This is a genomic window from Bacteroides sp. AF39-11AC, assembly GCF_003474285.1.
GTDB lineage: Bacteria > Bacteroidota > Bacteroidia > Bacteroidales > Bacteroidaceae > Bacteroides.
Genome location: NZ_QROH01000003.1, coordinates 346,029 through 403,699, shown reverse-complemented (window position 1 = coordinate 403,699; position 57,671 = coordinate 346,029). Strand labels below are relative to the sequence as shown.

The window sequence follows — 57,671 nt, the reverse complement described above, 5'->3', positions numbered from 1 at the left end:
TTCGTCTGCCCAGGAGGATACGGCTTTTTCCCGCATCAATATCCTTAGCGAACGTGCCGGACGTGAAGCACTTATCAGTCAATGGTGGAGCAATCTGGTTTTGGACACACCCGATCCCGTGCTTAATCGCATGTTTGCCTTCGCCAAACTACGTGGTGCCGAAAGCATCTATCGCACGAAAGGCGGATTGATGCATGGTCCCGGTGGTGAAGCCTATTATGCGGCTGTCTGGGCTAACGACCAGGCAGAGTATATCAATCCTTTCTTCCCCTTTCTGGGTTATGAGATTGGTGATGAGTCTGCATTGAACTCTTTCCGCCACTTTGCCCGCTATATGAATCCGGAGTATAAACCTATTCCGAGTTCCATCATCTCCGAAGGTGTCAGCTTCTGGCATGGTGCCAAGGATAGGGGAGACGGTGCGATGATTGCTTACGGTGCCGCACGCTATGCGTTGGCTCGTGGAGACAAGGCGGAAGCGCGTGAACTGTGGCCTCTGATCGAATGGTGTCTGGAGTATTGCAACCGTAAACTAACTCCCGCCGGCGTGGTTGCATCGAATTCGGATGAATTGGAGAATCGCTTCCCGGCTGGTGATGCAAACCTATGCACTTCTACGCTTTACTACGATGCCTTGCGTTCAGCTGTTATGCTGGGACGTGAATTGGGAGTATCGGCAAAGCAGTTGAATACGTATCGTGATCAAGCGAATGCTTTAGAGAAAGCCATAGAAAAACATTTTGGTTATGAGATAGAAGGTTTCCACAGTTACCGCTATTATGAAGGTAATGATATCCTGCGTTCCTGGATTTGTATGCCTCTTGTTATGGGTATCTACACCCGTGCGCAAGGCACTATCGATGCGCTCTTTTCATCCCGCCTCTGGACGGACGACGGATTATTGACGCAAGCCGGTACCGAAACCTTCTGGGACCGTAGTACCCTCTATGCTTTGCGTGGCACCATTGCTGCCGGAGAAGTGGAGAAAGGTATGAACTTCCTCAAGAAGTATTCACATCGCCGTTTGTTGGGCGATCATGTGCCTTATGCCATTGAAGCGTGGCCCGAAGGAGATCAGCGTCATCTTTCTGCTGAAAGTGGATTATATTGCCGTATCTATACCGAAGGTTTGTTTGGCATCCGACCCACAGGATTGCGCAGTTTCGAGATGACTCCCCGTTTGCCACAGGAGTGGGAATATATGAATCTGAATCGTGTACGTGCTTTCAATTCGGAGTTTGATATTCGTGTATCCCGTGCAGGAAAGAAGTTACATGTAGAAGTATTGAAAGGCGGCAAATCAGTGCTGAAGAAGAGTGTGACGGAAGGGGCAACGATAAAGGTGAATTTATAATCTATTTGTATAAATTTATAGTCAATTTCGCTTTTCGAAAACGTGGTTTTTAACTACTTGTTTATCAAGAGCGTTAAGGTGACGCATAATGAGTATACGAGTGAATAGGGTTCAGTATACGACTGAACCCTATTCAGTATACGACTGAAATAGGATAAGATTTCGACTGATTTGCACTATAAAATTATTCTGTAACTATTTAGTGACGCCGGACTAACTTTTCTTTTCTCCTTATATTGTTTATTTCACCTTAATATTCTATGTTATTTCCGGGCTTTTCTTATTTTTGTGTGCAAAACATATCTATACTGATGAAAACGAAAATATTGATGATCTTTCTAATTTGCTCATTTCCAGTTTTGTGCTTATGGGCAGAACATTCCAAATATTCATTTTACTATAGCCAGAAACTGAATGAAGGGATTTCCCAACTTTCCGTGATGACCATTTGCCAAGATACCCGGGGATACCTTTGGCTGGGAACACGTAATGGGCTGAATCGTTATAATGGCAGTGAATATACCGTCTTTCGTCACCATCCGGGAGATTCTCTGAGTTTGGCAGACAATGAAGTCAATGAGATATGCGAAGATCATAGCAAAAATTTATGGATAGGTACCAGTCGGGGGTTAAGCCGGATGTGTCTTCGCACCGAACATATCCGCAATTATTATAATATAGATGGACTTTCCAGTGCAAGTATCCTTTCTCTTTTAGTTGATAGTTCCGGCAGAGTATGGGTGGGTACTCGTAACGGACTTTGTTGTTACATTCCCAAACAAGACAACTTTAAAAGGGTGGAGTTTGTGGAAAACTTCAATAGTTCTGTCACTGCCCTGATGGAAGATAAGGCAGGTAATTTCTGGATAGGCACGGCGGCAAACGGAGTTTACCAGTGTAACAAACAGATGCAGGTGATTAATCACTATGACCGTCGTGCCGGTTTACCGGACAATAGTATTTCCACTCTTTATGAAGATTCTTATCATCGTATCTGGGTAGGTTGTCAATTTGGAGGACTTAACTGCATTGATGTCCGTAACCGTAAAATAACTTCTTATACATCTGCCAACAGTGGTCTGAAGAATAATTATGTCCGTTGTCTTGCCGAATGGGATGGAGAAATGCTGATTGGTACTTTTGATGGTATTTATGCTTATGCACCGTTGAAGGACCAGATTCGTAAAGTCAGCAGCTATGACGAACCTGGGCGTGGCTTGGGGCATTTTTCCATTTATGCTTTTTGTCGTGATCATACCGGTACGTTGTGGATTGGTACTTTTGCCGGTGGTGTCACTTGGCTGAGTTCTCTTACCGACCGCTTCATTCATCATGCTCCGGGAAAGGCGGTGAATCAGCAAACGGGAATCTATGGAACGGCTTGTGTCGATAAACAGAAAAAATTATGGATAGCTACTGAGGGGTATGGATTGCTTCAATATGAAATTTCGACAGGAGAAGGGCAGTTTTATCTGATTGATAAGGACAGCTATTCCGTACATAATTCGAATGTTATCAAAACGGTATATGCTGAGGAAGACTGTATCTGGTGCGGTACGGTATTGGGTGAGGTCTATCGTTTTGATCTTGCTACCCGGCGTTTCTCTTTATTTTATAAATATCCCATAGAACTTGCTATTTATGGTATTGTGCGTGATGCAGACGGCAATTTATGGGTAGGAACTTCAAAAGGCGGATATGCACTGACTTGCTTTACTCCTGCCGGTGAGCGGAAGACAGAGTTTACCGGACCGAAAGGAGAGAAATTGCATTTCTCTTCCGTTCGTTGCATGGCGGAAGAGAGTTCCGGTGTGTTATTGATAGGTATGCGTTCTGCCGGACTTTACCGTTTTAATACCCGTACAGGGGAAATGACTGTATTCCGCACATCTCGTCCGGAACAAGAAATGCAAATTCCAAGTAACTATATATCTTCTATATTATCAACCAGATCCGGTGATGTATGGGTGTCTACCTATGGAGGCGGTATTTTTCAACTGGATAAACGCGGTGGTGTACTTCGCCGGATAACAGAGAAAGAAGGATTGATGGGAGGGGATATTTGTAAATTGCTGGAGGGAGCGGACGGAAATCTATGGATGAGTTCGTTGCAGGGAATTTCCTCTTATTCTCCATCCACTGGGGAGATTAAAAACTTTCCATTCAATAATGGTATTCATTTGCGTGAATTTACATACCGGGGTGGGGTAGCCATGCCGGACGGTACATTGTGCTTTACCGGTAATGATGGCTTTATTACTTTTTATACACCGGAGATGCCGATGAATCGTTTTGTACCGCCAATTGTATTGGAAAACCTGTTAGTGAATAATCGTGTGGTGCGTGCAGACGATGGAACAGGAATCTTAAGTGGGTTGCTTAATGAAGCGGAGGGTATCAGATTGCGGTATAATCAGAATAATCTGGCAATAGACTATAAAGCGTTGAATTTCATTAATCCGGATATGAACCGGTATGCCTATAAATTGGAAGGATATGATGAGGACTGGAACAATGTAGGAGAACGCAGTACAGCTTACTATACCAATCTGCGTCCCGGTACCTATCTTTTTCATGTCAAAGCCTGTAACAATGACGGGGTGTGGAATGAGGAAGGAAAAACTTTGAAGATTGTCATTACACCGCCTTTATGGGCTACCTGGTATGCTTACCTGCTTTATGGATTATTGGTGGTAGGAGTGCTTTACGCGATCTTCCATTATTTTAATGCCCGCCGCCGCTTGAGGGAAAGGCTGCAAATGGAGCAGAAAGAGAAACTTCAACAGGAAGAGTTTCATCAGGCGAAGATGCATCTGTTCACGAATTTCGCCCATGAGTTACGTACTCCCCTGACACTGATTATCACTCCCTTTGAAGAACTGGTGAAGCGGATGGATATGACTATGGAATTGCGGGATAAACTGATGGTCATTTATAAAAATGCCCAACGGCTTCTTTTATTGGTCAATCAACTGATGGACTTGCAGAAAAACCAAAGTGGTACGATGGAATTGCAAGTCACGGAGAATAATGTATATGAGTTTGTCACGGAGATTTACTGTGCGTTCAATCAGATAGCGCAAACTAATGAAATCACTTTCACACTGGATTGCCAGGACCGGGAGTTCCAGGCCTGGTATGATAAAGTGCTGCTTGAGAAGGTCGTATTCAATTTACTGTCCAATGCATTCAAGTATACTCCTTCCGGCAAAGATATATGTATGTCGGTAGAATGTATTCCGGCGGGAGAGTTGGAAGAATCGTATAGAAAAGAAGTAGCCCCTTCTGCCCTGTATATGATGTTGCAGGTAGTGGATGCAGGTTGTGGAATCCCACTTCAGGAACGGGATAAGGTTTTCACACCTTTCTACCGGATACCTGAAACCTCAGGGGTAAATGTACCGGGTACAGGCATCGGGCTTAGTCTGGTATATTCCATTGTGAAGCTGCATAAGGGAGTAATCCGTATTGAAGACCGGGAGGATGGAACGGATGGTGCGCGGTTTATTGTTCTGCTGCCTGTTTCCCGTGAAGCTTTTACAGCAGAAGAGACGGATTCTATGCCTGTGGAAACGATTGGCGATACGGCATTTGCACAGCCGGTGGAGAAACCGCAAGCATCTCCCATTGGAGAAATAGCGCCTAAAAAGCCGGTGCTTCTCTTGGTGGAAGATGACAAGGACGTACGGGATTACCTGCATAAATCTTTGGAAAATGATTATGAAATCATCGAAGCGGCAAACGGTATAAAAGGATATGATAAAGCTATACAGTTCTTTCCGGATTTAGTGCTGAGTGATATCATGATGCCGAAGCGGAACGGGCTTGAACTTTGCTCTATGATTAAGAATGATGTCCGTATCGGGCATATTCCGGTGATACTGATGACTGCACGCTCCATGGTGATGCACATCAAGGAAGGTTTTCAGGCAGGAGCCGATGACTATGTTATTAAGCCTTTCAGTATGGATGTGCTTCGGATACGTATTCAGAGCCTGTTGCAGTCGAGAGAGCAATTAAAGAAACTGTATGGCAAACGCTTCTCGCCCGAAGTGGTAGGTGTAAGTACTACCTCGGCGGATGAACGCTTCTCACAGAAACTATATGAGATTATTGAGAAGAATATATCTGATCAGAATCTGGGTATAGAGATGCTTTGTGACCAGATCGGTATCAGCCGCGCCAATCTCTACCGCAAAATCAAAGCTATATCCGAGCTTTCTCCCACGGAACTGATACGTAATAAGCGTCTGGAGGTGGCATTGCGTTATCTGAAGGAGACTAATATGAGTGTTTCGGAAGTGGCAACTTTGTTGGGATTCAACAGTCATTCCTACTTCTCCAATTCGTTTAAAGCATTCTATGGGTTCACACCTACCGAGTTCGTACAGATGAACAGTGCGAAGAAAGAGAAGATATAAGACGAAAAATAAGATTTAAGGCGGAAAGGAGTTTCCGCCTTTTTTGTCTCAAACGATTCCCACTACCGTCTCAAAATGCTTACTACATTTGTTTTGAGACATTATTACAAGTCAATGATACACGATTTATAACCCTCAGACCAGTGATGCCCTATCTTTGTGATGTGAAAAACAAGCTTAATTCAATCACTATGAAGTATAAAAGTCGTAGCATCGCAAAGGTTATAATACCTGTGTTTTTAGTGGTATCTCTATTTGCATTTACTACTCATACCACAGAACAACCGGAGGGAACTCCATTGTTTATAACGGGTATCACTCCTTATAAATCCGGAATGATCGTATCTCAAAAAGGTGTTCAGAAGGTTTCTATTTATTCATCAGATTATAAAGAACGCTTGCAAGAGTGGGAACTGGATGAAATACCTACCGGAGTTGCTACAGATGGAGACCAGATTTATGCAACAGTGGCAGGTGAACATAAGAATGGTGTTTATTTCCTGTCTGCTTCCAATCCTTCGGAGAAAGTCTTTGTAGAAACGGCATCCGGTGCTTGTGCTCCTTTGGTAAATACGGGTAATGGTAGGCTGTATATTTGTAACCAGTTTGCCGGCACAGTGTCAGAGTTGGATAAGAATGGAAAGAATATAGTAAGAACGGTGAAAGTATTGCGTGAACCGAAATCTGCTGTCTTCGATAAAGAAGGCAAACACTTGTTTGTTACCAATTTCTTACCTATGCAACGGGCGGATGTAGATACTGTAGCTGCTTGCGTATCGGTGATTGATATGAACAGTTTCCGGAAGATAAAGGATATTCAACTGGCCAACGGAAGCAATGCCTTGCGTGGAATGTCGCTTTCTCCGGACGGACGTTATTTGCTGGTTACTCATAACTTGGGCCGTTTCCAGGTTCCGACCTCCCAGTTGCAACAAGGTTGGATGAATACCAGTGCTATCAGTATCGTTAATCTGGCTACTCTGAACTTTGAGGGTGCCGTGTTGCTGGATGAACCGGAACGGGGTGCAGCAGGTATCTGGGATGTGAAGTGCACGGATGATAAGATTGTGGTCAGTCACTCCGGTACCCATGAGGTCAGTGTGATAGATTATCCTGCGTTTATTCAGAAGTTTGAGCAATATCCTCAAAAGGATGCTTTGGCGTATGATTTACGCTTTTTATATGGTATGCGTAGACGTGTAGCGTTGGTAGGTAATGGACCGCGTTGTATAATGCTGAAGGATGGAACAGCTGTTGTTCCTACTTATTTCTCTGATACATTGAATATCGTGGACTTGAATACGGCAAATGTTCAGTCGGTTGCCATGGTGAAGAATCGTACGGAAAACAGAATACAGCGTGGTGAGAAATACTTTAATGATGCGGAACATTGTTTCCAGAACTGGCAGTCGTGTAACGGATGCCATCCGGGAGATGCGCGTATGGATGCCATGAACTGGGATTTGATGAATGATGGCATTGGCAATTCTAAAAATTGCAAGAGCTTGTTATTTTCCCATGTAACTCCGCCTTGCATGATTTCTGGTATTCGTGCTCATGCCGAGATAGCTGTTCGTGCCGGATATAAGCTCATTCAGTTCAGTGATCTGCCGGAAGAGTTCGCAGAATGTGTGGATGAGTATCTAATGTCATTGAAACCGGTTCCCAGCCCTTATCTGGTAAATGGTGAACTTTCAGAGAAAGCTAAACGGGGGCGTAAGGTTTATGAGAAGTTTAATTGCGACGAATGTCATTCCGGTCCCTATTATACGGATATGAAGATGCACCGTATCGGCGAAGATATTGAATTTGAGAATGGGTGGGATACCCCGACACTGCGTGAAGTCTGGCGCACGGCTCCTTATCTGTTTGACGGACGTGCTGCCACTATGGAAGAAGTGTTCACGGTGCATAAGCATGGCATTGAAAAGAAAATATCAGCTAAGGAAGCGGAAGAACTTGCCGAATACGTGAATTCACTTTAATAAAACAAGAAAGAAAGCCATGATTATACACGAAAATATAGAGATCATTCATTATTTCCTGCAGGTTGATAAAGCTCCATTTGAGAAAATGCTGACTCAGTTGCTGGTGGAATATAAGGCTATCCATACTCCCGTACGTATGGTAATATTCGATGCACCGATGGATAATGAAGAATATATAGCCCGTTTTGCTTGCATCAGGGAAGCTGTGAAAGGAATTTTCAAAGAAAATCAACCTACTGTAAGTTATGTGGCACAACCCCCTCAGACAATGGGGTTGCTGATGGAAGTGCATGAAGTGAAGTTGACGGAACAAGATCACATTAAATACCGGATGCAAGGAGATTTGCCTTATATCACTATCGAAAGAGAAGGTTGTAAGCGCTTGTTCCTGAGTGGTGTGACGGGAGACGTGCTGCATCAAAGCATCCGCGAGCAATCTCATGAAGTTTTCTTCAGAATAGCCGGGGTCTTGGAAGCGGAAGATATGTCGGTTTCCTCAATTATACGTCAATGGAACTATATTGAAAAGATAACGGCTTGTGATACAACCGGACATCAGCATTATCAGGATTTCAATGATGCACGTTCGCTATTTTATAATGGCGTGGAGTGGACTACTGGTTATCCGGCGGCTACCGGTATCGGAACTCAGTGGGGGGGCATTATGATTGATGTGGATACTTTACTCTGTAAAGATAGAAGTGTCCGGGTTCTTGGGGTGGATAATCCTTTGCAGATTGCCGCTCATGCTTACTCACAGAATGTATTATTGGGAAAAAAAGATGCGGCTCTTCCTCAAAAGACCACTCCGAAATTCGAACGTGCCAAGGCTGTATGGAAAGAGGATCATGGTTTCGTATACGTATCGGGCACAGCCGCTATTCGTGGTGAACAGAGTCTGGAAGGCGTTGGTATTGAACAGCAAACCCTGACTACCTTGGAGAATATAGAATATCTGGTATCCCGTGATAACCTCAATCGTTCCGGTATCCCTGTTACGGAGAATGCTACCCTTATCACCTTCCGCGTGTATGTGAAACGTTGGGAAGATATGGAAAAAGCGAAACAGGTAGTGACAGAACGATATCCCGATTTACCTGCCATCTATACTTTAACAGATGTGTGCCGTTCGGAACTATTGATAGAGATAGAAGGAATGGGAGTGCTTTGCTGAGGCTGATTATTAACCATTAAAATAGATAAGTACATGAGATTAAAGCAAGTATTAACCTTGGCATTAATTGCCGCCTGCGGTATGGGATTCGTTTCTTGTACGGCAGAATCTAAAAAAACAGAACAAGTTATGACACAGGAAAAGGCAACGTATCAGAAGAAGTACACGAATGCTGACTTCTACAAGGACGGAAAGTTTGATCAGGAAGCTGCTAAAGAAGCATTCCTTGACATGTTTAAATTTTATGGCGTGCCTTACACTCCGCTGATGGAGAAAGATATCTGGTTCACAGATTTCGGTTTGGGCGACTTTGAGAATGTAGGTATGGGAGGCATCTTCTGGGTAAACGATCCTGAATATGGCTATTTTGCACATGCTATTTATTTGTTGCCGGGACAGATGATTCCGGAACATGCCCATGTCAAAACGGCATTCCCTGCGAAACACGAGTCGTGGATGGTAAATCACGGTTGGGTTTATAACTTCTCCGAAGTAGGAGATGAAACACCGAATGCTCCTGCGGTTCCGGCATCTCACGGTCCTATCAAGAGCAAGAATTTTGTGAAGCAGAATGTGGGTGATGTCCTCCGTCTGAAAGAGCTGGGTACTTTCCACTTTATGATGGCCGGTCCTGAGGGAGCCATTGTAGATGAGTGGGCATGTTACCATGATAACGATGGTTTGCGTTTTACTAATGGACAGGCTGCTTTGTAAATCATTCAATAATTAAGAATACCATGAGAAAGATTAATCATTTTGGAGTACCGACCACCACACCGCAACCGGGTGAGGTATATGCGGAAGGATTGAAGGTATGGCTGACTAACTTTAATGAAAGCCCCAATAAGATAGAATACTTGCGTTTTGAAGAAGGCAGTTGGATGCCTGAGCTGATTCAGAAAGTAGCACATATCGCTTACGAAGTAGATGATCTGGCGGCTGAACTGGAAGGTGCAAAAGTATTGGTTGAACCGATGCCGGGCGGAGAGAATCTGACAATTGCTTTCATTGAAGAAGAAGGTATTGCTTTGGAGTTAATGCAGTTTGATAAATAATCAATTAGTAGAAAGAAACTATGATGAATAAATTCATAAATGATCCGGATAATCTGACAGCTGAATTGCTGGAAGGATATGTAATGGCTTATAGTAATCAGGTAGCCATCGGCGGAGAAAATATTATTGTGCGTGCACATGCGAAAGCTGAAGATAAAGTAGCTGTGATCACTTTGGGTGGTTCCGGTCATGAACCCGCATTAAGCGGTTTCGTGGGCGACGGAATGTTGGACTGCTCCGTAGTCGGTGATATTTTTGCAGCTCCGGGTGCACAACGCTTGTTCCAGGCTTTGCAGATGTTCAAACGTGAGGCCGGTATCTTGCTTGTGGTGTTGAACCACTCCGGCGATATCATGAGTGCAAACATGGCATGCCAGTTGGCTGAACGTACAGGCATTAAGGTAAAGACTATCCTGACACACGATGATATCAGTGCCGGGCTGGATGCACCGGACGAAGATCGTCGCGGTCTGGCAGGTTGTGTTCCTTTGATTAAAATCGTTGGAGCTGCTGCTGAAGAAGGTAAGTCACTGGACGAGATTATTGAAATAGGTGAACGCTTCAATGCACGTTTGGCTACGTTAGCAGTGGCTATGAAGTCCTGTACCCATCCGCAAAACGGTATGACCATCTCCGATCTTCCGGACGGTGAAATCGAAATCGGCATGGGACAGCATGGAGAAGGTGGCGGCGGTCGCAAGCAACTGGTTTCTGCCAATGAAACAGCCGAAGAAATGATCGGTTTACTGATGAAGAAGCTACAGCCGAAAGCTGGTAACAAGGCTTTATTAATCATTAATGGTGTAGGGGCAACTACGCACATGGAGATGAATATCGTTTATCGCAAAGCTCATCAAGTGTTGGAAAATGCCGGAATCGAAGTGGCTGCTGCCCGTATCGGTGAGTTGCTGACTGTTCAGGAGCAGGCAGGTTTCCAGATGATTCTTGGTTTACTGGATGACGATCATATCGATTATCTGAACAATAAAATGTCTAATGCTCCTTATTGGACGACTATCGGTAAATAAAAGATGGATAAACTGACTATAGATGATTTCAAGGAGATGCTTCGTAATGCGCTGGTGTGCATTACGGAGCGCTCCGATGAATTCTCAAAACTGGATGCGGTATTGGGAGATGGCGATCATGGAACAGCTATCGTTCAATCCATGTCTGCTCTTGTTGCTACGGCTGATAAGGGCACTGAATTTAAGTCGATGCTGAATGACATGAGTTTTAACCTGATGCTTGAGATTAGTGGTTCGACCAGTACATTACTGGGTGGATTCTTCCTGGGAATGAGCGACCATGCGGAGGGCACCGAACTGGATGTGGCGGGTGTAAAGGCTATGTTTGCAGGTGGACTTGAAGGTGTGAGAAAACAAACAAAAGCAAAACAGGGAGATAAGACAATGATGGATGCCCTGATACCGGCGGTAGAAGCCATTCAGACTTGTGATTCTGCTGATGTGAAGGCTATCCTGACAGCGGGTGCCGAAGCAGCCGTGAAAGGTGCTGAAGCTACCAAAGATATGAAGGCAAACTTCGGACGTGCCCGTAATTACGGCGAACGCTCTATCGGTTATGCGGATTCAGGGGCTTCATCCTGGTCGTGCATGTTTGATGCGTTTGCAAAAGCTTTATAGTAAATAACTAATGAAAAGATAAGAAATGGCTGATTTAGATGATTTAAGAGAAGGCTGCAATTTCGGTTTGGGGGTAGCTTCTACTAATAATAGTTTTCATGTGAAGGGAGCGGAACATCTTCCGTGGGGTATGAAAGATCGTTTATCACGTATCTTCAATCCGAAGACAGGCAGAACTGTAATGCTGGCATTTGACCATGGCTTCATTATGGGACCGACATCCGGTTTGGAGCGTATCGATTTGAATATTGTGCCGTTGATAGAATATGCAGACTGTCTGATGTGTACACGCGGCATTCTTCGTACAGTGATACCGCCCAGTACCAATAAACCTGTTTGCCTTCGTTCGGATGCCGGCACTTCTATTCTTACAGAATTGAATGACAATGTCTTGATTGACATTGAAGATGCGATACGTATGAATGTATCTGCCATGGCAGTCATGCTCTCTATCGGTGATGCAGCTCACGAAGCAAAAACAGTTGCCAACCTGTACAAGGCGGTGGATAAAGGCACCCGTTATGGCATACCGGTGATGGGAGTGACGGCTGTAGGTAAGGATATGGCGCGTGATGCCCGTTATTTCGGTTTAGCTTCCCGTATAGCTGCCGAGAATGGGGCGAATATAGTGAAGACCTATTATTGTGATGGTTTTGAAAAGGTGGTGGCAGCATGTCCTGTTCCTGTGGTGATTGCAGGCGGAAAGAAACTTCCCGAATTGGAAGCGTTGGAATTGTGCTATAAGGCAATCAGCGAAGGTGCTTCCGGTGTGGATATGGGACGTAACGTGTTCCAGTCGGAAGCTCCTGCTGCCATGATACAGGCTGTTCATGCAGTAGTACATGAAAACCTGAAACCGGAACAGGCACTCGAACTGTTCAATGAACTGAAGAATAAGTAACACTGATGTACAAGAAGAATGATGAGGGTTTATATAATTATTTGGATCATTCTTTCCATGGGATTTCGGGCGGCAGCACAAGATAAACTCTTGGTTGCCGGTTCCGGAAATTCGAATATCCTGCTGTTGGATAAACAAACAGGGAAAGTGGAATGGCAGCATACTCTGGAGAAAGGGGAAGAATGTAATGCGGTTGCTTTGACTCAGAAGGGGGAAATCTTGTATTCGTATAAGCGGGGAGCAAAACTCGTGACGTGGGACCATCAAGTGGTCTGGGATTATAAAACACCGGACAAGACGGAATTACAATCAGCCACCTTGTTGCAGAATGGTGGCGTACTATTGGGAATATGTGGCATTCCTGCCCAATTCATAGAATTGGATAAGAAGGGTAAAGAAGTAAACAAAGTAACATTGAATCTGGAAGTGGAAAGACCCCACAGCCAGTTCAGACAAGTATTCCAGCTCCGGAACAGGAATTATCTGATACCGGTAATGGCGAAACAGAAAGTGCTGGAAATAAGCCGTAAAGGGAAGATCATCGCTGAACATCAGATTGACGGTAAAGCATTCTCGTCTCTTGAACTTCCTGACGGAAATCTGCTGCTGCCTTGTGGCGACAACCATTATTACATGGTGATAGACCGTAAGACGGGCGAAGAGTTGAAACGGGTGAATGCACAGGATATTGAAGGGGTTGCTCTATTGTTTGTAGGGCAAATCCTGCAACTGCAGAATGGGAACCTGTTGATTTGTAACTGGTACGGACATACCAAAGATACCACGGTAGACGAACCGCAATTGATAGAGATAGATAAAAACGGTAAAGTGGTGTGGAGCTTACATGATAAGAAGAATGTCGGTAAGATATCTGCTGCCTGCTATATAGACAATTTCCGCTTGCCGGACTTAAAATAGGAGATTAACTTTAGAACAAAGTATTATGAATAAGAAATTATTAGTAATGTCTGTATGTATTGCCCTGTCGCTTCCCACTATGGCACAGCGAAGGGCAAGTGCGAAGGTGAAAGTGCCTGCTACGTGGGCGGAAAGCATTGCTGCGGCTAAAAATCAGGCCCATACGGAAATGCAAAAGACCTGCTTGCCGGTTGCATCGAAGGTGATTAAGGCAAAAGAGGCGGCAGTACCTTTTTCGGCGGATATAACCGGACTGGATGAAATGGTGCTTTATACCTGGGGTACTGTAGATGGTACAGGCGATGACCAGGCTGTATGGGCAAATGCTAAATTAGTGGCGGCAGATGGCTCTTCCGTTTGGTTGAACGACTTGAAAAGTACTTTCAAGAAAACAGGTAGTGGCAGTCTGCGTTTTAATGAGAATGCCAAAGGACAGGATGTGATCATGAAAGGCAAAACCTACAAACGTACGATCATGGCGAATGCCAATGCACAAATTGTGGTTCCTCTGGATAAGAAATATATCCGCTTTGAGGCGGAGATCGGATTGGAGAACCGCTCTTCTGCGGGTACGGTGATTTTTCGTCTCCAAGGGATTACCGGTGCGGAAGCTGCTTCGGATATTGTTGCTAAATACCCGACTGAGGCTACTTTGTTCCTGCCATTCGGTGGAAGCGATATGAAAGCATTGGTTACAACCTATGATGCCGACATCGAAAAGCATATAGCAACGGAAGTCATTAATCGGCTGAATGATAAAGCCTATTTCACTGCCCAGATTGCCCAGATTGCTTCTAAACCGATCTTGGACGATCAAGTTATCGGCTATTTGAATCTGGCACAGGAGGCCATGAAAGTATATCAGTTGCAGGAGTCCCTGAGTTGGCTGAATATGCGTGCCATTGAAGAAGCTTATAACGATATGGCAAAAGATGCCGGTTATGATAAGAATGCGAACCAGGCCAAGCTTGCTGAACTGAAGCTACTGATTGGAAAAGGATTCTCCGGCATTTATAAGAATGAGGCTTCTGCCCTGGAAGCTGCCAACAAAGCTTTGCAACTGAAGCGTGATATCTTGCTGGCAAATACAGCGTTGGATATGGATAAGATAATTGTCGGTCGTTACAAGATAGGTACTTCTGCCCGTCAGGTGAATCCGCGTGCCCTGGGTACTCAGAATAACAACTGGTCCAATCAGACTTCAGCTTCACGCGGTGGTTTTAATGCTGAGATTGCAGAGTTATCCAACCTGCGTGGAGATGTTAAGACTCGTACTATCTTTAAGCCTACCAACGGTTCTTCTGTTCCTGATTTGAAACTACATTGGGATGCTGAACGTCTGATGTTCTCTATGATAGATACCGACCGCCGCTGGCAAGTATTTGAAGTGAAGCTGGATGGTACTGGTTTGAAGAAGCTCATAGAAACTCCGGAAAAGGATTTGGAATTTTTTGATGCTACTTATTTGCCTTCCGGTAAGCTTATCGCCGTATCTAATATCGGTTATAACGGTGTACCTTGTGTGAATGGTAATGACGAAGTAGGCAATATGTGCTTGTATGATCCGAAAGATGGTTCTTTGCGTCGTCTGACTTTTGACCAGGATGCTAACTGGGCGCCAACGGTTATGAATAATGGCCGTATCATGTATACACGTTGGGAATATACGGATTTGACTCACTATTTCTCTCGCTTTGTAATGCACATGAATCCGGACGGAACGGAACAGAAGTCTTTGTATGGTAGTGGTTCTTACTTCCCGAACAGTACGTTTGATGCCAAACCGCTGCCCGGTGGTTCATCACAGTTTATCGGTGTGATTTCCGGTCACCATGGTGTGACACGCTCCGGACGTTTAATGTTGTTTGATCCTTCAAAGAGCCGTAAGTCAGAGAAAGGTATGTTACAGGAATTGCCTTTCCGCGACCGTAAGATAGAACCGATTGTAAAAGACCGTTTGGTGGATGGCGTATGGCCTCAGTTTATCAAGCCTTATCCATTGACGGATAAATATTTCCTGGTTACTGCCAAGCTGAATGAAAGTGCCCTGTGGGGAGTCTATCTGATCGATATATACGATAACCTCACGTTGATTGCCGAATTTGAAGGTGAAGGTCTTATTTGCCCGACTCCGGTTGTGCAGCGTCCGGTACCTCCTGTGATTCCTGAAAAGATTAATCTGGCCAGTAAAGAGGCTACCGTATTTATTCAGGATATATACGAGGGTGAAGGTCTGGAAGGTGTGCCCCGTGGTACAGTAAAAGCATTCCGTGTGCTTGCTTATGAGTATGCTTATAACAGAACTCCGTCGGACCATTGGGCGCAGGGTGTTCAGAGCGGCTGGGATATCAAGCGCTTGTTGGGTACCGTTCCTGTAGAAGAAGACGGCTCTGCGATATTTAAGATTCCTGCCAATACACCGATCTCATTGCAGCCGTTGGATTCGGAAGGACGTGCCATTCAGTGGATGCGCAGCTGGCTGACCGGTATGCCGGGAGAAACAGTTTCTTGTGTAGGCTGCCACGAAGACCAGAACCAATTGCCTATACCGAAACGTGTGAAAGCTTCGGCTATGGCTCCCCATGAAATTACGAAGCCCGAAGGTGGCGTGCGTTCTTTCACTTTTGATCTGGAAGTACAGCCTGTGCTGGATCGTGCTTGTATTGCCTGCCACGATGGTTCCAATAAACTGGCTGACTTTACAGGTGGGAAGATAGATAAGTTCTCCGGTTTCGGAGTCAGTTACTTGAATCTGCATCCTTATGTGTACCGTCAAGGTCCGGAAGCAGAGATTGAAGTGCTCGATCCGTATGAATATCATGCTTCCGTGAGTCCGTTGATCAAGATATTAAAGACGGGACATCATGGAGTGGAACTGACTGACAAAGAATGGCAAGCTCTGTATAACTGGATTGACTTCAATGCTCCTTATCATGGCAAGTTCAAAGCCAATGAGTTTAAAGGAGTGGAACAAATCAGCCGCCGTACGGAATTGACGGAGAAATATGCCCGCTCCGGTGTAGACTGGCAGGCTGAGATCCGTTCGTATGCCAAATACCTGGAAGGACAAGAGAAACCGGTTCCAGTGAAACCGGAAAAGAAGGAGTATAAAGACAAGGATGTAAAAGTCAAAGGCTGGCCGTTTGATAAAGCCGCTGCCCAGACTATGCTTGCCAAAGAAGGAGAAACGAAAATGAGCATTGAATTAGCTCCGGGTATAAAAATGAATTTTGTCCGTGTTCCTGCCGGTTCATTTGTGATGGGTAGTAACAGAGGTCATTCCGATTACTCTCCTGCTCATAAGCAAGTTGTGAAGAAAGGATTCTGGATGGGTGAGATTGAAGTCAGCAATGAACAGTTCCGCACGATCTTCCCGGAACATGACAGCCGCTTTATCCGCCAGTTGTGGAAAGACCATGTACACCAGGGCTATCCTGCCAACAACCCTGAACAGCCTGCCATCCGTGTGAGTTGGGAAGAGGCAATGGCATTCTGCAAGAAGCTGAGTGAAAAGACCGGTAAGACTGTTACTCTTCCTACCGAGGTTCAGTGGGAGTGGGCTTGCCGTGCAGGTAGCGACGGTGAGTTCTGGTATGGTTCTTTAAACACAGACTTTGGTAAGTTTGAGAATCTGGCTGACAAGCACCTGAATCAAATGGCGGTGAAGGGAGTAAATCCGATGCCGATGAAGGAGAATGATCCCTGGTATAAGTACTATACTTATCAACCTAAAGAGAATGGTGTGGATGACGGCAATATGCTGATGGTGAAAGGCGGTGAGTACCAAGCTAATGCGTGGGGACTCTATGATATGCAGGGTAATGTTGCCGAATGGACGTCCTCTGATTATCTGCCTTATCCTTACAATGAAAAGGTGCAAGGTACGGGTACGGAGAAAGTGGTTAGAGGCGGATCATGGAATGATCATCCGAAAGCGTCCACCACATACTACCGCAGATCGTATTTGCCTTGGCAGAAAGTATATAATGTAGGCTTCCGTGTGATTATCGAAGATTAATTTAGTGGTTAGGGTTTAGTGATTAGTGATTAATAGGCTGCGCTATCATACCGCATAGTGTTAATCACTAATCACTAAACCCTAACCACTAAATATTAAGTGGAGAATGGAAATATGAAAACTATAGGTTTAGTGGCCGGTCCGTGTAGTGCGGAAAGTCGTACACAGATGTTGGAAACAGCAAGAGGGCTGAAAGAGATGGGGGTTGGCATTCTGCGTGCCGGTTTGTGGAAGCCCCGTTCGCGCTGTGGAACATTTGAGGGAGTTGGCGAAGAAGGACTGGACTGGATGCGAGAGATACAACAGGAACTGGGATTCCGGGTTATGACTGAGGTGGCACTTCCCTGCCACGTGGAAGCTGTACAGAAAGCTGGTCTGGATATGATCTGGATTGGTGCGCGTACTACGGTCAACCCTTTTATGATGCACGAACTGGCAGAAGCCCTGCGCGGGTGCGATATGCCGGTATGGGTGAAGAATCCTGTATGTCCCGACGTAGACTTATGGATTGGTGCGGTAGAACGCCTTCAACAGGCCGGACTGAAAGACATCCGCATCATTCATCGTGGTTTCTGCACGGTAGATAGTTCTCCTTACCGCAATGCCCCTCTTTGGGAGTTGGCGGAACGTTTTCATACTCATTTTCCTGAATTGCCTTTCTACTGTGATCCGAGCCATATCGGAGGAAAACGTGAATTATTGACGGCTATTTGCGAGAAAGCCATATCTTTGCACGCTGACGGTCTGTTTATCGAGTCGCATTGCTGTCCGCAGAAAGCTCTTTCTGATGCTGCCCAGCAGCTGACGCCACCGGCACTGGCAGAACTGTTGGATACGTTGAATGTTTCAATAGAATGATATACACATGAAAAAAGTAAGCTCCTCCCTGAAAGCGCTGTTCACCTCGTGGAAGATAACATTGGTATTGCTCGTGCATTATGTGATCCTGCTGGCTGCCGCAACTTTTGTCGAGAAGGCGCAAGGGACGGCAATGGCAAGGGAAATAATCTATAACAATCCGCTTTTCTATCTTCTGCAATTTCTTTTGATTCTCAATTTCTGTGCTACTGCCTGGCAAGCCCGTCTGTGGAGCCAGCGCAAATATGGAGTCTTACTGTTGCATATCTCCTTTATTGTAATCCTGCTGGGGGCATTGGTGACCAATATGTTCGGTTTTGAGGGCATTGTGCATATTAGGGAAGGAGAAACCGTGTCCCATATGCGTACGACGGAAGATCAATGTCCGTTGCCTTTTTCCATCCGCCTGGATGATTTTAAGTTAGTTCGCTATCCCGGCTCTCACAGCCCTTCTTCTTTTGAGAGTTTCCTTACCATTCATACGGAAGAGGGAGAACGGAGCGAACACATCTACATGAATAAGGTGATTTACGAGCAGGGATACCGGCTCTACCAGTCCTCCTATGATGCCGATGAACAGGGCACCATCTTGACCGTCAACAATGATACGGCAGGAACAAGTATTACGTATGCCGGATATCTGCTGCTGCTTGCCGGTATGTTACTGACCCTGGCAGATAAAAAGTCCCGTTTCCGCCAACTGGCAAAGCAATTGAAACGGGTGACTCCTCTTTTGCTACTGGCTTTTCTTCCCACCCTTTCTTTTGCGCAAAAGACTGAAACGGAACATCTGCTGAAGAACACCATCCCTGCGGAACAGGCTGAACAATGGGGACGAATGCAGATACAATGTCCTACAGGCCGTATTGAACCTGTAGATACTTATACGGACAAACTCTTGCGCAAGATCTACCGTAGCGATACTTTCGAAGGACTTAGTTCCGAACAGGTCATTATCGGCTTTCTTATGAATCCGTCTTACTGGGGAAATATTCCTTTTATCCGCCAGACTAATAAAGAATTGCCGCAAGCCTATTCTCTACCCGAAGGTAAATATATCCGTTTCTTTGATGTATTCAGTGAAGATGGCAGCTATCTGATTTCCGATGCCGTAGACAAGGCGTATTCCCGTCCGGCAGCCGAACGTTCGCGGCTTGAAAAGGACCTGTTGAAGCTGGACGAAAAGATTAATATCTTGTATTCCCTGCAACAAGGAAAGATGTTTGCACTGTTCCCGTTGCCGGGAGATACGAGTGGCAAATGGTATTCTCCGGGAGATGATTTAAGTGTGTATTCCGGGAAAGACTCTCTGTTCGTATCGAAAATCATGCCGTGGTATTTGGGAGAAGCTTTTGATGCCTTGCGTACCGGTACATGGGAGAGCGCAGGAGAGGTGCTTTCCATGATGAACGTGTATCAACAGAAGCAGAGCGCTACACCTTTGCTGACGGAGAAGCAAGTGTCGTGGGAATTGTTTTATAATAAAGCACGTTTGTTTTTCTGGTCGGCTATGGGGTATATGGCGGTCGGACTGTTATTGTTGATATTCGTGGTAGGGCAGTTGCTGAAACCCAGACGCTGGGTTAAAACCGTTATCATTCCCTTGGTGGCGTTGGTTGTGCTGATCTTCTTGTTGCATACTTCCGGAATCGGCATCCGTTGGTACATATCCGGGCGTGCTCCCTGGGCCAATGCTTATGAGTCCATGATATATGTAGCCTGGGCTACAGCGTTGGCGGGACTTTTGTTTATCAAGCGTTCCTCCATGACGTTGGCTTTGGCGGCTTTCTTCGCAGGTATCATCCTGTTTGTTGCCAACCTGAACTTCATGGACCCCGAAATCACTCCCCTGGTTCCGGTGTTGAAGTCTTATTGGCTGATGATACATGTGGCTGTAATTACGGCAAGTTATGGCTTCTTCGGTATCAGTTTCCTGCTCGGCCTGCTTACACTTGCATTCATGAGTGCCGGTAATCCGTCGAAAGTAGCCTTGTTGCAGCCCCATATCCGTGAACTCCGCATCATCAATGAAATATCCCTGCATATAGGGCTTTATCTGCTGACGGCAGGCATCTTCCTCGGTGCTGTTTGGGCAAATGAGTCGTGGGGACGTTATTGGGGCTGGGACCCTAAAGAGACTTGGGCATTGATTACGATGGTGGTTTATGCTTTTATTCTGCATGCACGCTTTCTTCCCGTTCTCCGTTCGGATTATGTATTCAGCGTCATGTCCGTACTGGGCCTTGCTTCGGTACTGATGACTTACTTTGGTGTGAACTACTACTTGTCCGGTCTTCATTCGTATGGCGGAGGTGATACACCGCCGGGACTGACTGCTGTATTCATTACATACGCCTGCGCTTTTGCGCTGATGATTTACGCAGGGTATAGTCAGCGTAAACAGTAAATTTCTTATTTATTCTCATCGCTTTGAGAATATTTACTCAATGCGATGAGAAAGGATTCTCAAAGTGATGAGAAAGGATTCTCACCATGGTGAGTATTTGATCCCAATAAAGCGAGAATTTGATGATTACGGTATATCTATTTGCTGATCTCTTATTCTATCACTAAACTATCCTCGTCTGTTGGCCTATATACGCTATTTTGAGCTAATAGTTCAAGCATTTGGAACGATCTTTCAAACCTTTCAGCCTCAAATTCCCTAATTTTGCCATAGTTATTAATCTGTTAACAATACTATGGAATGAAGATGCACAAGATTTTATTTATTCTATTTGCCGCCTTTTCAGGCTGGTGTGGGACTATGAACGCTCAAAATGCTGATTTGAAGAAATGCATGAAAGATGCCGATCCGAAAGTTATAGGTACGCGCATTGTCAATAAGTTCCTGGTCACCCCTCATACCCGCTTTGGAAATCCGCGGGCGGAAAAAGCTCCCAATTATGTGACTTATCCTGATGCCTGTACTTGGTTGGGCGCCTTATGGTTCAGCAAAGCCGTGAAGAATAAAGATATGCAGCAACGGCTGAAGGAGCGCTTTGAACCCTTGTTTACTACAGAAAAGAATATGCTTCCCCGCATGGTGCACGTAGACTATAACGTGGTGGGTGCTGTCCCCCTCGAAATCTATATGCAGAAGTTGGGCGACCGGAAATACTTCGATCTCGGAATGAAATATGCCGATGCCCAATGGGAAGTTCCTGCCGATGCCAAGCCGGAGGAGAAAGCTTATGCCGAGCAGGGCTATTCTTGGCAAACGCGCGTATGGATTGATGACATGTTTATGATAACCACCATACAGTCGCAAGCCTATCTGGTTACGGGTGAGCGGAAGTATATAGACCGTGCCGCTGCTGAAATGGCGATGTATCTGGAGAAGATACAACGCCCGAACGGTCTTTTCTATCACGCCCCTGCAGCTCCTTTCTTCTGGGCGCGTGGCAATGGTTGGATGGCTGCCGGAATGTCCCGTCTGCTTTCCGTACTTCCGAAGGATAATCCGAACCGTCCGGTTATTATGGAAGCCTATAAAAAGATGATGGCTACCTTACTCGAAAATCAGGACCCCGACGGAATGTGGCACCAGTTGATCGATGAACCCGCTTCGTACAAAGAGACTTCCGGTACGGCAATGTTTACCTATGCCATGCTGGTGGGGGTGAAACACGGTTGGCTCGATAAGAAAACCTATGCTCCCGCCGCCACAAAAGGATGGTTGGCGTTGGTTTCTTATATCAATGATGAAGACGAGATAACAAACGTATGTGAGGGAACCAATATCAAGAATGACAAGAACCATTACATGAACCGCAAGCAAATCACCGGTGACCTGCACGCTCATGCTCCATTGCTATGGTGCGCTACGGAGTTGTTGACGAAATAAGCCTATTACATCTTTTTTTTGACCTATGAGAAAACATATTCTTTTGCTGATAACCTTGTTGGCAACCTTGGAAGTAACCGCGCAGAATAATGAGAACTTCTATTTTTCAAACCTGAACCTGAAAGATGGTTTATCTCAGATATCTGTGCTTAAAATATTCCAGGATACCAAAGGTTTCATCTGGTTTGGTACGCGCAACGGATTGAATCGTTATGATGGAAGCGAATTCGTGATCTATAAACATGATCCGAAAGACTCTCTGACCTTGAGTGATAATCATGTATGGAGTTTGGCCGAAGATAACGACCGCAATTTGTGGATTGGTACGGCACGCGGATTAAACAGGCTCGACCTGAAAACCAACCGTATCAAGCCGTTTGTTGACGAACGATACGGCGCTTTTGCCAAAAGTGAAGTACGCTGCCTGACGGTAGACTCCCGTAATCGCCTTTGGATAGGAACTACCAAGGGGCTATACCTGTATGTACCTGCAATGGATGTATTTCAGCGTATAGACCTGAACGGGAAGATCAAAGATGAATTTATCTCTGTAGTCTACGAAACGAAGCAGCATCAGATTTTGATAGGCACTTCTACGAAAGGCCTGTTTGTCTGCGATATGAACATGAAAGTGCAACGGCAACTTACTACCCGAACGCCGGGGCTACATCTGCTTGGCAATAGCATCTCTACTATCTATGAAGATTCAAACGGGACGTTATGGGTGGGAAGCGGACTGAGCGGATTGTATCGCATAAACTTTGAGAAAGAGGAAATGGTGACCTACCATAAAGGCAATAGTATTCTAACGAGCAATAGTGTCAGAGCTATATCGGAGTTACGTGGGATGTTGCTTATCGGCACCTTCGACGGGCTGTATACCATCGATCTTTCTACTAATTCTTTCTGGAAACATACGGATGCTTCCCTTGAAAAGGGGAATCTGAGTCACTTTTCCATTTATTCGTTGTTTGTAGACAGGAGTCAGACGGTATGGGTGGGGACGTATGCCGGCGGAGTGAGTTTCTCCAGCCGCTTTAACAACCGCTTTGATTTCCATGATCCTGCTACGGTGTTTGATGCATTGTTTGGTATATACGGTTGTATGGTTTCTACTCCCGGCGGTTGTTTATATATGGCAACGGAGGGTAGAGGATTACTCGATTATAATCTGGAAAACAGGCAGTATGCGTATTATCCGATAGACAAAGCTTCAAAGTTGCAGTACAGCCAGAATATTATAAAAGGGCTTCTGTTGGAAGATGATATACTTTGGTGCGGAACGAATAAGGGATCAATCTATCAATTTAATACCCGTACTAAGAAATATACGTTCTATTATCAGTTGCCGGGGGAAATGTCTATTTACTCCATGTTTCGTGATAAGGATAATAGTCTGTGGATTATAACTTCCGATTCGCGTATGGGAGTGATGCGTTTGTCGGATAAAAAGGAACTTCAGAAACGCTTCCCTGTAAATGGTGGAAAGGACAGTTGCCTGTTTGCCAGTTCGCGCTGTATACTGAAGTTGCGTGATGGGGTAATGCTGATTGGTAGTCGTAATGATGGTCTGATAAAGTACGATGTAAATAGGGAAGAGGTGGTTTACTATGATACGGATGAGAAAGAGCCTCATCGATTGCTTAATAATTACGTGACGGGTATTGTGCGTGATAGTTCCGGTCGTATCTGGATTGGTACGTTCGGTGGCGGTATCGCTTTGTACGAAGAAGAAAAAGGAATCGTAAAGACCGTAACGAAGGAACAGGGATTGATAGAGAATGATATTTGCTCCATTGTGGAGGATAGCGACAATAATTTATGGATCAGTGCGAGCAATGGCATCTCGAAATACAATCTGAAAACAGAGGAGTTTACCAATTACAATTCTCTGAATGGAATCGGAGTCTATGAGTTTACTCCCCATAGCGGTTTATTACTGCCCAATGGAGAAATCTGCTTTAGCGGTAACAACGGCTTTGTGACCTTTAGCCCGCAGGAGTTGCAATTAAACTCTTTTGTACCGCCATTGGTATTCACGAAATTGGTAGTGAATAACCAGGTGATTGAGCCGGAAGACGAAACCGGAATATTGGATACCGTGCTGGACGGTATGGAAGAAATAGAGCTGAGTTATAATCAGAATAATATCTCTATCGGTTACTGCGCACTGAACTTTGTTTTTGCCCGGCAGAATCAGTATGCCACTTTCCTGAAAGGCTACGATAAAGACTGGAATTATATTGGCAATCGCCGGGAAGCCTACTATACGAACTTAAGCCCGGGAACCTATGTGTTTGAAGTGAAAGCCTCTAATAATGATGGAGTCTGGAGCCAACAGACGCGTAAGATACGTATTATTGTGCATCCGCCCCTGTGGAAAACCTGGTATGCTTATCTGTTTTATGCCATTGCTTTTGTCTTTATAATGACACTCATCATGTATTATATATCGAAGAAACAAAAGCTGGAGCGTGAATTGCAATTCAAGCAGAAGGAGAAACTGCAACTGGAAGAGTTCCATCAGGCGAAGATACGTATGTTTACCAATTTTTCCCATGAACTCCGCACTCCGCTTACACTGATTATTGCGCCTTTACAGGATCTGGTGTCTATGCCGGAATTCTCTTCCAGCGTGAAGAATAAGTTGAGTCTGATATTCAGTAATGCCCAGCGCCTGTTGCTGCTTGTAAATCAGTTGATGGATCTGCGCAAGAACCAGGAGGGTAAATTGAAGTTGCATATTGCCAAAACGGACATGAATCTGTTCCTGCAAGAAATCTACTATGCCTTCAACCATCTTGCAGCAAAGAAATTCATCGAATTTACTTTTGAGAAGAGTGAGGAGAGAATGTCGGCATGGTTTGATAAGTCTATCGTGGAAAAGGTGGTCTTTAACCTCTTGTCCAATGCGATGAAGTTTACTCCGAATAATGGTAAAGTTGTGTTTTCATTGTCCCGGTGTACCTTTGCCGAACTTCCATCGGAGCAGCAGGCGGAATTGAATAAGATGCCTGCCGATACTAAGTTTGCCTGTCTCTCGGTTACCGATTCCGGGAAGGGTATTACGGAGGAAGATATGAAGAATATATTTGCACCTTTTTATCAGGGTGAAGATGACAATAAAGAGAATGTGGGTACGGGTATCGGTCTGAGTCTGACACGCTCAATCGTGCTTCTGCATAAAGGCACTATTTCCGTCTCCCATAATCAGCCTACGGGCACGATCTTCAAGGTTTATATTCCAATCAGTAACTCTGCCTACAGCAAGGATCAGTTGGTGGAAGATGATGAAAAGCAGGTAGTGGAGGACGTTATCCCATCGGCCAAGGAAATGCATTTTGAGATAGAGAAGAAGTGGACTGTACTTTTGGCGGAAGATAATGATGAAGTAAGAGCTTACGTCAAAGAATGTCTGGATCCTTATTTCTATGTGCTGGATGTAAACAATGGTAAGGATGCGTTGGAACTGAGTCTGGAGAAATATCCGGATTTGATACTGAGTGATATCATGATGCCGCAGATGGACGGATTGGAACTGTGCTCGCGTGTGAAGCAGGATTTACAGCTTGGGCATATTCCGGTAGTACTGATGACGGCCAAGTCCATGGTGGTTCATATCAAGGAAGGCTTTTCGGTTGGTGCCGATGACTATATCGTGAAACCTTTCAGTATGGATGTGCTGATTTGCCGTATCAACAGTTTGCTGGAATCCCGTGAGAAACTGAAGAAACTATATGGAAAGAAGTTCTCTCCGGAAGCGATGGGAATCGAGATTGTTTCGGGGGATGATCGGTTCACGCAGAGTTTCTTTGAGATTATAGAAAAAAATATCTCTAATCCGGAGCTTGGAGTGGACTTGTTGAGCCAGGAGTTAGGTCTAAGCCGTGCCAATCTGTACCGGAAACTGAAAGCGGTAACGGAGCTTTCTCCAACAGAGCTGATACGCAATAAACGTTTGGAGATAGCTGCCAAACTCTTGTTGGAATCCAGTTATACGGTTTCTGAAATATCGGTTTACACAGGCTTCAATAGTCATGCTTATTTCACCAACTGCTTCAAGTCATTTTATGGATATTCACCTTCAGAGTGGGTACAAAGGCATAATGATAAGGGAGAAATTCCCAAATAGCTCCTGTTTTACATATTGTTTGGAATAGAATTTCAAATGAATAAGACAATATTGAAAGTTGCGCTAAGATAAATCGCTTATCTTAGCGCAATCTTTTTATAGACTGATTAAGTTATGAAAAACATTCTAATTGCATTTGTCTTATTCTTCTCTTTATCTATGAAAGCGCAACTGCCGGGTGATGATCCGAAGTTGTGGTCGGAGGGCATTGCGCAAACTGTGATGACTCGTTATCCATCGGCTTTGATGATTCCCTTCAAACCCTGGTGTTATCCGCAGGGGTACTTTCTGATAGGGCTCGATAAGCTATGGCAAGCTACGAGAAAAAGGAAATACTATGATTATATCATGAATTGGGCAAATGAAGTGGTTCGTCCGGATGGTAGCTTGGTGTATTTTCGGGGGCGTAGCATGGATGATATGATGGCAGGTTCAGTTATTGTCTGGGCATACCGCCAGACTGGTGATGAGAAGTTTAAGAAAGCGGCTGATTATATAAGGAAAAGCTATGATGATTATTCGCGCACGTCCGACGGAGTGTTTTGGCATGGACGCGGCACAGTAGGGCAGATATGGGTGGACGGCGTATTTATGGGGCAAATGTTCCTGACAAAATATGGCCGCTACATAGGTGATTCTAAATATTGCTTTGATGAAGCGGCTAAGCAGTTGATCGGCATGCACCGCCATCTTAAAAAAGGGAATACAGGCCTGCTGTATCATGGCTGGGATGAAGATAAAGATGCCCGTTGGGCTGATCCGCAGACTGGTATGGCGCCAGAAGTATGGAGCGAAGGCTTGGGCTGGTATGCATTGATATTAGTGGAAACTCTGGAGTTGTTTCCAAAGAATCATCCTCAATATGGAGAATTACTTTCCATAACCCGTGAACTCATGGCCGGTCTGAAACAAACGCAGGATTCGGAAAATGGTTTGTGGTATCAGGTTGTGGATAAAGGGGGAGAACCGGGAAACTGGCATGAAACATCCGGTAGCGGTATGTTTGTTTATGCCATTCAGCGTGCCGTCGAATTGGGAGTTATTCCGGCTAAAGACTATGCCGGCTGTGTACAAAGAGGATATCGGGGATTGCTATCCAAAGCACGTGTCAGTTCTGATGACGGTCTGATAGACCTGTGGGATGCCAACAACGGATTGGGTATTCAGAAAGATTATAAAACTTATGTAACCCGTCCGAGAAAGAAAAACGGACAGGAGGTAATTTCTTCCTTTCTTTGGGCTACGGGGATTGTGGAAAAGGGTATGAAAGAAGCTCCCTATGTGAAACCGGACCCCTGCAAAAACTTTGTGTGTACAGACTATTCACAAGGAAAAGTCTTCATCTTTGAAGACGGAAAGAAGGTATGGGAGCATGATGCACCGCTTTCTAATGATATATGGGTGTTAGATAATGGCAATCTGCTGTTTACTACCGGACACGGAGTACTTGAAGTAAACCGTGCGAAAGATACGGTTTTTCATTATACATCTCCAAGCCATATTTTTGCTTGCCAACGGCTTGCTAATGGCAATACGTTTATAGGCGAATGTAACTCCGGACGTTTGCTTGAGGTTACTTCTGACGGGAAGGTTGTTAAGGAACTGTGCATTCTGCCTACGGGGGTGACGGATGGGAAGAAATCGTTCATCAGGAATGCACGCAGACTGGATAATGGTCATTATTTGGTGGCTCATTATGGTGGGAAGAAGGTGGTGGAATATGATGAGAATGGAACAATTTGTTGGGAAGTGCCCGTCTCGGGAGGTGCACACTCTGTAATTCGTCTGCCGAATGGTAATACATTGGTAGCGGTGGCTGATGCTGACAAGAATCCCCGTATCGTAGAGTTTAATCCTGAAAAGCAAATTGTTTGGGAACTATCCAATAAAGATATTCCGGGTGCTCCCCTTAGGTTTATGAGCGGAATGCAATATATTCCTGAGATAGGATTGATACTGACTAACTGGACAGGGCACGGAGATAGGGAATCATTGCCGCACATGCTTTGGGTAGACAGGAACAAGAATATCGTGGATGTCTTTGCCCCATGTGAGGGAATTGAAACCTTTTCCTCAGTTTTTATTCCGTTGGCAGGAGAGAATATTTATCATTAAATCAATATCAACATTAGTAAGAATAACTATTATGAAATTTAAAACAGGATTAGTATCATTATTGGTCGTATGTGGAGCATGCAGCCAAGCGACAAAAGAAACGGATGTCGTAAAAGATAGTTTTGATTTTGCCGGACAGCAGTTGAAGTATGCATTTACGCAAATAGATTCTGTTAAAGCAAGTATGCCGGAGGAACAACTGAAGAGGAAGCCGGTTTCTCCGCGCACGATAGAAGATAACGGTGCCTTGCGCCTGGTAGCATCAAGAGACTGGACCAGTGGTTTCTTTCCCGGTGAATTGTGGTATATGTATGAGTATACACAAGATGATTTCTGGAAGCAGCAGGCACAGGCATTTACTGCTAATATAGAGGACCAGAAAACGAATGGCGGAACGCATGACATGGGATTCAAAATGTACTGTAGTTTTGGTAATGGTTATCGTCTGACCAATGACGCAAACTACAAAGATATCCTGTTGGAATCTGCAGCCACATTGATTACCCGCTATAAGCCGACGATTGGTTGTATCCGTTCCTGGGATCACAGTCGCGACAAGTGGCAATGTCCGGTTATTATCGATAATATGATGAACCTTGAATTGCTGTACTGGGCATTTAAGGAAACCGGCGACTCTGTGTATTATAACATTGCAAATACACATGCACGCACTACAATGAAGAATCATTTCCGCGATAATTATAGCTCTTATCATGTGATAGATTATGATACAATTACCGGAGACGTGCTTCATAAGCATACGCACCAGGGATATAATCACGAATCTGCTTGGTCAAGAGGCCAGGCATGGGGTTTGTATGGCTATACCATGTGTTATCGTGAAACGAAACTTCCGGAATTCTTGTCGCAAGCTGAGAACATAGCCAATTACATCTTTACCAATCCTACCATGCCGGAAGATATGGTTGCATATTGGGACTTTGATGCTCCGGGTATTCCGAACGAACCGAGGGATGCTTCTGCTGCCGCAGTGATGGCTTGTGCCATGTACGAATTGTCTATGTACAATCCGGAGAAAGCAACATTATACAAGAAATGGGCGGATACGATTGTTGAGAGTTTAAGCAAGAACTATCGTGCGCAATTGGATGGTGACCGTGGTTTCTTACTCCTGCACAGCACGGGTGCACATAATTTTGAAAGAGACGTTCCTTTGGTTTATGCAGACTATTACTTCCTGGAAGCTTTGCTCAAGAAAGCTAAATTAGAGAAAGAAGGTACGGCTATTCTGTAAATATGGAGAATCAATAGGTATGAGACGTATAATTGCATTGTTAGTGATGATTTGCTTTGTTGCAGGTACCTTTGCGAAGATACCTGTGATGGGCAATAAGATCCGGTTAACGGATAACTGGGAGTTTCTCCGTCAGGATGTGGGCAATATCTGGGAACTGGTACGCCCTGTAAAGAAAGGTCAGCCGGAAGAGCAACCTATATGGACAAAAGTTACGTTGCCCCACTGCTTTAATGCGGAGGATGCTGTTGATCCGGATTTGAATTACTATCAGGGGCCGGGGTGGTATAAAACACGCCTGAAGTTGAATAATCCGTATCCTGATGGACGGATTGTATTGGAATTCGAAGGAGCGGGACAGAAGACGGATGTATATGTTTATATGACCAAAGTGGGTAGTCATGTCGGTGGATATGATAGTTGGAATGTAGATATAACAGATGCCGTGCGAGCTTTTCTGGCAAGCAAAGATGCTGAACGTTTTGGAGGTGAAATTCCATTGAGTATTCGTTGTGATAATACCCGGGATGCTGAAATGATTCCTTCGGATTTATCGGACTTCAATTTGTATGGCGGTATTTACCGTTATCTGAATCTGGTGTATCTTCCGGAAGTTTCCGTGGCTTCTCTTCGGATAGAACCGGCATTGGATGCTAAATTGAAAAAGGGGACGTTAAAGGTATCCGGTACATTTTATAATCCCGCAGATGTGCGTGAAGCACTGGTGGAAGTTATAGTGAAGAATGCTAAAGGTGAAGTGGTATCTACCCGTACGCTGGATAAAATAACTCCGTTGGGAGATTTGGATATGCTGAATATTCAGATTGATAAGCCACAACTTTGGGATGTAGATCGTCCGGTATTATATACTTGTGAGGTTACTGTAACTGCCAATGGACAGAAAATGACAGCGAGTGAACGTTTCGGTTTCCGTTCTTTTGAGTTTATAGATAAGGGCCCTTTCATGCTGAATGGAAAGCGTCTCTTGTTGCGGGGAACACACCGGCACGAGGATCATGCAGGAGTAGCTGCTGCCATGACCGAGGAACAGATGATACAGGAAATGAAAATGATGAAGGAAATGGGTGTGAACTTCATCCGTCTGGGACATTATCAGCAATCTGAAATCATTTTGAATCTTTGTGATGAACAGGGTATTCTGGTTTGGGAAGAAATTCCCTGGTGCCGTGGTGGTGTGGGTAATGAAACTTATCGTGGACAAGCGAAACGTATGTTGACGAATATGATAACCCAGCACTATAACCACCCTTCTGTGATAATCTGGGGATTAGGTAATGAGAATGACTGGCCGAATGACTTTCCTGAATTTGAACAACGCGAGATACGGAGCCTGATGAGTGAGTTGAATACATTGGCACATCATCTTGATGCCGAACGCAAGACAGCAATTCGCCGTTGTGCATTCTGTAGCGATATTGTAGATGTATATTCTCCTTCTATCTGGGCCGGTTGGTATCGTGGGGTTTATACAGATTATCAGCAGATGTCCAAAGAAGAAATGGAGAAGGTGAAACACTTTCTGCATGTAGAGTGGGGGGGGGATAGCCATGCCGGACGTCATGCGGAGGCTACTGCTCCTATACGAAAAGAAGGTGAAAGTGATGGCGATGCAGCTCTGAATGGTTCGGCTCTGGTATTGAAGAAAGGAGACTGGTCGGAAAGTTATATCGTTAAGCTGATAGATTGGCATTTGAAGGAACAGGAGAATATGCCTTGGCTGACCGGTGCTGCTTATTGGCCGTTTAAGGACTTTTCTACACCGGTGCGTCCGGATAATCCGGTGCCATATATGAATCAGAAAGGAGTGGTGGAACGTGACTTTACGAAAAAGGAAAGTTATTATGTATTCCAATCCTATTGGACAGAAAAGCCTATGGTTCATATCTATGGGCATGGATGGCCTGTGAGATGGGGAGATGTCGATGAAGAAAAAGAAGTCTTGGTTTACTCTAACTGTCCATCGGTGGAACTGTTTGTGAACGGACAAAGCCAGGGGATACGCAAGCGTAATAGTCAGGATTTTCCCGCAGCGGGTTTGCGCTGGAATGTGAAGCTTGCTAAGGGGCAGAACACATTGCGTGCTGTGGCTGCTGGAAAAGAAGCTCTTGCTGATGAATTGAGCTTTGAATATCAGACCGAGAAATGGGGGAAAGAACATGCATTCCGGGTAACTTCTACTCCTAAAGAAGATGGAATTGTTGAAGTTGAAGCCCAGTTGGTAGATAGTAATGGCATCAGGTGTCTTGATTCCAGAGTTTTTGTTTCTTTCGATATTGCCGGTGACGGAGAACTGATACAGAATCAGGGTACGGCAACCGGTTCCCGCAAAGTACAGGCACGTAACGGGCGGGCACAAATACGGGTTCGTACGCAAGGCGGTACTTCCTGTATAGCTGTAAAAGCTGATAAAGTCCAAACATCATTTATAACGGTGCAGTAAGATTATGAAAAAGGTAGGTATGTTATTTTTAGGGATCTGTTCTTTTCTGGCTATTTCGTGTACATCGGATAAAGACGGTAAAGATTTTGTAAAGTGCGTTTTAAAGCAGGGTATACTGGAACGTGCCGCAATGAATATAAAGGAGGAGCCGGTAACGGTTACCGCCTTTATAGCGGAACGCAGTGCAGGGGATATACATGATTTTTATTCGGAGGGTGATTATTGGTGGCCGGATACTTTGAACCCTGACGGACCTTATGTGCGTCGGGATGGCGAGACCAATCCGGATAATTTTGTAGCTCATCGTCATGCTATGATACGTTTTAGTTCAATTGTAGGCAATTTGACATCTGCTTATTTATTGACTCAGGATAAGGAATATGTAGATGCGATATTGGCACATGTGCGTGCTTGGTTTGTGAATGAGTCTACGAAAATGAATCCTAACTTGCAGTATGCACAGGCTATTAAAGGAATTGCTACAGGACGTGGTATTGGTATTATTGATACGGTACATCTTATGGAAGTAGCTCAATCTTTATGGCAGTTAGAAAAGCTTGGAGTATTGTCTAAGGATGATATAAAGTCTACTAAACAGTGGTTTGCTGATTATTTGAAATGGATGTTCACACATCAGTATGGCATAGACGAGATGAATGCTAAGAATAATCATGGAACTTGCTGGGTGATGCAGGCTGCTGTATTTGCCCGTTATGCCGGTGATAAGGATATGATGGATTTTTGTAAGCAGCGTTATAAAGAAGTACTTTTACCTAAGCAGATGGCAGAAGACGGCAGTTTTCCGTTGGAGACAGCACGTACGAAACCTTATGGTTATTCTTTATTTAATCTGGATGCCATGGCAACAATATGCCAAACGCTTTCGGATAAGAATGATAATTTATGGACTTATACGGCAGAGGGAGGTAAGAATATGGAAAAAGGCATTAATTTTATCTATCCTTATGTTGTTGATAAAGAAAGTTGGATTTATGCGAAGGATGTAATGTATTGGGATGAATGGCCGGTAGCACATCCTTTCTTGATATTCGGTGCTTTACAGACTCATAATAAAAACTGGCAGTCAACGTGGGAGAAGTTAGAACATTTTCCTGTAACCGACGAAGTGGTACGTAATCTGCCTGTACGTAATCCGTTGATTTGGATTTAATTATTAATAATGGTGCTATGATAATAACGCGGAAAATAATAATAGGAGCTTGTGTCGTATGTGCAGTAGGTACAAATATTCCTTCTATGGCTCAAAACAGAGTAGTTACTCAACATGCAACCGGTACGGTAGTAGAGGGAGGGGTAACTATGCTGGTTACTCAGGAGACTACCACCCGCTATCGGCGAACACTTCTCAGGGAGTGCCGGAAGCTAAATTGGGATATACACCCGGAGTAACTCCTGAATATTTAGCTATACCTCTGTCGGAAACAGTGATGACGAGATATCCAGATTATCGGATGGCTTACTGGAAAGACTATACCTATGTGCAGGGATACATGTTTGAGGCTATGGACCGTTTGGGACAATTGACAGGCGATAGCAGGTATCTGGAATATATAAAGAAATATATAGATCATTTCGTTGATGAAGCGGGTAATTACAAAGGAGGCGGATTAACGAATCTCGATAATTTCATGACAGGTTCGGCCTTTTGTACATTATATGGGCGTACGGGTGATGAGAAATACAAGAAAGCTGCCTTGCAAATATTGAAAGCTGTGGATCAGTATCCCAGTTCCGATGGACAGTTTTGGCACGGAAACCGGAGTCCTAATATGTGGATAGATGGTGTTTTTATGATGCAGATGTTCCTTATACGTTGTGCACAGTATGTGGGGGAAGCCGATTATTGCTATGATGTGGCATGTAGGAATATTATTGCTGCTGCCCGTCATTTGCAACGCCCGGATGGACTTATCCTTCATGCATGGACTACAGAGCCTGAAAAGGCTGTGTGGGCGGATAAAACTACCGGACTGTCACCGGAGGTATGGAGTGAAGGCATGGGGTGGTACACTTTGGTGGTACCTGAACTATTGGCTTTACTACCAACAACACATCCGAATTATCAGCAGGTCCTTGGTATTTATCTGAAAATGTGTAAGGGGCTGAAAGAAGTGCAGGATAAGAAGACTGGCGGTTGGTTTATGGTTGTAGATAAAGGAGATAATCCTTTAAATTTTGTAGATCCATCCGGAACTGCTATGTTTGTGTACTCTATTCAGCGTGGTGTAGAGTTAGGGCTCTTAAAAGCAAAGGAATATACTCCGGTTGCATATAGGGGATATCAAAGTCTCTTTCCTTTTATACAGGTGAATGACAGAGGCTTACTGGATGTGATAGGAGCATGTGATGGAGTTGTGATTAAGAAGAATTTTGTAGAATATGTTACTGTTCCCAAAATATTGAATGCCAAAGAGGCTGTTGCCGGTATATTGTGGGCGGCTGTTATAATGGAAACAGAACAACTGAAAAAATAAACAGGAATGAGAATTTTGCGTAATCTGATTATAATTAGTGTATTACTTGTATCTGTTACTGTACAGGCAAGTGGTGTGGATGAGTTGGTGCGTATCAAGCAAAATTATGCCCGAATGTTGGTTCCTTCCGGTAAAGATCCGTTTGGCTTATTGTCCATCCTTTCGTCTATTCAACCGGAAACAGAGATTTCGGATCAGGTTGTGGTAGAGTTGCATCAGCGATATCCTTTTGATTTAAAGAAAGTAGAAACTTATCTGTCTTCTTTCACGGAAGCCGGAACATGGCCGGATATTAATTACGATGACAAAAAGCGTTCCGGCTGGGAGCCTAAAATTCATGCGGAACGTATTCTGGAACTGGTAAAGCTCTATAGCTCCGATCAGACTTCCTACTATCATTCTTCGGAGGTGGAAGCGGTTATTCATAAAGCTTTGAATTATTGGTTTACTGCTAAACCGGTATGTTTGAATTGGTGGTATAATCAAATAGGTGTTCCTAAAACACTGGGTACGGCTTTTATCTTGTTTGAGAAGCAGTTGACCCCTGTGGAGAAACAGAGTGCTATAACTGTAATGGAGAATGCTAAGTTTGGGATGACCGGACAGAATAAGGTATGGCTTGCTGGAAATGTGATGATGCGTGCATTATTACAGAATGATTATGAGTTGGTAAAGATGGCGCGTGATACCATTGCATCTGAAATAGTCACGGGTGGGGCAGAAGGTATAAAAGACGATTGGTGCTTTCATCAGCATGGTGCTCAGCAGCAGTTTGGTAATTATGGGCTTTCGTTCGTATCCGGAATGAGTTTCTTTTCTGGGTTATTTTCAGGGACGTCGTTAGCATTTGATGATAAACAGTTGAGTATTCTGAGTACGCTGATTGATAAGGGATATCGTTGGGTTATCTGGAAAGGAATGATGGATGTGAATGCTTTGGGACGTCAACTGTTTCATCATGCTCCCGTACATAAAGCACTGAGTCTTGCATTTGCAGCCTCGGAGTTAGGTGGAGGTGAATCAGATGAGTGCATGGCTGTGGCAACAGCTCTGCTTCGTGATAATTATCCTGCACCTGCGGTGAATGTGTTTACAGGACATAGGCATTTCTGGCAGTCGGATTATACAATTCATCGCCGTCCTTCCTGGATGGCGTCTATAAAAATGGCTTCTGACCGTATTATCGGTACGGAAATGATGAATGGTGATAATATGAAGGGGTATTATATGGCAGATGGGGCTACTTATATTTATAAAGATGGTAAGGAGTATATGGATATTTTTCCTCTTTGGGACTGGCGGAAGTTACCGGGAGTAACAGCTTTTGAAGATAATGCACCTATGCCCTTGATTAAAAGTTATCAGCCTCGTAATAAAGGAACTTTTGTAGGAGCTGTTTCGGATGAAAAACAAGGTATGACTGTTATGGAGTTAGATCGTGCCGGAGTGAAGGCTCATAAGGCATGGGTCTGTACGGATGACTTTATTCTTTGTTTGGGAGCTGGTATACAAGCAGATAGTAATCTTGTTGTTACCACTTCTATAGAGCAATGCCATAAAAATGGGGAACTGCTTTCTTGGGAAAATGCACGATGGAATGTTGTGAATACAAAGCAATCTGCTAAGGGAAAGGAACAACGCTATTTTCATAATAATACAGGATATATTGTATGGGGCAATACCCATGAAGTTGTAGCTGAAACAGCAGAACGTACGGGGTCATGGTATGATGTGATGCAAATGTATCACCCGGAAGAAACGCATGGAGAGGTGACTGCCATCTATTTGACGCATGGTGTTGCACCTAAACAAGGCACATATCAATATTTGATATTACCCGGAATGGACAAGGAAAATGTGGCTGTTTTTAATTTATCAGATATACGGATACTCCGTAATGATGCTACTGTTCAGGCTGTCTATAGTGAAGGAAATACTACTTGTTGGGTGGCCGCTTACCAGCCGGTACAATTAACTGTAAGTACGGATTTGATACTGAATATTCAAACTCCCGGAATCTATATGATACAGAAAAATGAATCCGGTCGGTACATAATAAACTATGCTGATCCGACTCAACAGAGAAATGTTGCAGAACTTGAGTTGAATCATAAAAAGGTGCGTTTTTCTCTTCCCGAAGGAAAAGAGAAGGGGAAAACAACTTTCATAGTGGGTTAATTCGTTAAAAAACGCATTTTGAACCATTTCTCCAAACGATTGAAATAATATTGCAAGCCTTGTTGGTAAGATACGTCTATTTTTGTTTTTATATAAATGATTATAGACTATGAATACACACAAGGCTTTTATTTTGGGCGTAGCATTGCTGAGCACTATTGGGGTGAAAGCTCAGTTTGCCATTGATAACTATAAAGCTGTCTTTACTTCATCCCCACAGCATGTTCCCACTACCAAAACTCCGGATGCTCCTTTAGCCGGTAATGGAGATATCGGTATCACAATGGGAGGTACTCCTGATAAACTTTGTTTTTATATTGGTAAAAATGATTTTTGGAGGGCTTATCCTGTTTATCCGGGAGGAATTGCGCTTCCGGGTGGACTGGATATTGAGATAAAAGAACTGCAAGGAGCTACTTACTATGCGGAACAATTGCCCGGATCTGCTGAAATCAGAACAAGATTCACAACTCCTCATTGTCAGTTGGATTTGTCTGCATGGGTTGCTGCAACGGATAATAAGATTATTATAGAGTTGCAATCGGACAAAGCCGTTATTGCCCATTTGCGTTTATGGGCTGCGGAAGGTAATACTTCGACTACTGCGGGAGGTAAAGATAAAGTAATGTGGGTAAGTCGTTCATTTGAAAATACGGAATTGCTGCGTTGGCCTACTCATGTGGCATTGGCTTTAAACTCAGATTCTGATGAGTTCTCCTTGATTCCCGGTAAGAAAGTACAATTGGTTATATCTGTTTATACGAATCATGATACACCGGATTGGAAAAACAAAGCTATTACAGAAGCAGAGAAAATAACGGAAGTGGGTGTTGAGCAATTACGGAAAGAACATCATTCCTGGTGGAATCATTTTTGGAAACAGTCTCATATTAATATAGGTGATAGTTATTTTGAAAAGTATTACTATCAGTCGCAATATTTGTTTGCTTGTTCTTCCCGTGAGGGTAAGTTTGCGCCAGGTATCTGGGGACCATTTGTTACGCGTGACGAAGCGGCATGGGGAGGTGATTATCATCTGAATTATAATTATCAGGCACCTTACTGGGCGTCATTTTCTTCCAATCATATTAGTCTGACGGATAATTTTGATCAGCCTCTATTAGATTATATGGAGGCTGGACGGAAGCATGCGCAGGAATTGCTGAATTGCAAAGGTATCTATTATCCGGTAGGTATTGGTCCTAAAGGCTTGTGTACGGCAATGTGGCCGTTAACTCCTGAAGAAATGCAGGAAAAGTATTCGACCCGTGAAAATACAATTGACGGTGGTTATAAGTTTCTGGGACAGAAAATCAATGCAGTGTTTAGTGTTGGAAATATGTTGATGCGATATTACAGTACGTATGATGAGGCGTATGCCCGTAAAGTATATCCGTATCTTCTGGCCTGTGCGGATTTTTGGGAAGATTATCTCTCTTTAGAGAACGGACGTTATGTAATCCGTATGGATCATTTTAATGAAATAATGCCCAATAAACGCAATGGGGGGATCTGGCGCAATCGATTGGGTGATTTTAATTCTACTCTTTCGTTGGGGTTGGTTCGTATGCTGTTCCAAGGGATGATGGATATGAGTGATTTCTTAGGCACTGATCAGATACGGCACCCCCGCTGGCAGGATATCTTGGAGAAATTGAGTGAATATCCATTGGGTATTACAGAAGATGGGCGTCAAAGTTTGAAGAATATGGAAAAAGGCCCTCAAGATAGAGAGATACAACCCTCAGGATTGAATAGAGTTTCTATTCATGGCTTGATTCTTCCTGCTGGTGTTGCGGGCCCCATGACAGATGCTACATTCAATGCTATTTTGTTGGAAGATGTGGCGCATTGGTCGGAGAAGCAGCGTGACCCGAATGATTGGGGAAATACATCTAATAATGGAATTGAAACCTGTTATCCCGGAGCAGTACGTGTTGGGTATTCTTCAGATCAGGTTTTATCTTATCTGAAGAAGCGGATTGAAATGGACGTGTATCCCAACTCTTGGATTGTGCAGGGTGGGGGAGGCATTGAAACTTTTGCCGCTGTTCCTCTGACTATTAATGAGATGCTGTTGCAAAGTTATGAAGGCATTATCCGTGTCTTTCCCAATTGGAATTATAAAAAAGATGCCTCATTTGAAAATCTGAGGGCTTATGGTGCTTTTTGGGTTACTTCTACTTTGAAGGAAGGACAAATTCAGAGAGTAACTCTGGTTAGTGAGAAAGGGCGTATGTGTAAGATAGAGAACCCATGGAAAGGATATCCTGTGCAAGTTATCCGGGAAAATGGAAAATCAGACATACTTTATGGAGAATATTTGCAAATACCGACTGTGGCAGGTGAGAAGATTGAACTGAATTTATATACAAACTAATAATTGAGAATAGAATGGATCATGTGAAGAAACTTGTAGGAGGTGTACTGGCTATAGCACTTTGTGTAAGTGTGTCCGCTCAGACAAAATTACCTCCGGGCTGGCAATCCAGTTATGTGAAGATTACTCCGAAGGGGGAGTTAACTTATTATCCCGATAAACAAGGAAATACGATACCGGATTTTAGCCGGGTCGGTTATCATCATGGTGATAAATCAATCCCTGATTATCCGGTAACAAAAACTGTATATCCTGTGGAAAAAGGAGATAGTCGCCAGAGAATTCAGGATGCAATAGATGAAGTGTCTCGTATGCAACCGGATAAAGACGGACATCGTGGAACAGTTCTGCTGAAGCGGGGAGTATATCATGTTTATGGAACTATTCATATAAATGCAGGTGGAGTTATTTTGACCGGAGAAGGAGATAATGTGAATGAAACCCGTTTACTGGCTATCGGTAAGCAGCGTTTTTCATTGATAGAAGTATCTGGTAATGGAAGAATAGAGGAAGTACCCGGAACAAGAGTGAAGATTATGGATGCTTTTGTACCGGTAGGAACACACTCTTTTCAGGTATCTTCTGCTGCTAGTTTTAAAGTTGGTGATCGTATCATTGTTTATCGTCCGGGAACGGATAACTGGATACATGATATTAAGATGGATCAAATCGTTGAGCGTCAGGGAACCCGCCAATGGACTGCACAGGAGTATAATCTTTCTTTTGAACGTGAAATTGTAAAAATAGAAGGTAATCGTATTTATATTGATAACCCGGTAGTAATGCAGATGGAAGAGAAATATGGCGGTGGTGAAGTCTTTAAATATACTTTTGACGGTCGTATCAGTGAGGTAGGAGTGACTAATATGTGTTTGGAGTCGGAGTTTGAACATTATGAAGATAATCAGCATGGTTGGGTTGGAGTTCAGTTTGATAAAGTGGAAAACTGTTGGGCACGTAATCTGACTTGTCGCTATTTTGGCTATTCAGCAGTAAGTTGTGAACGTAATGCGAAGAATGTAACAGTAACGGATTGCCGTTGTTTGGAAACAAAATCTCTGATAACCGGTGGATTACGATATTCTTTTAATAATTGGGGACAGCAAAATCTGTTTATGAACTGTCAAAGCACAGAGGGGCGTCACGACTATGTGACGGGTGCCCGCGTATGTGGCCCCAATGTATTTTATAATTGTACGGCTTCGCAAACTTATGCAGATATAGGTCCTCATCATCGTTGGGCAGTCGGGACTCTTTATGATAATGTGATAACCGATGGAGAAATCAATGTGCAGGATCGTGGTAAGATGGGAAGTGGACATGGCTGGGCCGGAGTAACTCAGGTGCTTTGGAACTGTCGTGTGAAACGTGCTGCTGTACAGAGCCCTTGGACATCAGGATATAATTATAGTTTTGGTATGAAGGGTGAAAAATATCCGGGAGTTTTTATCGATCGTCCGGATGGTGTTTGGGAAGGACAGAATGAAAAGAATGTCTTTCCCCGTTCACTTTATATAGCACAACTGATGGCTCGTCATAAGAATATGGACTTGCGAATACTGACTAAATAAGCTGGAATTAGCTTGTAATTTGGTATTGTAAAATTGTGATTCTTTGTAATGTATTGATTTGTAGATTGTTATTCTATATTCTGTTTACAGACTATAACACTTTGAGATATAATTGATAGTATTTGATACAATCTTTAAATCTTGTTTGAGGAAATTGTTGTTTGTTTGCGGTATGGAAAACAATGATGTTTAACTTTAAAATGATGTATTGATATTATGTAAAAACAAAAGTGTATTATTAACAAATGTATTAGGTATAACCTCTTAGCTAATTTAGGTCTAATTTTAATCAATCTATTAAAAATGAAGAACATTTTATTCTTTCCGTTATGTCAGCATGCAATTAAACAATTATGCAGCTATATAGTGATAACGGTTTTAGCAATTGTTCCTTCGCCATTACAGGCGAACGCCTTTTTTTTAGGAGGCATTCATGAGACAGAAGTACTCAACGAGATTACTCAACAAACAGTAAAAGTAACAGGACGCGTGGTAGATAGTACTGGTGAACCATTATCTGGTGCTGCAATTCCTAATACAATTTTCGCCCAAGGGATTTCAGTTCCAGATACTCTATCTAAATACATATTGACTCCCAAAGTATCTGATACTCCCCGAATCAATGGTGCGAAAATTTTTGGAGTTCGTCCTGGTTCTGATTTTCTCTATACGATTCCAGCCACTGGTATCCGTCCCATGAGTTTCTCAGTAAAAAACTTGCCAAAAGGATTACAAGTTGATACAAAAACAGGACGAATAATCGGAAAAATCAAAAAAACAGGTGAATATATAGTAACCCTTATTGCTAAAAACTCTTTAGGGGAAGCGAAACGCGATTTCAAGATTGTAGTAGGAGATAAATTGGCTCTAACTCCTCCAATGGGATGGAATAGTTGGAACTGTTGGGGAAACGCAGTCAGTCAGGAAAAAGTACTCAGTTCCGCTAAAGCAATGGTAGAAAAAGGATTAATTAACCATGGCTGGCAATATATTAATATTGATGATGGCTGGCAAGGTCTTCGAGGAGGAAAACATAGAGCTGTGATGACTAATAGTAAGTTTCCCGACATGAAAGGTCTTGCAGATGAGATTCACTCTATGGGGCTGAAAATTGGCATATACTCTGGTCCATGGGTTGGAACCTATGCGGGGCATCTCGGTTCCTATAGTGATAATGTTGATGGTACTTATGACTGGGTAGAAAAATATGCCAATGAGCATTACCGTTATGTCGACCCCAGCAAAAAGACAAAACACGGGATCAACTATCATCATGGCAAATATTCTTTCGTGAAAAATGATGTTCAGCAATGGATCGACTGGGGAATGGATTATCTCAAATATGACTGGAATCCCAATGATGTATACCATGTTAAGGAAATGATGGATGCTTTACGTTCACACAAACGTGATGTTATCTATAGCCTTTCCAATAGTGCTCCTTGGGGAGATGCTACTCAATGGGAAAAGATGGCTAACTGCTGGCGTACCACTGGTGATATAAAAGATACTTGGGAAAGTATGAGCCGTTTAGGATTTAATCAAACCAAATGGGCAGCCTATACAGGTCCTGGACATTGGCCTGATCCAGACATGTTGGTAGTAGGTATGGTCGGTTGGGGACCCCGTTTGCATTATACCAAGCTGACGGCAGATGAACAATATACGCATATTAGTTTATGGGCATTGCTTTCTGCTCCTTTATTGATAGGTTGCGACATGGCTCAATTGGATGATTTTACAATCAGCTTACTCACAAATGATGAAGTTATTGAAGTAAATCAAGATCCATTAGGTAAACAGGGAACTGTGGTTGTAGAAAAAGGTACTATTGTGATTTACGCAAAACCGATGGAAGATGGTTCTATGGCTGTAGGATTGTTCAATCGCGGTGAAACATATGAAGAGGCAACGATTACCTGGAAACATTTAGGTATGAGAGGTGAACAGAAAGTTCGTGATTTGTGGCGTCAACAAGACATTACTACTTCTGATAAAGAATTTACAACTAATATAGCGCCACATGGAGTGCGTTTAATCAAGATATATCCTGGAAATAGCCGTTTACAAGCAACGTCGGGTAAATAAGAATGTTTATAAGCTACAAATAAAAATAAACAACAATAAATCCATTGTTATTTTAAGTCTAATTAAAAAAATTGTTTCAATGAAAAAGAAAGAACGCAAATCAAAATGGCTTTCATGGCACATTTTATTGGTACTGTTGAGTTTCTCCCTTAGTACTATTGTACAAGCCCAGAATATAACAGTAACCGGAACTGTAGAGGATCAGAATGGTGAGCCACTAATTGGAGTGACAGTTGCAGAACTGTACACTACTAATGGAGGAATTACCGATATTGATGGTAACTTTTCTATTAAATGCACAAAAGGTGCAACTCTCAAGTTTAGCTATATTGGTTATAAAGAGGTAACCAAAGTTGTTACCGAAAATAATCTTAAAATTGTTTTATCCGAAGATTCACAGGCTTTGGATGAAGTCGTTGTAGTAGGTTACGGTACTCAGAAGAAAGGAAGTGTTACTGGCAGTATCACTAGTGTGGATGCGAAGACAATTGCCGATATTCCATCAGCGAACTTAGCAACATCATTAGCAGGTCGCCTCTCTGGAGTAATGATCACTTCTACCACTGGGAAGCCAGGAGCAACGAGTAGTCTGAGTATTCGTGCTAAAGGTACTACTAACGATGCCAGTCCGTTATATGTTATTGATGGGATTGTAAGAAATCAAGAAGCTTTTGAATCTTTGGATGCAAGTGAAGTAGAAAATATTTCGGTTTTAAAAGATGGTGCTTCTGCTGCCGTTTATGGTGCACGCGCTGCCAATGGTGTTGTATTGGTTACTACCCGTAAAGGTAATAGTTCTAAACCCACTATTAACTACTCTGGTACTGTTGGCTTTGACAATCCAACTAAAAATCCAGAGACTATGAGCGCTTATGATCAGGCTATTTTTCTAAATCATAATAGATACCAGAGTTGGATTGATGGTGGCTCAGATCCTAAAAAGCAACCGGAAAATCAGAAAACATGGTATACGGATGATGAATTAGAATATTTTAAAGGTGTTAATTACAGTTGGCTTGATGAGATGTGGAGAACACCGCTGACTACACGTCATGCATTAAACATCACTGGAGGTACTGAACGAGTACGTTACTTTATTGGTGGTGCTTACTACTTTGCGACTGGTGCTTTTGATAATTTGGAGTATAACAAAGCAAATTTCCGTGCCAGTATTGACGCTAATATTACGAATAACTTCAAAATAGGTTTGAATATAAGCACAGATAATAGAAAAGATATTAAGCCGCATTGGAAATCAGACGGTGGGAGAGATAATATGGACAACCTGTATGCCAGTATCTTAAAACGCTCCAAAATGAATCCATTTTATATAAACGGACTTCCTGTAAAAGCCAATGGTTTGGAACAACATCCTTTGACACAAATTAGTGAAGAAGCCGGACGTGATACTCGCAAATGGATGAATACTAATGTAAATATGTTTGCTGAATATGATGCACCTTTTTTAAAAGGCTTGAAACTGAAACTTCAATACAGTAGAAATACCTATAATCGAATATACAAAGAGGTAGCTATGCCATATACTCTTTATACATTTGAAACAAGTGGAACAAATGGGCATTATATTGATCCAAGTAAAAATCCACAAGTTACTGGGACAGATGTTCGTGGTGGTGATAATTTTATAAAAAAGACATCAGGACTTTATTCGGATTATCAATTAAACTTCTTTGTAACCTATAATCGTACATTTGGTAAACATGATATAGGTGCCTTGTTTGTATATGAACAAGCAGAAGGAGAAAATGAGTCTTTTGATGCACAACGTAATGGCTTATTAACTTGGACAATGCCTGAGTTTCATGCAGCCAGTAGCGATGCATCTCAATCTGTAGTTGGAGCAGGTTCAGTGGGAGAAAGTGGTCGTCTCTCTTACGTGGGCCGCTTAAATTATGCATATGCTGATAAGTATTTATTAGAAACAGCTTTTCGTGTGGATGGCTCTACTAAATTTGCTCCCAATAAACGCTGGGGATTCTTTCCTTCTGTTTCCGCTGGTTGGCGTGTTTCAAGCGAACCATTCTTTAATAACATAAAGTTCGTGGATTATTTAAAACTACGTGGTTCCATCGCTTCTTTAGGAAATGATGCTGTTGGAGGTTGGGATTGGATGCCCAAATATAATCTGACAACAGGAGCTGTATTTGGTTCTCAAAGTTATGGAATAGAACCGGGAACATTGGCTAATCCTGATTTAACGTGGGAAAAATCTCTGTCTTACAACATTGGTTTTGATGGCCGTCTATTCAATCATCTGGATATTAGTTTCGAATGGTTCTACAGACATACTTATGATATCTTGGATACCCGTAATGCCAGTGTACCAACAAGTTTTGGTGCTAAACTTCCTAAAGAGAACTATGCAAAGATTGATGCACGTGGTTTTGAATTTGAGATAGGTTATAATGGTAAGGTGAAAGATTTTACTTATTGGCTAAAAGGTAATTTTGGTTATGCTAAAAGCTGGTGGGTAGAAAAAGACGAGGCTTCCAACCTAGCTGCATACAAGTCTGAAATCGGTCAATCACTGGATCGCGTATGGGGATTTGATTGCGTAGGGATGTTGCGTACTCAGGAGGACGTAGACCGGGTTAATAAAGAGAATATTGAAAAGTATGGAAAAGAACTGTTGATTAAAGGTACTAAACTGACTCCCGGTATGTTACTTTACAAGGATGTACGTGGTGTTAATAGTGACGAGCCAGATGGCCAGATCACAGATGAAGATATGGTTGTCATTGTGGATAAACAATCAGCACCAATCACTTATGGGTTTACATTGGGTGGTAAATGGAAGGGATTCACATTGGATATTTTCTTCCAAGGTTTAGCTGGCCATGAACGAGTTATAGATGAGCGTTCACCTGGTGTAAAAGATTGGACGGGAACTTTTGCTTTCTGGAATGATCATTGGACAGAAGATAATCCTAATGCATCTATGCCATTCACTTTGACTAAGACAAATAATCAAAAATCTACTTTTTGGGTACGCAATGCTTCCTTCTTACGCTGCAAGAATATATCTTTATCCTACGATATACCTAAGTCTATTACCAGAACTTTAAAAATGGAGAAGATTAAAGTGTTTGTAAATGGTACGAATTTATTTTTATTGCAAGATCCATTAAAAATTGCAGATCCCGAGGTGCATAAAGATCACTTAAGTTCTTATCCGATTATGAGAAATATTTCTTTTGGTCTCAACGTAACATTATAATCTAAATAAAAGAAGAATATTATGAAATCAAAATATATACTAACTATAATCTTATTTGCAGGATTCGGTCTGACCGGGTGCAACGATGTTCTTGATAAAAAAAACCTGAATGCAGTAACTGCTGAAGATACATGGAATGATGTGACTTTGGCAACTGCTTTTCTTGATAAATGTTATAAAGATAACTTGCCTGATTGGGATGCAGATGTAGTACAAATTAATCAGTACAGTGATGAAGGTAGAGGAGGCGAGGACTTTTTTTATGAAGGCCAGTTGACATCTGAAGGTGGAGATGGACCGACTGCTGAATATTGGCCTTATGAAGGGATTTATAAACTAAATGTATTGCTTGATAATATTAATACTGGTAGTTTGACAGAAGATGTACGCAAAAAGATAGAAGCTCAGGCGCTTTTTCTTCGTGCATATCGTTATTTCGAACTGGTCAAACGATATGGTGGTGTACCTTTGATTCTATCGGTGCAAGACAGAAATCAGTCTGAGGTTCCAAGAGAAAAAACCTCAGTTTGCATCAACCAGATCGTCACTGATTTAGAAAACGCTTCTACTGCGCTACCAGCGTCATGGGGAAGTGCAGATGCTGGACGTATTACAAGAGGGGCTGCACTTGCGATGAAAGGTCGTGTTCTAATGTTCTATGCCAGCAAACAATTCAATAGAAATAATGATAAAGCCCGTTGGCAAATGGCCTATGCTGCCAACTTTGCAGCCAGAAAACAATTAGAAGAGGATGGATATGGATTAAATAATAGTTATGATGGAACTTGGAAAGATAATTCAGATGCATGCGAACTCTCCAAAGAGGTTGTTTTTTCTTCACGTTATTCTTATCCGGCTCGTTATACTGATATAAATGCTGGTATTCGTCCATTAGACTATTCGCAAGGTAAAACAGGCTGGAATCAGCCAACTCTGGATCTTGTATTAGCTTATCCGATGGCTGATGGAACAGAGCCAGGCATTGATATTAATGGTGATGGCAAAAAAGAAGCATTTAATCCGGAAGCGACTGATGAGACTGGTCTCTTTTGGTTAAATCGCGATCCACGTTTCTATAGAACCATCGTAACAAATGCAATGATATATCCGCTAATTGACAATCAATATCCGGAACAACGTCAATATACGTATAAGGGCGGTGAAGTTGAAATCGCAAACTCTACAAAAACAGGGTTCTACTCTTGTAAATTTATCAACTATAATTTACCTAAAGTGGATGTCCGTAAATATGATCTTGATTGGGTCGAAATTCGTTTTACCGAAGTTTTATTGAACCTTGCCGAATGCGCTGCAGAAGTGGGTGGTAAGGATGCAGAAGTATATGAGATATTAAAAAAAATTCGTGAACGAGCAGGCATTACTCCTAATGCAGATGAAATGTATGGTTTGAAACCAAATATGTCACAACAAGAATTAATAAATGCTGTGCTTTATGAACGTCGTATCGAATTAGCTTACGAAGGTAAACGCTTCTGGGATATGCGCCGTCGTATGATGTTTAGCGATTCTGAGTATGTAGGATATGCTCGAGAACGAATTGAAATAGAACTGACTGATGCAAAGAAAAATCTTTCATTGAGTGAATTAGTGAAAGATTTTGCAGAAGGGGGAGGAGAAGCTAAGCTGAACTCTTTGGCCTATTTTGACTACTTTAAAACCATTGTCACACGAATAGATAATAAGTTCCAATGGAATGTGGGAGAAAATCACTATTTCTTTGCATTGCCTAAGAAACATATAGAGCAGAATCCGAAGTTGGAGCAAACTAAAGGTTGGAATGATGGAACATTCGATCCACTATTATAATAATTAGCGCATAATTTAAGATATAAATAGGAGATTGGCTTTAAACTAATCTCCTATTTTTTATATGAAAAAGGTAACCCCTACGCTGATTTTGCAAGCATTTGAGACAATATATATAACGGGAATTCTTTTTTTCCCTTTTCTTTGCTATACTATTATTAATTCTATTGATAAAACAAATGAAAAACATCTATTATCTACTATGTCTTCTTTTTCCCTTGTCCGTTATGGGGCAGAAACCAACTGGTAAAAGCCAGTGGATTTATCCGGATGCATCTGGAAAGTTAGTATATAAAGCTACGAAAAAGGGTGACCGCATCATTGATTTTTCCCATGCTGGCTATAAAGGTGGTGGAGTTACATTACCTTATGTTCCGGCTAAGTTGACGGTACATCCTTTAGGAGAGAATGAAGATTGCACGGACTATATCCAAAAAGCTATTGATATGGTTTCTGCACTTCCCCAAGATGAAAATGGATTCCGGGGAGCTGTATTGTTGGCACCCGGACGTTTTGTATGCGAACGTACTATCCAAATTACAGCTGACGGTGTAGTTTTACGCGGTACCGGAAGTGACCCAAGTGGAAGTACCATTGTTATGACTGGTGGAAAACACACAGCTATAGTTGTGAATAACAATCTTCGTCAACGGGCAGGTAATCGTTTGGGAGAGACTTCTCCAGATGAGAAGAGCATAAAAGTCATTGACAAATATATTCCTGCCGGTTCCTGTCATTTCACAGTGGAAGACGCTTCGGGACTTTCAGTTGGAGATAATATCGAAATACGTAAACCTGTGACAGAGAAGTGGATTAAATATATGAAGATGCACGATCTGGTACGCGACGGAAAACCTCAGACCTGGATAAAGGCAGGAAGACTGTTGATTGCAGAACGGACGATTGCAGGTATCGAGAAAAATACAATCACTCTGACAGTTCCGTTAGTAGATTCTTATGATGCCCGGTTTACGGATGATAACACTACGGTGGTGATAGCCAATGATGTCCGGCGTATTCGTCAGTGCGGTGTGGAGAACCTCCGCATTGAATCACCGGCGCAGGCAGTTAATCATGGAAAAGCTTTATATTACGCATTAAGAATAAATGGAGAAGATTGTTGGGCAAAGGATATCAATGCAATGGAAACCATGGAAAGCGTAGGTGTAGGAGGTCGGCGTATCACCCTGCAACAAATTAATGTGGTAAGAAGGGCTCTACATCAGGGAGCCTCCAAACCAGCAGAATTTGCACCGAATGGAGGACAGATTTTACTGGACCGTTGCTCGGTTGCAGGCGACAATATTTGGTTTGTGGCACTTGGCGGTGGACAAACAGGCCCTATTGTATTCCTTAATTGCAGCTTCAGAGGGAACGGACGCATAGAAGGACATCAACGCTGGAGCACTGGTTTACTACTTGATAATTGTGTATTGCCGGACGGAGGCATCGATTTCAAGAATCGTGGTTCCATGGGTTCGGGGCATGGCTGGGGCACTGCCTGGTCCGTTGCTTGGAATTGCGTAGCAAAAAATTATGTGAATCAAATGCCACCGGGAACCTGCAACTGGGTGATAGGAAGTAAAGGGGAAAGTACACCACTACGCCGTCCTTTCAATCAATCGGGGCCGACATTGCCCGTTGGTATTTTCGATTCTCATAATACTCAGGTTGCCCCTCAAAGTCTTTATCTTGCACAACTTAAGGAGCGTTTAGGCGAATCTGCATTGCAAGCTATCGGATACGGATCTACTGCACAGTTACCTCCTCCCACTCCATCCGACTATGCCTTTCAAGGAGGTATGCAGGCTTCTTCCGAATTGATTGGAAGAGATTATGACGCGATACATGAATATATGCGCACTTTAGGATGGGACTACTCTGAACATCCTAATATATCGAAGAATGATCATTATGACGGAGTTCATTGTGAAGTAATATTCGATCCTATTTTGCAACAATACATATTTAAATTCACAAATCATGCCAATGCTGAAGCTTTGGATAGTGACCGCGGCAGGTTATTGAGTGATCGTCAGCGAAACGAAATGAAAAGCCAGACCAACCGTAATTGGCACCACCTGAATGGAAACTGGAATGAATGGCAACGATTGGAATGGAAATTCCGTATTCCTAAAGGCTTTCAACCCACTACTAAATTCTGCCACATCCATCAACTAAAGGCACAAGAGGGAAACAATGGTGCACCACTCATCACTATCAGTACACGCTGTGATGAGAACGGTGATAATAAACGCGTACAAGTAATCCATACAGGAGATACAAGAACATCGGGTAAAGGAATTCTGATAGACGATCTCCCCCTTTCTGATTTTGAGGACGAATGGATACAGGTTGAGACAGAAATGTATTACACCCATCATGGCACGTTCCGTATCAAGCTCACCCGCATCAGCGATGGCAAAGTACTTGCCAATCAATCTTTCTCTGATGTAGATTTGTGGAGAAAAGGAGCAACGAACATTCGTAATAAATTTGGTATCTATCGCAGTTTGGGACGGAAGATGCAAAGTGCATCCGATCGTCCGGACAATGGCCTTAAAGATGAAAGTCTACAATTGGCAGATTTTAAAGTATATGAAGCACATACTAATCCGAACCCACAACCTCATGATTAATTTGTCGCTTTGACATTTTGTATTTTCAATCACTGTACGTTTGTATTCTTTCGCCCTTCCTGCCATAAGTTCAAAAAGAATGCACGGAAATAGGATTAGATAAATTCAAAAAGAAAGTAGAAAAGGGTAATGCTTACGGGTTCTTCTTGTAAGTATTATCCTTTTCTGTCTTTCGGTTACAATTTGCAAGAAATGATCCTGTGTCTGTTGATAAAATGCTACTGAAAAAGTGAACGGAAAAGAAGATGAAATAGAAGATCTAAATACACTTTGGGGATTCTTGATGACGTTTATATAGGCTTTGTACATCAGGTATTAACTTCCTGTAGACAGGAAGTTAACTTCTTGCACGCAGGATATTAATGTCCTGCGTCTTGGATATTAATATTCTATCTCCAGATACTTAAGCTTTATTCTCTTTTTTATTCATTTTCTGCATATCTATTATTTTTTTATTCGACCTTCTTGCATAAGTATTCTTGGGTTGAATCACAAAAGATGCTATAATCTTTATCCTGTGAAAACCATGAGTTATAGAATAGATAAAACAGGCTTTCTTTTGAAAGTAAAACAGACAATAATATTGTAAAAAGATATGCGAATTGAATGAGAAAAGATTGAGGTCGGTGCTTCACTTAATACTTTAATATGATACAAAATTGCAAGAAAATGAGATTTCTCAATAAAGGGGGTAGCTAAAGAAAGGGTTTCTTTGTAAAACAAATAAAAAACTAATAAATATGAAGAAAGCGCACCTTATATCCTTATTTATAGGATTCTCTGGATTCGTAGGTTCTAATTTGCTCATGGCACAAGAAAGCTGGCAATCACAACTCGTAACTCAGGATAAGACCGGAAATCTGACTTATCAGAAAGATAAAGATGGTTTTGTCATACCCGATTTTAGCCAGGCAGGCTATAAAAATGGGAAAGATATTCCTGTAATCAACTTGCCGGAACGCACCATCGTTATTAGTCCACTGGAAGATAAAGAAGCTGACAATACGCAACATGTACAAAAAGCGATTAATGAGGTTGGACAATATGAGTTGAATGCTGACGGCATCCGGGGAGTCGTACTATTGAAAGCTGGGCGATATAATATTGATGGAACCTTGAATTTGACGTACGATGGAGTTATCCTGCGCGGTGAAGGTAATTGTTTTTCTGAGAATGATTCTACCGTCCTGTATGGTAGAAATGCTTCCGAGAAGGCAAAGCGACTCATTTTAATGGGAAATTCTTCTGCACACAACTGGGGCAATGGAAAAGGAAACAACCAGGTAAATATTACAACCCGGAAGGTAATGCCGGGAGATTATTCATTTCAGGTAACTGACGCAAGTGCTTATCAAGCTGGCGATTTAATCTGTATAAAGTACCCCACTACTACGGAATGGTTGGAAGCAGTCTGGTATGGTGGAAACACAAAACGGAATACAGATGAAAGTATGAAATGGAAGATTAAAGATATTGATATTTCCTATCACCGTTATGTGACCAATGTAGAAGGAAATACAATTGAAGTGGATGCACCTGTTTTCTATACACTCGATCAGCAATATGCACAAGCTTATATTTATAAGATTGAGAATCCGGGTACTGTTCGTCACAATGTAGGTATTGAAAACCTGCATATCTCTTTGGAAAGAAGCCCGGAAAATTCTACGGCCAATGTCGATCAGAACTGTATCTATATGAGTTCTTTAGAAAATTCATGGGTAAAAGGTGTTTCGATGTCAGGATTCGTTCATGCAGGTATCAAAACAACATCGACTACGCGGAGCACAATCGAAGATTGTTATGCAATTGATCCTTCAGGACTTTGCACCGGAGGTACATATTATAACTTTGAAAACTACCATCGTTCACAACTGATCTTGCTTAAGAACTGTTATGCCCGTAACGGACGCCATCACTATATCTCTAACGGTTGTGCCACTACCAGCGGTATTGTGGTGTTAAATTTCCGTTCGGAGCTTTCTCTTGCACAGGCAGAGGGACACCGTTTATGGTCACAAGGTATTCTGTTTGACAATTGGAAAGAATTGGGAACCATAAAATCAAATGCCGGTAAAATCGGCATGTACTTACGTGATAACATGGGAAGTGGTCATGGCTGGGGAGGTACTAACAGTGTCTTTTGGAATTGCGATGTACAGGGAGGTGCTATTTATCTGGACAAAGTACCTACAGGGCAGAACTATGCTATCGGTTGTACGGCGAAGACGATACGGCGATATCGTAATACGATGAGTGAATATATGGATGGATATATCGAAGGGCAGAATCGTAAGAATCTGCAACCAACATCACTTTATGAAGCTCAAAGAGAAGCTAGAGGTATATCTACGGGGTTAATGCCTGAAGTAAATAGAGAAAATACCCCGCATATCATTGTAGAGATAAACCGTGTGAGAGTAAAATCACAAAAAGATGCATTGATATCTATTTATACTACGAACGGAAGTATGGTGCAAACGCTTAAATCTTCTACTAATAACTGGGTGGAAAGTATGGCATTGAACGATGACTTTTACATAGTTCGTGTGGAAGAGGCCGGCCGGAAAGTTTACACTCAGAAAGTTCTTATCAGAACTACCGGAAAGTGATTTGATTATGCTCTTGAATATCAGAAATAAATCTACTAATTGTTATGACAAAAAAAACTTTTATCTCGCTCCTGTACGTATTGATGTGTACAGTTTGTTTCGGACAAGAATTTGTGCATCCCGGAATGTTGCATACGACCTCTGACCTCGAGTTTATGAAAACAAAAATCCTTGCAGGTGAAGAGCCTTGGAAGGAAGCATGGAATCAGCTCAAAGATTCAGAAATTGCCTCACTCCACTATAAGCCAACTCCATTTAAAGTTGTGGATAACGGCCCGTATAATCAGCCCGATAATGGCGGGAAAGAGTTTGTACGTGATGGAGCCGCCGCCTACACCATGGCGTTGCAATGGTATGTGGAAGGAGACAAAGCTTATGCGGAAAAGGCTATTGAAATTTTTAATGCTTGGGCAAATACCCTTGAATCTGTCGTCAATCACAATCGCCAACTGAAAGTGGGTACAGCAGGCATTAAGTATCTCAATGCTGCCGAGATCATCAAATATACCTACAAAGGTTGGAGTGACAAAGATCGTAAAGCATTTGAAGATATGGTAATCAATATTTGGTATCCTGTGATAACAGACTGGACACCTCGTTACAATGGCAATTGGGATGCTGCCAACGGACAAACCATAATGTGTATCGGCATCTTCCTTGATCGACGAGATATTTTTGACAAAGCATGCAAACAGTTGACAGACGGTGATAGTAACGGCTCTATAAAGAACTATTTTTATGAAAACGGACAATGTCAAGAGAGTGGACGTGATCAGCAGCATGTACAGATGGGGCTTGCTTTCCTTGCTTGTGCCGCAGAGATAGCATGGAACCAAAAAACAGACTTATATGGGGCGTTCGATAATCGTCTCTATAAAGGATTTGAATATACAGCTAAATACATGTCGGGTGAAGAAGTTCCTCATATACAGTATATCACTTGGTTTGGAAAACCAGTCTATGGACCTGAGATCTCGCCCAAACAACGCGAAAAGATATGTCCTGCCTGGGAACGCGCTTACCATCATTATCATGACCGCAAAGGAATGGATATGCCTTATACCTATAAAATGATTCAGAAAAGTCGTCCGGAAGGAACAGTTAACCAATCGTTTATGCCTTGGGCATCTCTGACCAGTGCAGATTTCCCAGTTCAATAAAACTGTGCGACCTCTTTTATTCTTAGTATACTCTTAGAGAATAGTTATAGTATTTCGATATTACACAAGTAATTTGTTACTTGTGTAATATCGTTTATTTCTTCTCATTTTATTTGCTTTACATACCGACAGACTTTCCCATCATCTGTTATACCTTCTATCACTATCGTATAAGTAGAAGGGCGATCTGCTGTATAAAAACTTAGTCCTGTTTCACCTTTCTCATTCAGACGGATATTGGGTTCCCAGTGAATGGTAGTACGTTTATCAGAGTTGATAATCTTACGGCTTTCTTCGGTAGGGTATTTGGGAGCATAAAATTCAGCATTCTTAGCATAAGATAAATAACCTATACGAGCAATGCTCGGAATAGAAGAACCGATAATTCCTTTAGAGAGATAAGTACTTATATATACTTTCTGGGGCTGAACAATCAAAGGTAGTGCATCACCAGTTCTCGGTGCATTAGCTATTGTCACAGCTTCTGTTTCTTCATAATTTTCCCAAGTATAATGATCCTCGCTGTTTGCAATATACATTGCCTTATCTCGTACAAAATTTATAGACTTCACATCTTCGGCACGCAGATTTTCCAGATCTTGTAGATTCTTTAGTTCATATCCATCAACTATTACGGGTACTCTTTTCCAGAAGCGTTCCCAGTAACCTGATATCGGACTTTGGCCATTAGAACCAGATATTTTGCTGTAAGAACTTTTTTCGTTGAAGTTTCTGTTTGGAACTAATACAAACATTTGGTTAACACTATTTCTAACTCCGGAATAAACCATAATGTTAGGAGTTCTCTTCAACAAATCCAAAGCCGTCTTTTCATTTATCTGCTCTATCTTTTCTGGTTCAACCACCTTATATGAGACCCACCCATCCGGTAATTGCAAAGCGGTGACCTCCACTTCCGGCAGTCGGTATATTTTTTCTCCATTTACAAGAGTATAATCTTCGCGCACACTTTTAATGAAAGCTCTACTTTTCAAAGGTATTTCATCTTTTTGCCAGTGCAAATGTCCGGTACCGGGATATTCCGTTTCATTCATATAAATCCCATATCGCCATTTGGGTTTTTTCCCAGCACCGTTAATCAAGAACTCTGTCAAACGATTCTTGACCTGCTGAAAATTATGGGTAAAACAAAACTCTCCTTTCTCATTGGAAATAACAATTTGTTTGAAAGCTTTTTGAGAAGTGCTCACAAGCAGTGCAAAATGAGACAATCTTTTCTTATCAAAATGACTTTCAACATATCCGCAGATTTGCTGAGTTTTCTCAACTTCATATTTATATTTCGCTTCTCTCAAGTTTGTATTCACATCATATCTACGCCAGCCGTGTGTCAGCATGAGTTGGTCCAAATGCTTTTTGATGCTCGGAGTGTGAAAAGAGAAATAGTAACCAGGAGAAAAAACATTGCCTCTTAAATCCGAGTTCAGTAATAGCTCACTGACCAGATGGTTGGCAGTAGAATCTATATTCACGGCGAAATCATCGGTTATACTCAAAGAGAAATTTCCCTGTACTGACATTTGCCGCTCATTCAACACCCGTAGCCCCATTTTTATAAGTTGGCGACTATTGGCTGGACTACCAGAAACAGCCAACTGAAATACTGTAGAAGGCTTCCTGACAAAGACAAGACGCTCACTTACCACTGTCGTATCCAGATTGAATAATGTGAAATGGGTAATTCCTTCAGGAAATAAATCGAGAGGGATACTATCGGACAATTTTTCGCAGGATATGACACGATTCATGAGAATCTTGCCACGTGTATGCACCATTAAGCCGAAATCCTCATTTAGTACTCTATCCGAAGGAGTGAGTATACGATAGTGTACGAAAGTGGTATCCTGATGTATGGCAAGAGCAACATGGGTGTTGGAAGCTTTAGGCAAAGTAAAACTCTGCTCATGTCCGAACTTATCTTTCACAAAAGCGCACAGTGTATCTGTCGCTTGGGTTTGAATCGTAAATGAACCTATGCCCGCATATTCGCTGCTGAGTGTAGCCAATGTATCTTTTCGCTGATTTAATACATATCCTTCTACATTTATTATTTCCCCAGTCGATGTTTCTGCTTTAAAGGCAACCTGCTGTTGTACTCCTACCAGTAAATGCCCTCCTTCCGGATAGAAGCCAACTGTATATTCATAATCCTGAGGCAGGAAGATGCGCTTGCGGTGTACATATTCCTTCTCGTATAGAGAAAGATAAACATAAGGTTCCACGCCTTTCTTCCGGTCGGGTAACTTAAAGCGTATTTGTCCATCGGCATTTGTTCTCACACGACGAAAGCGATTCTTATACTCTTTCGTGCGAATCATATACTCGACACGAGAACCTGCATAGGGAGTGCCCTCTTTACGCAACAAGGTGATAACGGCATATTTTCCATCGGTTTCATCCGAATCATATTCGATGTTCGCAGTAAGTAACGAAGAGGTATTGGCATATACTGGAATCTGCTTGGTAAAGAAAAACTCCTCTCCTTGATTTCTCATGAAATTGGTGTAAACGCGAATCTGATAATCGGCCTCTTCAATATCTTTTTCTAAAGGAATGAAGTTAGAAAAATGCCCGTTTTCTTCTTTTATTTTTTTACGCTGAATTACCTTATTCTTCCGGTTTATGAGTTCGATATATAAAAAACGACTTTGCGCATCTCTCTCTTTATGCGTTTGTGCATCTACAAGATAACCTTTTAGCCAAATGGTATCACCGATTAAATAGAAAGGTTTGTCGGTATGGAGGTAGACTTTCTCCTGAGTTGGAAAAGCTAGTATTTCGCCTCCATCCTTGAAAAACAAAGAAGGAAGAATAAAGATACAGATCATTGTAATAAACAACTTTTTCATCTTACCTTATTTAGGGCCGGAGTAGAACTCTCTATGTTATTTCTTACATTTTAATCGTGACTCTCCGGATTAGGGTTCGTATTTTTTTCGTAGACTTTAAAATCAGCCAGTTGTAGCGTTTCATCTTTTATTCCGTTTGTCGGGCGATCATCCACACCATCCATATTTCTGCCAAAACTCCGATAAATGCCATATTTATTACGAATACTAATAGCACCTTTTCTCCACATGTCTATATCAGAGAACGATTTATTAACTAGGATTTTTCCATCACTGATACGTGTCATCTTAATGCTAAATGAACCATTATGGGTATAATGCATTTCTGTCTCTACTTGTATCCATTCATCCTCAAAGTCTGATAGAGGTAAATTGTCTATTATTGTACCTTTATTAGTGGCACTTTTATCACCTGTATGAATAACTTGTATTCGTCGATTACTACCATTGCTATTGCAGCGGGGAGTAAT

General features: G+C 42.6%; 30 protein-coding genes and 1 pseudogene (2 of these 31 cut by a window edge). 29 read left to right on the top strand and 2 right to left on the bottom strand.

Annotated elements, in window-relative coordinates:
- The 29 genes and pseudogenes from DW036_RS07220 to DW036_RS07080 all read left to right on the top strand — a co-directional run.
- Positions 1 to 1,354, top strand: the 3' portion of a protein-coding gene (locus tag DW036_RS07220) for a hypothetical protein (protein ID WP_118462476.1). 689 nt of this gene lie to the left of the window's left edge; the window shows 1,354 of its 2,043 coding nt (coding positions 690-2,043); its start codon lies beyond the left edge, outside the window; the stop codon is at positions 1,352 to 1,354.
- 311 nt (positions 1,355 to 1,665) lie between these two features.
- Positions 1,666 to 5,775, top strand: a complete 4,110-nt coding sequence (locus DW036_RS07215; RefSeq protein ID WP_118462474.1) for a hybrid sensor histidine kinase/response regulator transcription factor — start codon at positions 1,666 to 1,668, stop codon at positions 5,773 to 5,775.
- A 191-nt stretch (positions 5,776 to 5,966) separates the two neighbouring features.
- Positions 5,967 to 7,760 (top strand): YVTN family beta-propeller repeat-containing protein, encoded by a 1,794-nt coding sequence (locus DW036_RS07210; RefSeq protein WP_369906072.1) that lies wholly within the window; start codon positions 5,967 to 5,969, stop codon positions 7,758 to 7,760.
- 19 nt (positions 7,761 to 7,779) lie between these two features.
- On the top strand, positions 7,780 to 8,937 hold the full coding sequence (locus tag DW036_RS07205; protein WP_118462470.1) for a hypothetical protein: 1,158 nt from the start codon (positions 7,780 to 7,782) through the stop codon (positions 8,935 to 8,937).
- 33 nt (positions 8,938 to 8,970) lie between these two features.
- Positions 8,971 to 9,651, top strand: a complete 681-nt coding sequence (locus DW036_RS07200) for a hypothetical protein (protein WP_118462468.1) — start codon at positions 8,971 to 8,973, stop codon at positions 9,649 to 9,651.
- Positions 9,652 to 9,674: 23 nt separating this feature from the next.
- Complete coding sequence (locus DW036_RS07195) at positions 9,675 to 9,992, top strand: VOC family protein (protein ID WP_025726315.1); 318 nt, start codon at positions 9,675 to 9,677, stop codon at positions 9,990 to 9,992.
- A 20-nt stretch (positions 9,993 to 10,012) separates the two neighbouring features.
- Entirely contained in the window at positions 10,013 to 11,020 is a 1,008-nt protein-coding gene (locus DW036_RS07190; protein ID WP_007214669.1) for a dihydroxyacetone kinase subunit DhaK, read from the top strand.
- Between the two features lie 3 nt (positions 11,021 to 11,023).
- Entirely contained in the window at positions 11,024 to 11,638 is a 615-nt protein-coding gene (locus DW036_RS07185; protein ID WP_118462466.1) for a DAK2 domain-containing protein, read from the top strand.
- Between the two features lie 25 nt (positions 11,639 to 11,663).
- Positions 11,664 to 12,539 carry a 3-hydroxy-5-phosphonooxypentane-2,4-dione thiolase gene (gene lsrF, locus DW036_RS07180; RefSeq protein WP_118462464.1) on the top strand — a complete coding sequence of 292 codons (876 nt, stop codon included), beginning with the start codon at positions 11,664 to 11,666 and terminating at the stop codon, positions 12,537 to 12,539.
- A gap of 18 nt (positions 12,540 to 12,557) precedes the next feature.
- Positions 12,558 to 13,457: a PQQ-binding-like beta-propeller repeat protein gene (locus DW036_RS07175; RefSeq protein ID WP_118462462.1), complete on the top strand. Its 900-nt coding sequence runs from the start codon at positions 12,558 to 12,560 to the stop codon at positions 13,455 to 13,457.
- A gap of 25 nt (positions 13,458 to 13,482) precedes the next feature.
- Complete coding sequence (locus DW036_RS07170; RefSeq protein ID WP_118462460.1) at positions 13,483 to 17,475, top strand: SUMF1/EgtB/PvdO family nonheme iron enzyme; 3,993 nt, start codon at positions 13,483 to 13,485, stop codon at positions 17,473 to 17,475.
- A gap of 114 nt (positions 17,476 to 17,589) precedes the next feature.
- Positions 17,590 to 18,333 carry a phospho-2-dehydro-3-deoxyheptonate aldolase gene (locus tag DW036_RS07165; protein WP_118463166.1) on the top strand — a complete coding sequence of 248 codons (744 nt, stop codon included), beginning with the start codon at positions 17,590 to 17,592 and terminating at the stop codon, positions 18,331 to 18,333.
- 7 nt (positions 18,334 to 18,340) lie between these two features.
- Entirely contained in the window at positions 18,341 to 20,740 is a 2,400-nt protein-coding gene (gene ccsB / locus DW036_RS07160) for a c-type cytochrome biogenesis protein CcsB (RefSeq protein WP_118462458.1), read from the top strand.
- Between the two features lie 300 nt (positions 20,741 to 21,040).
- A complete protein-coding gene (locus DW036_RS07155; RefSeq protein ID WP_118462456.1) occupies positions 21,041 to 22,180 on the top strand; it encodes a glycoside hydrolase family 105 protein in 1,140 nt (379 codons plus the stop codon).
- Between the two features lie 25 nt (positions 22,181 to 22,205).
- Positions 22,206 to 26,312 carry a two-component regulator propeller domain-containing protein gene (locus DW036_RS07150; RefSeq protein WP_118462454.1) on the top strand — a complete coding sequence of 1,369 codons (4,107 nt, stop codon included), beginning with the start codon at positions 22,206 to 22,208 and terminating at the stop codon, positions 26,310 to 26,312.
- A gap of 114 nt (positions 26,313 to 26,426) precedes the next feature.
- The gene (locus tag DW036_RS07145) at positions 26,427 to 28,427 is read left to right on the top strand and encodes a glycoside hydrolase family 88 protein (RefSeq protein ID WP_118462452.1); all 2,001 of its coding nucleotides are present in this window, start codon (positions 26,427 to 26,429) and stop codon (positions 28,425 to 28,427) included.
- 31 nt (positions 28,428 to 28,458) lie between these two features.
- Positions 28,459 to 29,682: a glycoside hydrolase family 88 protein gene (locus tag DW036_RS07140; RefSeq protein WP_118462450.1), complete on the top strand. Its 1,224-nt coding sequence runs from the start codon at positions 28,459 to 28,461 to the stop codon at positions 29,680 to 29,682.
- A gap of 19 nt (positions 29,683 to 29,701) precedes the next feature.
- Positions 29,702 to 32,143 (top strand): glycoside hydrolase family 2 TIM barrel-domain containing protein, encoded by a 2,442-nt coding sequence (locus DW036_RS07135; protein WP_118462448.1) that lies wholly within the window; start codon positions 29,702 to 29,704, stop codon positions 32,141 to 32,143.
- 4 nt (positions 32,144 to 32,147) lie between these two features.
- The gene (locus DW036_RS07130) at positions 32,148 to 33,314 is read left to right on the top strand and encodes an alginate lyase family protein (protein WP_118462446.1); all 1,167 of its coding nucleotides are present in this window, start codon (positions 32,148 to 32,150) and stop codon (positions 33,312 to 33,314) included.
- A gap of 86 nt (positions 33,315 to 33,400) precedes the next feature.
- Positions 33,401 to 34,638, top strand: a pseudogene (locus DW036_RS07125) (glycoside hydrolase family 105 protein).
- Positions 34,639 to 34,644: 6 nt separating this feature from the next.
- Positions 34,645 to 36,816 (top strand): polysaccharide lyase 8 family protein, encoded by a 2,172-nt coding sequence (locus DW036_RS07120; protein WP_118462444.1) that lies wholly within the window; start codon positions 34,645 to 34,647, stop codon positions 36,814 to 36,816.
- A 109-nt stretch (positions 36,817 to 36,925) separates the two neighbouring features.
- Positions 36,926 to 39,196 (top strand): trehalose hydrolase, encoded by a 2,271-nt coding sequence (locus tag DW036_RS07115; RefSeq protein ID WP_118462442.1) that lies wholly within the window; start codon positions 36,926 to 36,928, stop codon positions 39,194 to 39,196.
- A gap of 14 nt (positions 39,197 to 39,210) precedes the next feature.
- On the top strand, positions 39,211 to 40,767 hold the full coding sequence (locus DW036_RS07110) for a hypothetical protein (RefSeq protein ID WP_118462440.1): 1,557 nt from the start codon (positions 39,211 to 39,213) through the stop codon (positions 40,765 to 40,767).
- A gap of 303 nt (positions 40,768 to 41,070) precedes the next feature.
- Positions 41,071 to 42,855: a putative Ig domain-containing protein gene (locus DW036_RS07105; protein ID WP_233560337.1), complete on the top strand. Its 1,785-nt coding sequence runs from the start codon at positions 41,071 to 41,073 to the stop codon at positions 42,853 to 42,855.
- A gap of 79 nt (positions 42,856 to 42,934) precedes the next feature.
- Positions 42,935 to 46,093 carry a TonB-dependent receptor gene (locus DW036_RS07100; protein WP_118462438.1) on the top strand — a complete coding sequence of 1,053 codons (3,159 nt, stop codon included), beginning with the start codon at positions 42,935 to 42,937 and terminating at the stop codon, positions 46,091 to 46,093.
- Between the two features lie 21 nt (positions 46,094 to 46,114).
- Complete coding sequence (locus DW036_RS07095) at positions 46,115 to 47,920, top strand: RagB/SusD family nutrient uptake outer membrane protein (protein WP_118462436.1); 1,806 nt, start codon at positions 46,115 to 46,117, stop codon at positions 47,918 to 47,920.
- Between the two features lie 179 nt (positions 47,921 to 48,099).
- Positions 48,100 to 50,559 carry a hypothetical protein gene (locus DW036_RS07090; RefSeq protein WP_118462434.1) on the top strand — a complete coding sequence of 820 codons (2,460 nt, stop codon included), beginning with the start codon at positions 48,100 to 48,102 and terminating at the stop codon, positions 50,557 to 50,559.
- A 740-nt stretch (positions 50,560 to 51,299) separates the two neighbouring features.
- Entirely contained in the window at positions 51,300 to 53,171 is a 1,872-nt protein-coding gene (locus DW036_RS07085; RefSeq protein WP_118462432.1) for a T9SS type A sorting domain-containing protein, read from the top strand.
- A 44-nt stretch (positions 53,172 to 53,215) separates the two neighbouring features.
- A complete protein-coding gene (locus DW036_RS07080) occupies positions 53,216 to 54,331 on the top strand; it encodes an alginate lyase family protein (protein WP_118462430.1) in 1,116 nt (371 codons plus the stop codon).
- A gap of 104 nt (positions 54,332 to 54,435) precedes the next feature.
- Here DW036_RS07080 and DW036_RS07075 read toward each other — a convergent pair whose 3' ends face one another.
- Positions 54,436 to 57,201: a hypothetical protein gene (locus DW036_RS07075; RefSeq protein ID WP_118462428.1), complete on the bottom strand. Its 2,766-nt coding sequence runs from the start codon at positions 57,199 to 57,201 to the stop codon at positions 54,436 to 54,438.
- A 50-nt stretch (positions 57,202 to 57,251) separates the two neighbouring features.
- Positions 57,252 to 57,671: the end of a hypothetical protein gene (locus DW036_RS07070; RefSeq protein ID WP_118463160.1), read on the bottom strand. 588 nt of this gene lie beyond the right edge of the window; the window shows 420 of its 1,008 coding nt (coding positions 589-1,008); its start codon lies beyond the right edge, outside the window; its stop codon occupies positions 57,252 to 57,254.

Bases quoted from the DNA above. Each gene is read 5' to 3' on its own strand.
- DW036_RS07215 (WP_118462474.1), top strand. From the start codon at position 1,666: ATGAAAACGAAAATATTGATGATCTTTCTAATTTGCTCATTTCCAGTT.
- DW036_RS07210 (WP_369906072.1), top strand. From the start codon at position 5,967: ATGAAGTATAAAAGTCGTAGCATCGCAAAGGTTATAATACCTGTGTTT.
- DW036_RS07205 (WP_118462470.1), top strand. From the start codon at position 7,780: ATGATTATACACGAAAATATAGAGATCATTCATTATTTCCTGCAGGTT.
- DW036_RS07200 (WP_118462468.1), top strand. From the start codon at position 8,971: ATGAGATTAAAGCAAGTATTAACCTTGGCATTAATTGCCGCCTGCGGT.
- DW036_RS07195 (WP_025726315.1), top strand. From the start codon at position 9,675: ATGAGAAAGATTAATCATTTTGGAGTACCGACCACCACACCGCAACCG.
- DW036_RS07190 (WP_007214669.1), top strand. From the start codon at position 10,013: ATGATGAATAAATTCATAAATGATCCGGATAATCTGACAGCTGAATTG.
- DW036_RS07185 (WP_118462466.1), top strand. From the start codon at position 11,024: ATGGATAAACTGACTATAGATGATTTCAAGGAGATGCTTCGTAATGCG.
- lsrF (WP_118462464.1), top strand. From the start codon at position 11,664: ATGGCTGATTTAGATGATTTAAGAGAAGGCTGCAATTTCGGTTTGGGG.
- DW036_RS07175 (WP_118462462.1), top strand. From the start codon at position 12,558: ATGATGAGGGTTTATATAATTATTTGGATCATTCTTTCCATGGGATTT.
- DW036_RS07170 (WP_118462460.1), top strand. From the start codon at position 13,483: ATGAATAAGAAATTATTAGTAATGTCTGTATGTATTGCCCTGTCGCTT.
- DW036_RS07165 (WP_118463166.1), top strand. From the start codon at position 17,590: ATGAAAACTATAGGTTTAGTGGCCGGTCCGTGTAGTGCGGAAAGTCGT.
- ccsB (WP_118462458.1), top strand. From the start codon at position 18,341: ATGAAAAAAGTAAGCTCCTCCCTGAAAGCGCTGTTCACCTCGTGGAAG.
- DW036_RS07155 (WP_118462456.1), top strand. From the start codon at position 21,041: ATGAAGATGCACAAGATTTTATTTATTCTATTTGCCGCCTTTTCAGGC.
- DW036_RS07150 (WP_118462454.1), top strand. From the start codon at position 22,206: ATGAGAAAACATATTCTTTTGCTGATAACCTTGTTGGCAACCTTGGAA.
- DW036_RS07145 (WP_118462452.1), top strand. From the start codon at position 26,427: ATGAAAAACATTCTAATTGCATTTGTCTTATTCTTCTCTTTATCTATG.
- DW036_RS07140 (WP_118462450.1), top strand. From the start codon at position 28,459: ATGAAATTTAAAACAGGATTAGTATCATTATTGGTCGTATGTGGAGCA.
- DW036_RS07135 (WP_118462448.1), top strand. From the start codon at position 29,702: ATGAGACGTATAATTGCATTGTTAGTGATGATTTGCTTTGTTGCAGGT.
- DW036_RS07130 (WP_118462446.1), top strand. From the start codon at position 32,148: ATGAAAAAGGTAGGTATGTTATTTTTAGGGATCTGTTCTTTTCTGGCT.
- DW036_RS07120 (WP_118462444.1), top strand. From the start codon at position 34,645: ATGAGAATTTTGCGTAATCTGATTATAATTAGTGTATTACTTGTATCT.
- DW036_RS07115 (WP_118462442.1), top strand. From the start codon at position 36,926: ATGAATACACACAAGGCTTTTATTTTGGGCGTAGCATTGCTGAGCACT.
- DW036_RS07110 (WP_118462440.1), top strand. From the start codon at position 39,211: ATGGATCATGTGAAGAAACTTGTAGGAGGTGTACTGGCTATAGCACTT.
- DW036_RS07105 (WP_233560337.1), top strand. From the start codon at position 41,071: ATGAAGAACATTTTATTCTTTCCGTTATGTCAGCATGCAATTAAACAA.
- DW036_RS07100 (WP_118462438.1), top strand. From the start codon at position 42,935: ATGAAAAAGAAAGAACGCAAATCAAAATGGCTTTCATGGCACATTTTA.
- DW036_RS07095 (WP_118462436.1), top strand. From the start codon at position 46,115: ATGAAATCAAAATATATACTAACTATAATCTTATTTGCAGGATTCGGT.
- DW036_RS07090 (WP_118462434.1), top strand. From the start codon at position 48,100: ATGAAAAACATCTATTATCTACTATGTCTTCTTTTTCCCTTGTCCGTT.
- DW036_RS07085 (WP_118462432.1), top strand. From the start codon at position 51,300: ATGAAGAAAGCGCACCTTATATCCTTATTTATAGGATTCTCTGGATTC.
- DW036_RS07080 (WP_118462430.1), top strand. From the start codon at position 53,216: ATGACAAAAAAAACTTTTATCTCGCTCCTGTACGTATTGATGTGTACA.
- DW036_RS07075 (WP_118462428.1), bottom strand. From the start codon at position 57,201: ATGAAAAAGTTGTTTATTACAATGATCTGTATCTTTATTCTTCCTTCT.